At 67.9% G+C, this 57,671-nt stretch carries 48 protein-coding genes (1 of these 48 running past the window's edge); 41 read left to right on the plus strand and 7 right to left on the minus strand.

The features are described 5' to 3' along the window. From CVH10_RS09260 to CVH10_RS09385, 29 genes are all read left to right on the plus strand, one after another. Positions 1-902 (plus strand): tetratricopeptide repeat protein (locus CVH10_RS09260; RefSeq protein ID WP_146142920.1); only part of this gene is annotated, 902 nt, incomplete at its 5' end. Positions 903-1,008: 106 nt separating this feature from the next. After that, complete coding sequence (locus tag CVH10_RS09265) at positions 1,009-1,887, plus strand: tetratricopeptide repeat protein (RefSeq protein ID WP_146142921.1); 879 nt, start codon at positions 1,009-1,011, stop codon at positions 1,885-1,887. 106 nt (positions 1,888-1,993) lie between these two features. Beyond that, positions 1,994-2,137, plus strand: coding sequence for a hypothetical protein (locus CVH10_RS27235; RefSeq protein WP_369335760.1), 144 nt, complete (start codon positions 1,994-1,996; stop codon positions 2,135-2,137). Positions 2,138-2,749: 612 nt separating this feature from the next. Then, positions 2,750-3,268: a type VI secretion system contractile sheath small subunit gene (gene tssB, locus CVH10_RS09275; protein ID WP_035594079.1), complete on the plus strand. Its 519-nt coding sequence runs from the start codon at positions 2,750-2,752 to the stop codon at positions 3,266-3,268. Between the two features lie 28 nt (positions 3,269-3,296). Continuing rightward, the gene (gene tssC / locus CVH10_RS09280; RefSeq protein ID WP_106488479.1) at positions 3,297-4,781 is read left to right on the plus strand and encodes a type VI secretion system contractile sheath large subunit; all 1,485 of its coding nucleotides are present in this window, start codon (positions 3,297-3,299) and stop codon (positions 4,779-4,781) included. A gap of 4 nt (positions 4,782-4,785) precedes the next feature. Continuing rightward, on the plus strand, positions 4,786-5,220 hold the full coding sequence (gene tssE, locus CVH10_RS09285; RefSeq protein WP_035594083.1) for a type VI secretion system baseplate subunit TssE: 435 nt from the start codon (positions 4,786-4,788) through the stop codon (positions 5,218-5,220). 7 nt (positions 5,221-5,227) lie between these two features. Next, positions 5,228-6,991 carry a type VI secretion system baseplate subunit TssF gene (gene tssF / locus CVH10_RS09290; protein ID WP_035594085.1) on the plus strand — a complete coding sequence of 588 codons (1,764 nt, stop codon included), beginning with the start codon at positions 5,228-5,230 and terminating at the stop codon, positions 6,989-6,991. Next, on the plus strand, positions 6,955-7,974 hold the full coding sequence (gene tssG / locus CVH10_RS09295) for a type VI secretion system baseplate subunit TssG (protein ID WP_035594087.1): 1,020 nt from the start codon (positions 6,955-6,957) through the stop codon (positions 7,972-7,974). The genes tssF and tssG overlap by 37 nt, the downstream gene beginning before the upstream one ends. 4 nt (positions 7,975-7,978) lie before the next feature. After that, positions 7,979-9,301 (plus strand): type VI secretion system-associated FHA domain protein TagH, encoded by a 1,323-nt coding sequence (tagH, locus tag CVH10_RS09300; RefSeq protein ID WP_106488480.1) that lies wholly within the window; start codon positions 7,979-7,981, stop codon positions 9,299-9,301. Next, entirely contained in the window at positions 9,298-9,852 is a 555-nt protein-coding gene (tssJ, locus tag CVH10_RS09305; protein ID WP_106488481.1) for a type VI secretion system lipoprotein TssJ, read from the plus strand. The genes tagH and tssJ overlap by 4 nt, the downstream gene beginning before the upstream one ends. After that, positions 9,852-11,186, plus strand: a complete 1,335-nt coding sequence (tssK, locus tag CVH10_RS09310) for a type VI secretion system baseplate subunit TssK (protein ID WP_106488482.1) — start codon at positions 9,852-9,854, stop codon at positions 11,184-11,186. The genes tssJ and tssK overlap by 1 nt, the downstream gene beginning before the upstream one ends. 3 nt (positions 11,187-11,189) lie before the next feature. After that, positions 11,190-12,002, plus strand: coding sequence for a type IVB secretion system protein IcmH/DotU (gene icmH, locus CVH10_RS09315; protein ID WP_106488483.1), 813 nt, complete (start codon positions 11,190-11,192; stop codon positions 12,000-12,002). A gap of 50 nt (positions 12,003-12,052) precedes the next feature. Continuing rightward, positions 12,053-14,713, plus strand: a complete 2,661-nt coding sequence (gene tssH / locus CVH10_RS09320; RefSeq protein WP_106488484.1) for a type VI secretion system ATPase TssH — start codon at positions 12,053-12,055, stop codon at positions 14,711-14,713. A 1-nt stretch (position 14,714) separates the two neighbouring features. Further along, entirely contained in the window at positions 14,715-16,301 is a 1,587-nt protein-coding gene (locus CVH10_RS09325; RefSeq protein ID WP_369335761.1) for a sigma 54-interacting transcriptional regulator, read from the plus strand. After that, positions 16,298-16,978, plus strand: coding sequence for a type VI secretion system-associated protein VasI (vasI, locus tag CVH10_RS09330; protein ID WP_146142922.1), 681 nt, complete (start codon positions 16,298-16,300; stop codon positions 16,976-16,978). Before CVH10_RS09325 ends, vasI begins: the two co-directional genes overlap by 4 nt. Before the next feature lie 12 nt (positions 16,979-16,990). Continuing rightward, entirely contained in the window at positions 16,991-18,427 is a 1,437-nt protein-coding gene (gene tssA / locus CVH10_RS09335) for a type VI secretion system protein TssA (RefSeq protein WP_106488485.1), read from the plus strand. 46 nt (positions 18,428-18,473) lie between these two features. Beyond that, positions 18,474-22,127 carry a type VI secretion system membrane subunit TssM gene (gene tssM, locus CVH10_RS09340; protein ID WP_106488486.1) on the plus strand — a complete coding sequence of 1,218 codons (3,654 nt, stop codon included), beginning with the start codon at positions 18,474-18,476 and terminating at the stop codon, positions 22,125-22,127. Next, entirely contained in the window at positions 22,111-22,725 is a 615-nt protein-coding gene (locus CVH10_RS09345; protein WP_106488487.1) for a GNAT family N-acetyltransferase, read from the plus strand. Before tssM ends, CVH10_RS09345 begins: the two co-directional genes overlap by 17 nt. 28 nt (positions 22,726-22,753) lie before the next feature. After that, complete coding sequence (locus CVH10_RS09350; protein ID WP_106488488.1) at positions 22,754-23,041, plus strand: type VI secretion system PAAR protein; 288 nt, start codon at positions 22,754-22,756, stop codon at positions 23,039-23,041. Between the two features lies 1 nt (position 23,042). Next, positions 23,043-25,097 carry a type VI secretion system Vgr family protein gene (locus CVH10_RS09355; RefSeq protein WP_106488489.1) on the plus strand — a complete coding sequence of 685 codons (2,055 nt, stop codon included), beginning with the start codon at positions 23,043-23,045 and terminating at the stop codon, positions 25,095-25,097. Then, the gene (locus CVH10_RS09360) at positions 25,098-26,021 is read left to right on the plus strand and encodes a DUF4123 domain-containing protein (protein WP_106488490.1); all 924 of its coding nucleotides are present in this window, start codon (positions 25,098-25,100) and stop codon (positions 26,019-26,021) included. After that, positions 26,014-29,373: a T6SS effector BTH_I2691 family protein gene (locus tag CVH10_RS09365; RefSeq protein ID WP_106488491.1), complete on the plus strand. Its 3,360-nt coding sequence runs from the start codon at positions 26,014-26,016 to the stop codon at positions 29,371-29,373. Before CVH10_RS09360 ends, CVH10_RS09365 begins: the two co-directional genes overlap by 8 nt. Positions 29,374-29,444: 71 nt before the next feature. Then, positions 29,445-30,194, plus strand: a complete 750-nt coding sequence (locus tag CVH10_RS25300; protein ID WP_146142923.1) for a hypothetical protein — start codon at positions 29,445-29,447, stop codon at positions 30,192-30,194. 165 nt (positions 30,195-30,359) lie between these two features. Continuing rightward, positions 30,360-30,818 (plus strand): hypothetical protein, encoded by a 459-nt coding sequence (locus CVH10_RS25305; protein WP_146142924.1) that lies wholly within the window; start codon positions 30,360-30,362, stop codon positions 30,816-30,818. Next, positions 30,779-31,555, plus strand: coding sequence for a hypothetical protein (locus tag CVH10_RS09370; protein WP_146142925.1), 777 nt, complete (start codon positions 30,779-30,781; stop codon positions 31,553-31,555). The genes CVH10_RS25305 and CVH10_RS09370 overlap by 40 nt, the downstream gene beginning before the upstream one ends. Positions 31,556-31,618: 63 nt before the next feature. After that, positions 31,619-31,960, plus strand: coding sequence for a hypothetical protein (locus CVH10_RS25310; RefSeq protein WP_146142926.1), 342 nt, complete (start codon positions 31,619-31,621; stop codon positions 31,958-31,960). A 38-nt stretch (positions 31,961-31,998) separates the two neighbouring features. Beyond that, on the plus strand, positions 31,999-32,748 hold the full coding sequence (locus CVH10_RS25315) for a hypothetical protein (protein ID WP_146142927.1): 750 nt from the start codon (positions 31,999-32,001) through the stop codon (positions 32,746-32,748). 433 nt (positions 32,749-33,181) lie between these two features. Continuing rightward, positions 33,182-33,811, plus strand: coding sequence for a hypothetical protein (locus CVH10_RS09380; RefSeq protein WP_106488494.1), 630 nt, complete (start codon positions 33,182-33,184; stop codon positions 33,809-33,811). A gap of 108 nt (positions 33,812-33,919) precedes the next feature. Continuing rightward, positions 33,920-34,309, plus strand: a complete 390-nt coding sequence (locus CVH10_RS09385) for a hypothetical protein (protein ID WP_106488495.1) — start codon at positions 33,920-33,922, stop codon at positions 34,307-34,309. A 114-nt stretch (positions 34,310-34,423) separates the two neighbouring features. On the opposite strand, the gene asd is transcribed toward CVH10_RS09385, so the two are convergent. The 3 genes from asd to rsgA all read right to left on the minus strand — a co-directional run bounded on the left by asd (position 34,424) and on the right by rsgA (position 37,336). Beyond that, complete coding sequence (gene asd, locus CVH10_RS09390) at positions 34,424-35,260, minus strand: archaetidylserine decarboxylase (protein WP_106488496.1); 837 nt, start codon at positions 35,258-35,260, stop codon at positions 34,424-34,426. Positions 35,261-35,412: 152 nt separating this feature from the next. Continuing rightward, positions 35,413-36,243: a sulfurtransferase gene (locus CVH10_RS09395; RefSeq protein WP_106488497.1), complete on the minus strand. Its 831-nt coding sequence runs from the start codon at positions 36,241-36,243 to the stop codon at positions 35,413-35,415. A 58-nt stretch (positions 36,244-36,301) separates the two neighbouring features. Continuing rightward, positions 36,302-37,336 carry a small ribosomal subunit biogenesis GTPase RsgA gene (gene rsgA / locus CVH10_RS09400; RefSeq protein ID WP_106488498.1) on the minus strand — a complete coding sequence of 345 codons (1,035 nt, stop codon included), beginning with the start codon at positions 37,334-37,336 and terminating at the stop codon, positions 36,302-36,304. A gap of 84 nt (positions 37,337-37,420) precedes the next feature. Here rsgA and orn point away from each other — a divergent pair, with 84 nt between their 5' ends. Continuing rightward, positions 37,421-38,014 carry an oligoribonuclease gene (gene orn, locus CVH10_RS09405; protein WP_106488499.1) on the plus strand — a complete coding sequence of 198 codons (594 nt, stop codon included), beginning with the start codon at positions 37,421-37,423 and terminating at the stop codon, positions 38,012-38,014. Positions 38,015-38,067: 53 nt separating this feature from the next. Here the strand turns inward: orn and queG are convergent, their stop codons facing one another. Continuing rightward, positions 38,068-39,228 carry a tRNA epoxyqueuosine(34) reductase QueG gene (gene queG / locus CVH10_RS09410; protein ID WP_369335762.1) on the minus strand — a complete coding sequence of 387 codons (1,161 nt, stop codon included), beginning with the start codon at positions 39,226-39,228 and terminating at the stop codon, positions 38,068-38,070. A 112-nt stretch (positions 39,229-39,340) separates the two neighbouring features. Between queG and CVH10_RS09415 the strand changes: the two genes are divergently transcribed. The 11 genes from CVH10_RS09415 (at position 39,341) to CVH10_RS09465 (ending at position 52,611) form a co-directional block, all read left to right on the plus strand. Further along, positions 39,341-40,846, plus strand: a complete 1,506-nt coding sequence (locus tag CVH10_RS09415) for an NAD(P)H-hydrate dehydratase (RefSeq protein WP_106488500.1) — start codon at positions 39,341-39,343, stop codon at positions 40,844-40,846. A gap of 2 nt (positions 40,847-40,848) precedes the next feature. Next, the gene (tsaE, locus tag CVH10_RS09420; protein ID WP_369335779.1) at positions 40,849-41,379 is read left to right on the plus strand and encodes a tRNA (adenosine(37)-N6)-threonylcarbamoyltransferase complex ATPase subunit type 1 TsaE; all 531 of its coding nucleotides are present in this window, start codon (positions 40,849-40,851) and stop codon (positions 41,377-41,379) included. Then, positions 41,376-42,827: an N-acetylmuramoyl-L-alanine amidase gene (locus CVH10_RS09425; RefSeq protein ID WP_052052548.1), complete on the plus strand. Its 1,452-nt coding sequence runs from the start codon at positions 41,376-41,378 to the stop codon at positions 42,825-42,827. The genes tsaE and CVH10_RS09425 overlap by 4 nt, the downstream gene beginning before the upstream one ends. 18 nt (positions 42,828-42,845) lie before the next feature. Beyond that, positions 42,846-44,888, plus strand: coding sequence for a DNA mismatch repair endonuclease MutL (mutL, locus tag CVH10_RS09430; RefSeq protein WP_106488502.1), 2,043 nt, complete (start codon positions 42,846-42,848; stop codon positions 44,886-44,888). Positions 44,889-44,894: 6 nt separating this feature from the next. Next, positions 44,895-45,833, plus strand: a complete 939-nt coding sequence (miaA, locus tag CVH10_RS09435; protein WP_106488503.1) for a tRNA (adenosine(37)-N6)-dimethylallyltransferase MiaA — start codon at positions 44,895-44,897, stop codon at positions 45,831-45,833. A gap of 114 nt (positions 45,834-45,947) precedes the next feature. Then, the gene (gene hfq / locus CVH10_RS09440) at positions 45,948-46,193 is read left to right on the plus strand and encodes an RNA chaperone Hfq (RefSeq protein WP_016855436.1); all 246 of its coding nucleotides are present in this window, start codon (positions 45,948-45,950) and stop codon (positions 46,191-46,193) included. Between the two features lie 8 nt (positions 46,194-46,201). Next, positions 46,202-47,518, plus strand: coding sequence for a ribosome rescue GTPase HflX (gene hflX / locus CVH10_RS09445; protein WP_035598046.1), 1,317 nt, complete (start codon positions 46,202-46,204; stop codon positions 47,516-47,518). 184 nt (positions 47,519-47,702) lie between these two features. After that, positions 47,703-48,941: an FtsH protease activity modulator HflK gene (gene hflK, locus CVH10_RS09450; protein ID WP_106488504.1), complete on the plus strand. Its 1,239-nt coding sequence runs from the start codon at positions 47,703-47,705 to the stop codon at positions 48,939-48,941. Positions 48,942-48,943: 2 nt separating this feature from the next. Further along, entirely contained in the window at positions 48,944-49,828 is an 885-nt protein-coding gene (gene hflC, locus CVH10_RS09455) for a protease modulator HflC (protein WP_035598040.1), read from the plus strand. 227 nt (positions 49,829-50,055) lie between these two features. Then, positions 50,056-51,252: an ATP phosphoribosyltransferase regulatory subunit gene (locus CVH10_RS09460; protein WP_035598038.1), complete on the plus strand. Its 1,197-nt coding sequence runs from the start codon at positions 50,056-50,058 to the stop codon at positions 51,250-51,252. 63 nt (positions 51,253-51,315) lie between these two features. Then, positions 51,316-52,611 carry an adenylosuccinate synthase gene (locus CVH10_RS09465; protein WP_035598036.1) on the plus strand — a complete coding sequence of 432 codons (1,296 nt, stop codon included), beginning with the start codon at positions 51,316-51,318 and terminating at the stop codon, positions 52,609-52,611. A gap of 124 nt (positions 52,612-52,735) precedes the next feature. Here the strand turns inward: CVH10_RS09465 and CVH10_RS09470 are convergent, their stop codons facing one another. The 3 genes in view from CVH10_RS09470 to CVH10_RS09480 are tightly spaced (at most 46 nt apart) and all read right to left on the minus strand, a layout consistent with a single transcriptional unit that may run on beyond the window. Next, positions 52,736-55,504 (minus strand): tetratricopeptide repeat protein, encoded by a 2,769-nt coding sequence (locus CVH10_RS09470; RefSeq protein ID WP_106488505.1) that lies wholly within the window; start codon positions 55,502-55,504, stop codon positions 52,736-52,738. Between the two features lie 46 nt (positions 55,505-55,550). Beyond that, on the minus strand, positions 55,551-56,816 hold the full coding sequence (locus CVH10_RS09475) for an alginate lyase family protein (protein ID WP_369335763.1): 1,266 nt from the start codon (positions 56,814-56,816) through the stop codon (positions 55,551-55,553). A gap of 15 nt (positions 56,817-56,831) precedes the next feature. Further along, positions 56,832-57,671, minus strand: partial view of a polysaccharide lyase gene (locus CVH10_RS09480; RefSeq protein ID WP_035598031.1) — the 3' portion only. It continues 45 nt past the right edge of the window; only the last 840 of its 885 coding nucleotides appear in the window; its start codon lies off the right edge, out of view — the gene reads right to left on this strand; the stop codon is at positions 56,832-56,834.

Raw genomic sequence — 57,671 nt, forward strand, 5'->3', positions numbered from 1 at the left:
ATGGGGTTGTCGTCGCTCATCCTGTCCTCCTGATGACTGCACTATACCCTGTGCAGCTATGGAGGGGGTCACTTCAGCCAGCCGCTGAAGCAGGTGATGTAGAAGCGATGTATTACCTGGGTGAATCTCATCGTATAACCCATATGGGGATGACCAGCGATGCCTTGGAGTGGTACCTGAGGGCTGCTGAACAGGGCGATCCTTATGCCATGCTGCGCCTGTTCCAAGGCGGCGCCTGCGTGGCGGGGGACTACTGCCCCGAGGACGCCGATGGCTGGCGCGAGCAGGCGCTCGCCGAAACCCTGCCCAAGGCCGAGGAGGGGGATACCGATGCGATGCTCGCGCTCTACCATATCTATCGCCTGATGGACGACAGCGGAGAGGGTGTCGAATGGCTGGAAAAAGCGGCGGAAGCGGGCAATCCCGAAGCCCAGACGCGTCTGGGCATGAACATTCGTGGCGGTCAGGGCTGGTACTTTCTGGAGTCCAGGCGCCTGGAGGCTGCTGAGGAATGGTTCCGTAAGGCCGCTGAGCATGGCTATGTGCCGGCGATGGATGCGTTGTCTGCTGTTCTAAGCAATCTTGAAAGATATGATGAATCATGGGAATGGACGATAAAATCATCTGAGGGAGGAGATGTTAATGGCCGTAAATGGCTAGCAATCTGCTACCTGAATCCTGATGACTCACCTCGCTGTAAAACTGATAAGAAACCTGTTTTAGGTTGGGCAATTCTATATGCCATTAATGAAGAGGTGGGGGGGGATGCATCTGAGTTAAGCATGCGGCTCCGCCGCGATCAAGTAACGAGTGAGCAGCGTAAAGAAGCTGAAGTTCTAGCTGAGGAGTGGATAAACAAGAAGCCACCGCTGTCTAATTTTCCCCCACGTTTTGGCTTCTAGAGTGCGGCGGCCATGGTTCACAGCTTTGCTGATCTTTCCATGGCTGGCATGCTCTCTGTCGGCCTTCGCCCTTGAGCCCGAGGTTCAGGCCGCCAAAGGTGAGGGCATGCGTCTCTACAATATCCAGCATTCGACGGCGGCCTTGCCTTATCTCGAACAGGCCGCCGAGGCCGGTGATGTTGAGGCGATGTACTACATGGGAGAGGCGGAGCGTCGTCAGCGCATGATGAATATGACGCGAGCGGCCCTGGACTGGTATCTCAAAGCTGCCGAGCATGGCGAACCCTATGCCATGCTGCGTCTGTTCCAGGGCGGCGCCTGCGTCGCTGGTGACGAATGCCCGGAGGACGCCGAGGGTTGGCGCGAGAAGGCTCTAGCCGAGACCTTACCCAAGGCCGAGGCAGGTGATACCGATGCCATGCTGGCGCTCTACCATATCTATCGCCTGTTGGACGATAGTGGAGATGGACGGGAATGGCTGGAAAAAGCGGCGGAAGCGGGCAACCCCGAGGCCCAGACGCGGCTAGGCATGAATATTCGAGGCGGCCAGGGTTGGTACTTTCTGGAGTCCAGGCGCCTGGAGGCTGCCGAGGAATGGTTCCGTAAGGCGGCTGAACAGGGCTATGTGCCGGCGATGGATGCGTTGTCTGCTGTTCTAAGCAATCTTGAAAGGTATGAAGATTCATGGGAATGGACGGTAAAATCATCCGATGGTGGAGATCTTAACGGCCGTAAATGGCTAGCGAACTGCTACCTGAATCCGGATGCCTCACCGCGCTGCAAAACCGAGATAAAGCCTGTTATAGGTTGGGCAATTCTATATGCCATTAATGAAGAGGTAGGTGGCCCTTCATCAGAGAGAAGCATGCGACTCCGTCGCGATCAAGTAACGAATGAACAGCGTGAAGAAGCTAAATCTATAGCCGATGAATGGCTAAATAAGCAACCTCCTCTCTCTAACTTTCCCCCGCGTTTTGGTTTCTAGGATGCGGCGATCATTGTGCACGGCTCTACTTCTCTTGGCATGGCTGGTGTCCCCTCTGTCGGCCTTCGCCCTTGATCCCGAGATTCAGGCCGTCAAAGATGAGGGCATGCGCCTCTACAACATCCAGCACTCGACTGCGGCCTTGCCTTATCTCGAACAGGCCGCCGAGGCCGGTGATGTTGAAGCCATGTATTACATGGGAGAAGCGGAGCGTCGTCAGCGCATGATGAATATGACGCGAGAGGCATAGGCCTGGTACCTGAAAGCCGCCGTACAGGGCGAGCCTTATGCCGTGTTGCGGCTTGTAGAGGTCGGTGTCTGCACAGCCATGTGTCTGGCGGCACCGGGGCTGGTGCGATTCATTATCGAGAGCCCTTCTGACGTGACGTCTTCGACAGCCTGCGTCCAGTGAGTGTGGTGACCCTTCTCATCGCTCCTGTATCTGCTTCATCAATGAGTCCCATTCTCGGTAGCGTCCTACGTGCCTGATGATGCGTGTAGGCCTTCGGCTTCTCTTTATGTAAGACATATCTTACATGTTGCATGCTGTAATTTTCGTATCTTGAAGATATCGCCACAATTGCGTCAATTGGGAGATTTTGGAGATCTTTGTCGATTTTGTTCGCTATCGGGATACATTTTGAAACATGGTGAGGGGCTGTCAGTGCTCTGCCTTGTCGAAGAGTTGAGTGTTAGCCTCGCGCTCGATTTCTCAATCCGCTGAGTGCTTGCGTGCTCGTCTAGCGGAAAAACAGTGCTTTCTGACTGAACTCCGAGGAACCCGTTTCGGCATCATGCCATGGCGGGTGAGTCGGCTGTTGTCATTCCATCAAGAGTCGCCATTCGCAGGGAGAGGTTCGCCATGTCCAAGGAAGGCTCCGTTGCGCCGAAAGAGCGCATCAACATCAAGTACGTTCCTGCCACCGGGGATCAGCAGGCCGAGACCGAGCTGCCCCAGAAGCTGCTGGTGGTCGGCGACTTCAAGGGCGGCGCCGAGGAAACGCCCATCGAGGAGCGTGATGCCGTCTCGGTGGACAAGAACAACTTCCAGTCCGTGATGCGCGAGGCCGGCCTCGGGCTGCAGACCAGCGTGCCGAACCGCCTGGAAGAGGGCGCCGAGGAAGATGGCCGCGAGCTGGGCGTCGAGCTCGAGTTCAACTCGTTGCAGGACTTCTCGCCGGACAGCGTGGCGCGTCAGGTGCCCGAGCTGCGCAAGCTGGTCGAGCTGCGTGAGGCGCTGGTGGCGCTCAAGGGCCCGCTGGGTAACGTGCCGGCCTTCCGCGAGCGCCTGCAGGCGCTGATCGAGAACCCGGAAGCCCGGGACCAGCTGTTGAGCGAGCTCCAGCTGCTCGACGACGAAGCCCCCTCGAAAGATTCCTGATTCCCCGCACGGAGGCGAGGTACGCACCATGACCGAATCGACCCAGACCCAGGCTCAGTCTCAGTCCGCCGAGAGCACCGAGGACGTCTCCCTGCTCGACCAGGTGATGGCCCAGACCCGCATGGCGCCGGCCGACGAAGGCTACGACGTGGCCAAGCAGGGCGTGGCCGCCTTCATCGGCGAGCTGCTCAAGAGCGACGATGACCAGCAGGTCAACAAGTCGGTCGTCGATCGCATGATCGTCGAGCTGGATCGCAAGATCGGCCATCAGGTGGACGAGATCCTGCACGATCAGCGGTTCCAGCACCTGGAATCGGCCTGGCGCGGCCTCAAGCTGCTGGTCGATCGCACCGATTTCCGCGAGAACATCAAGCTCAACGTGCTGCACGCCACCAAGGAAGAACTGCTCGACGACTTCGAGTTCGCCCCGGAGATCAGCCAGAGCGGGCTCTACCAGCACGTCTACGCGGCCGAATACGGCCAGTTCGGCGGCGAGCCGGTGGCGGCGATGATCGGTCACTACGACTTCACGCCCTCCACGCCGGACATCAAGCTGCTGCAGTACACCGCCTCGGTGGGTGCCATGTCCCACGCGCCCTTCCTGTCCTCAGTGGCGCCGAGCTTCTTCGGCATCGACAGCTTCGAGGAGCTGCCCAACATCAAGGACTTCAAGGCGATCTTCGAGGGGCCCAAGTACGCCCGCTGGCGCAGCCTGCGCGAATCCGAGGACTCGCGCTATCTGGGCCTCACCGCACCGCGCTTCCTGCTGCGCACGCCCTACGACCCGGTCGAGAACCCGGTCAAGTCGTTCCACTACGAGGAGTCGGTCAGCGAAAGCCACGACCACTATCTGTGGGGCAACACCGCCTATCTGCTCGCCGAGCGCCTCAACGACAGCTTCGCCAAGTATCGCTGGGCGCCGAACATCATCGGCCCGCAGAGCGGCGGCGCGGTGGAGAACCTGCCGGTGCACACCTTCGAGGCCATGGGCCAGGTGCAGAGCAAGATTCCCACCGAGGTGCTGATCACCGACCGGCGCGAGTTCGAGATGGCCGAGGAAGGCTTCATCTCGCTGACCATGCGCAAGGGCAGCGACAACGCCGCCTTCTTCTCCGCCAACTCGGTGCAGAAGCCCAAGACCTTCCCCAACACCCCGGAAGGGCGCGAGGCCGAGACCAACTACAAGCTCGGTACCCAGCTGCCCTACGTGTTCATCGTCAATCGCCTGGCCCACTACATCAAGGTGCTGCAGCGCGAGCAGATCGGCTCCTGGAAGGAGCGCCAGGATCTCGAGCGCGAGCTCAATACCTGGATCCGCCAGTACGTCGCCGACCAGGAGAATCCGCCGGCCGACGTGCGCAGCCGCCGTCCGCTGCGCGCCGCCTCGGTGCAGGTCTCCGACGTCGAGGGCGATCCGGGCTGGTATCAGGTGTCGCTGGCGGTGCGTCCGCACTTCAAGTACATGGGCGCCAACTTCGAGCTGTCGCTGGTGGGACGCCTCGACAAGGACTGACGTCATGACCGCCTTCAGGGATCGAAGCGGACCGCTCGGCGCCCGGCTGTTCGAGCGCCTGTCGACGCCGGCGCGCCCCGTGCCGGAGGGCGATGCGGCGGTCGAGGCCACCCTGGCCTCGATCAAGCGCCATCTGGTCGACCTGCTCAACAGCCATCCGGGGCACAGCGAATGTGCCCCGGACCTGGGCCTGCTCGACTTCAACGACGCCACGCTCGGCGTGCTCGACCTCGAACTCAAGGTCGAGCGCGCCATCCGCGAGTGCATCGAGCGCTACGAGCCGCGCGTCCGCCGGGTCCAGGTCGAGACCCTGCCCAACGAGGGCAATCCGCTGCAGCTGCGCTTCCAGGTCCTGGCCATCCTCGATCTGGGGCGCGACACGACCCAGACCACCATCGACCTGCTGCTCAACGACAAGCGCTACCAGTGCCTGAACTGAGGCCGACATGCTGAACCGCTACTACCGGGACGAACTGGACTTCCTGAAGCGCCAGGGACGGGAATTCGCCGAAGGCAATCCCGGCCTCAGCCGCTTCCTGTCCGAGCAGAGCACCGACCCTGACGTCGAACGCCTGCTCGAGGGCTTCGCCTTCCTGTCCGGTCGCCTGCGCGAGAAGGTCGACGACGAGTTTCCCGAGCTGACCCACTCGCTGATCGGCATGCTGTGGCCCAACTACCTGCGCCCGGTGCCGAGCATGACGATGGTGCAGTTCACCCCGCACTGGCACGGCCTGAGCGCCGCCCAGCCGGTGCCCCGCGGCACCAGCCTGTCCAGCCGCGAGGTCGAGGGCACCGCCTGCGGCTTTCGCACCTGCCACGAGCTGACGCTCTATCCGCTGGCCCACGACGGCGTCGCGGCGCGTCACTCCCGCGAGGCCTCGGTGGTCGAGCTGGACCTGGCGGTGCACAGCGACCAGCCACTCGACGCCCTGGGCGTGGGCGACCTGCGCCTGCACCTCGGCGGCAGCGGCTACACGGCGCGCACCCTCTACCTGTGGCTGAGCCACTATCTGGCCGGCATCGAGCTCGAGGTCGACGGCCAGCCGATGGCGCTGCCCACGCGGCTGATGGCGCCGGTGGGCTTCGCCGCCGAGGATGCCCTGCTGCCGTACCCGCGCAACGTCTACCAGGGCTACCGGATCCTGCAGGAATACCTGTGCTTCCCCGAGGCCTTCCAGTTCTTCGACCTGCAGCGGCTCGGCGACTTCCTGCCGTCGCGTCCGGCCCAGCGCCTCACGCTGCGCTTCACCTTCTCGCGCACCCTGCCGGCGGATGCCCGGGTCGGCGACGAGAGCCTGGCGCTGTACTGCACGCCGGCGATCAACCTGTTCGAGCACGACGCCGACCCGGTCGATCTCGGCGGCGAGCACAGCGCCTACCGCATCCGCCCCAGCAGCCGCTTTCCCGCCCATTACGAGGTGTTCAGCGTCGATGCGGTGGACGGCTGGCTCGAGAGCGAGACCGGCCGTATCCGCGGCGAGCCGCGCCGCTACGTGCCGTTCGAGAGCTTCGAGCATCAGATCGAGCGTGATCGCGGCCGCGAGGCCCGCTACTACCGGGTGCGGGTGCGCGACAGCCTGCGCGGCGACGGCTTCGATCACGACATTTCCTTCGTGCGCGGCGACGAGCAGGCCTGCCTGGGGCTGCGCGAGACCATCTCGCTGAGCCTCACCTGCAGCAACCGCGAGCTGCCTGAGCGGCTGACCGTGGGCGACGTCTGCGTGCCCACCGAGGACAGCCCGGCCTTCGCCGAGTTTCGCAACATCACCCGGCCGACGCCGGCCATGCGGCCGACCCTGGACGGCAGCCTGCTGTGGACGCTGATCTCCAACCTGTCGCTGAACTATCTGTCGCTGCTCGACCGCGACGCCCTGTGTTCGGTGCTTCGCGTCTACGACTTCCGCGCCCTGGTCGACCGCCAGGCCGAGCGCATCGCCCAGAAGCGCCTGGCCGGCATCGTCGATATCCAGACCCAGCCGGTGGACCGGCTGCATCGCGGCCTGCCGGTGCGCGGGCTGCGCTCCGAGATGACCCTGGACCAGGAGGCCTTCGGCGACGAGGGCAGCCTGTTCCTGTTCGCCAGCGTGCTGGCCCGGTTCTTCTCGCTGTACGCCAGCATCAACTCGTTCCACGAGCTGCACGTCATCAACCTTCATAACCGCGAGCGCTACGCATGGACCTTGCAGCCGGGCCAGCAGCCCCTGATGTAGCGCTCGCTCCCCTGGTCGACGGGGCCCGGCGCTACGACTTCTATCAGCTGGTGGAGCTGCTCCACCGGCATCACGGCGACGACCTCGAGGGCGACCGCGAGGCCGACCCGGCCGGCGAGCGCGTGCGCTTCCAGGCCTCGGCCTCGCTGGGCTTCCCGGGCAGCGACATCCTCTCGCTGACGCCGAGCCCGGCCGGCCACTACGACATGCGCGTCAGCTTCCTGGGGCTGCAGGGCGCCCAGTCGCCGCTGCCGGGCTACTACCTCGAGGCGATGGCCCACGCCGAGGCCCATCGCGAGGGCGCGGCCGGCGACTTCCTGAACCTGTTCAACCACCGGGTGCTGTCGCTGCTGCATCGCGGCTGGCGCAAGTATCGCCACCACGTGCGCTACCAGGACGGCGCGGCGGACGGCTTCTCGGCGGCGATCTTCGCCCTGGTCGGCCTGGCCGACGACCGCCTGCGCGGCGAGACGCCGATCAACTGGAGCAAGATGCTGGCCTATGCCGGCCTGCTGGCCGGTCGCTCGCGCTCGCCGGATGTGGTGGCGGGCATCGTCGGCCACTGCTTCGACCTCGACGGCGTCGAGGTCGAGAGCTGGGTGCATCGGCGGGTCGAGATTCCGCCCGACCAGCGCACCCGCACCGGCCTGGGGGCCTCGACCCTGGGCCAGGACATGGTTGCCGGCAGTCGGGTCGACGATATCAGCGGCAAGTTCGCGCTGCGCCTGCACGGCCTCGACCTGGAGCGCTTCCGCGACTTCCTGCCCGACGGCCGCGACCACCAGGCGCTGCGCACCCTGATGGAGTTCGTGCTGCGCGAGCCCCTGGCCTACGACCTGGAGCTCGAGCTCCTGGAAAGCGAAGTGAGACCCATGCGCCTGGGGGAGGGGGGCAGCTGCCAGCTGGGCTGGACCACCTTCGTGCAGCCCGAGGCCCACGCCACGGCCCGGCGCCGTCGGGTACGCATTCAGATGACACGGTGAACCCATGAACGCGACGCTCTCCCAGCAGCAGGCCATCACCCTGGTGGTCACCAACAGCGAACGGCTCGAGGGCCGTTCCACCAGCAGTCATGTCTTCCCGGCGGCCGGCGGCACCCTGGGCAGCGCGACGGCCGACGACTGGCTGCTGCAGGACCACGCCGGCCGGGTGCGGCCCGGCCACGCCGAGATCCAGCGCCTGGACGGGCGCTTCTGCCTGATCGACCGCAGCGGCCAGACCTTCGTCAACCACGCCACCCTGCCGATCGGCCGCGAACGCCGGGTGGCGCTGCGCGACGGCGACGAGCTGCAGGTGGGCGAGTACCACCTGCGCGTGCACTTGGGTGACCGCCAGGCCGACGCCGCCGGCGTGCAGCCGCTGGCGACCCTGGTCGACGACGAGCACGAGACCCTCGAGGCCACCGAGATCCTGCCCGCCGAGGCCGCCGCGCCGCGGGCCCAGCACGATCCGCTCGAGGCGCTGGGCGAGGCCTCTCCCGCCCGGCGCCACCAGGACCCCATGGCCGCGCTGGCCGACGACCCCATGGTCGGCGCGGACGATCATCACCAACTGCTCGATGCCCTGGACGGGCAGGGCGGCGCGGCCGGCATGACGGCCGCGCCGAGTAACCGACGCTACGAGGAACCCGACATGGACGAACGGCTGTTGAACGATCTGGAACGCTCGGTCGGCGAGCAGCTCGAGGATCGCTGGCAGGAACCGGCGGCGGGGGAGGTCGGCCACGTCGGCGCCTCGCCGCTGCTGCAGACCCTCGGCGGCGAGCTGCGCTTCCGCGACAGCGCCGAGCAGCACGCCTTCCTCGAGGAGGCCGGGCGCACGCTCAAGGCCACGGTGGATGGCCTGCTGGCGCTGCACCAGGTCCATGACGGCAGCCGCTATCCGCTGCGCGACAGGCGCCTGCAGCCGATCGAGGACAACCCGCTGCGTCTCGGCCAGTCCTACGAGCAGACCCTGACCACCCTGTTCGCCGCCCAGCGCAGCCCCGTGCATCTCTCCGCGCCGGCGGCGGTGGCCGAGTGCCTCGAGCACCAGCAGCAGCACCAGGCGGCGGTGGAAGAGGCCATCGGCACCGCGCTGCGCTCGATCCTCGACGCCTTCTCGCCGGATGCGCTGCTGCGCCGTTTCCAGGCCTACCGCGGCGCCGGCCGCCAGGGCGAGGACGAGGACGGCTGGGCCTGGGAGATGTATCGCCACTACTACCAGGAGCTCAACTCCGGTCGCCAGCAGGGCTTCGAGAAGCTGTTCTGGGAGGTCTTCGAGCAGGCCTACGACCAGTCGGTGCGCCGCCAGCAGCGGGAGGGGGCATGATCCCCCGCCGGGCCGGGATCGCGCCGCTGGCGCGGGGCCTGGCGCTGGCCGGTGCGCTGGCGATGCTGGCCGGCTGCGCCTCGACCTTCGAGGCCGCCGGCAAGACCTACGAGGTGATCAAGGATCCCTCGATCCCGGTCGGCTATCCGGAGGATCGCCCGTCGCGGGTCGACCTGAGCATGCTGGCGGCCGACGACATGAACCCCAACGTCGAGGGCGAGGGCACGCCGCTGCGCTTCCAGATCCTGCAGCTCAAGGACGACTCGATGCTGATGTCGGCCGACCATCGCCAGCTGCAGGAGGACCTCGAGGAGGCGCTCGGCACCAACTACCTGGCGCATGATGACTTCACCCTGCTGCCCGGCCAGTTCAAGTTCTACGAGCCCTTCGAGGTCGAGGAAGACACCCGCTACATCGGCATCATCGCCTTCTACGCCGACCCCAACCAGGCGCAGTGGAAGAAGGTGGTGAAGATCGACGCCCAGGGGCGCGACTACCACCTGCTGGTGCAACTGATGGAGCGCGAGGCCGCGCTGAGGAAGGAGACCTGATGGCCAGTCGCAATCCCGTGGTCTGGAGCGAGGGGCTGTTCATCAAGCCCCAGCATTTCCAGCAGCAGCAGCGCAGCCTGCAGGGGCTGGTCGACACCCGCCTGCGCGGCGTCGGCGGCTACCTGCACGGCTTCCTGACCCTTGAGCTCAACGCCGAGTACCTGAGCTTCGGGCGCATCGCCCTGAGCCGGGCCAGCGGCGTGATGCCGGACGGCACGCCCTTCCACCTGCCCGACGACGACCTGGAGCCGCCGGCGCTGGAGATCGACGACGCCTCGGTGGCCAACCAGGTGGTCTACCTGGGCGTGCCGCTGGCCACCGACGGCGTGGCCGAGGTGAGCTGGGAAGCCTCGTCGCTGGCCTCGCGCTATCGCGCCGAGTCGCGCGGCGTGCGCGACCTGCACTCGCGGGTCGGCGACATCGCCGACCTGGACCTGGCGCGGGTGGCGCCGCGGCTGCTGCTCGAGCAGGAAGACCGCAGCGCCTACGCCTGCCTGGCGGTGGCGCGCATCCTCGAACGGCGCCCCGACGGCAGCCTGGTGCTCGACGAGAACTTCCTGCCGACCCTGCTCAACGTCCAGGCCGCGCCGGTGCTGCAGCGCTTCGTCGGCGAGATGGCGGGGCTGATGCGCGAGCGCGCGCGCAACCTGGCCCAGCGCCTGTCGACGCCGAACCAGTCCGGCGTCGCCGATGTCGCCGACTTCATGCTGCTGCAGTCGCTCAACCGCGCCCAGCCGCGCTTCCAGCACCTGGCCCGGCTCGGCCATCTGCATCCCGAGCGGCTCTATGCCGACATGCACGAGACCTGCTGCGAGCTGACCACCTTCACCGCCGAGTCGCGGCTGCCGCCGGAGTTTCCGGCCTACGACCACGACCGCCCGGAGGCCGCCTTCCGGCCGCTGATGCAGAGCCTGCGCCAGTCGTTGTCCACGGTGCTCGAGCCGCGCGCCATGGCCATCCAGCTGCAGTCGCGCCGCTACGGGCTCAAGGTCGCCACCGTGGCCGACCGCAGCCTGCTCGAGGACGCCGACTTCATCCTCGCGGTGCGCGCGGACCTGCCGCCGGAGCGCCTGCGCAAGCTGTTCGTGCAGCAGACCAAGGTGGCCAGCGTCGAGCGCATCCGCGACCTCATCAGCCTGCAGCTGCCGGGCATTCCGCTCGAGCCGCTGCCGGTGGCGCCGCGCCAGCTGCCGTTCCATGCCGGCTACACCTACTTCCGCCTCGACCGTCAGAGCGAGGCCTGGAGCATGCTCAACGGGGCCAGCGGCTTCGCCTTCCACGTCGCCGGCGACTTCCCGGGGCTGGAAATGCAGTTCTGGGCGATCAGGAGCTAAGCCATGAACGATCTCGCCACTCGCGACGACGCGCGTCGCCACGAAGACAGCATCGACGTCCAGGGCCTCGAGCGGCTGATCCACAGCCATGCCAACCACCTGGACGCCGACGAGGACTACTGGTTCCGGCTGCGCGGCCACAGCCTCAACCCGCTGGTGGACGCCGCCAGCTCGCTGCTGGGCATGGTGGTGCGGGTTCGCCAGCTCGACCGGCTCGACGACATCGACCAGCTCTACCGCCAGGTGGTCGACGAGGTCGCCGCCATCGAGGTCGAGCTCACCGAGCAGGGCTACGACCGGCCGACGCTGCTGGCCTATCGCTACGTGCTGTGCTCGTTCATCGACGAGGCGGTGATGAGCACCGGCTGGGGCCAGCAGAGCCAGTGGGCCGGCCACTCGCTGCTGGCGCGCTTCCACAACGAGACCTGGGGCGGCGAGAAGGTCTTCTCGATCCTCTCGCGGCTGCGCCAGGAGCCGCGCCGCTATCGCGACCTGCTGGCCTTCATCTACCTGTGCCTGTGCCTGGGTTTCGAGGGCCGCTACAAGGTCATGCCCCACGGCCGAGAGGAATACGAGCAGATCCTGCGCGAGCTGGGCGACCAGCTGGTGGCCCTCGACGAGCCCGGCGAGGACAGCCTGACCCGCCCGCTGGACAACGTGCTCGCCGCGGCGCGCCGTCAGGGCGACGGCCTGCCGCTGTGGGGCATCTTCGCGCTCTTCGCGCTGGCCATGGCGCTGGTCTACGTCGGCTTCTCGTGGACGCTGGGCGAGCAGGCCGACCAGGTCGGCCTGCTGCTGGAACGCATCATCGACTAGCCGCCGGGCGGGTCGAACCACCGCTTGCTTACGATATCGAGGGAGACACCATGCTCAGGGTAGAGCTACCGGCACTGATCGGCCGACTCAACGCCATCGCCCGCCAGGCACTGGAAGGGGCCGCGACGCTGTGCGCCGAGCAGCAGGCGCCGGAAGTGGGCGTGTCCCACCTGCTGCTGGCCGGCCTCGACCAGCCGCTGTGCGACCTGCGCGTGCTGCTGGAGGCCGAGGACATCGAGCCCGAGGCGCTGCGCCGTGCGCTCACCGAGGACGCGCGGCCGCCGCGCGACCTGGAGGTGGCCACGCCGAGCTTCTCGCCGCTGCTGGTCGAGCTGCTGCAGGACGCCTGGCTCCTGGCCAGCACCGAGTTCGGGCACCGCGAGCTGCGCACCGGGGTGATCTTCACCGCCCTGCTGCACCACGCCGGGCGCTATCTCGGGCCCCGCGGCGAGCGGCTGCTGGCCGGCATCAACCGCGAACGGCTGCGCCGCGACTTCGCCCGCCTGACCCGCGAATCCGCCGAGGCCGCCAGTGCCGCCGAGGACGACAGCGAGCGGCCGGCCCCGGGCCGAAGCGCAAGCGGCGACGACAGCGCGCTTTCGCGCTTCGCCACCTCGCTCACCGAGCAGGCGCGCCGCGGCGAGCTCGACCCGGTACTGTGCCGCGACCCCGAGATCGACCAGATGCTCGACATCCTCGGTCGCCGGCGCAAGAACAACCCGATCGTGGTGGGCGAGGCCGGCGTCGGCAAGAGCGCCGTGGTCGAGGGCCTGGCGGCGCGCATCGTCGAGGGTCGCGTGCCCGCGGCGCTTTCCGGCGTGGAGCTGATGTCGCTCGACCTCGGCGCGCTGCAGGCCGGGGCCTCGGTCAAGGGCGAGTTCGAGAAGCGCCTCAAGGCGGTGATCGAGGAGGTCAAGGACGCGGCCGTGCCGACGCTGCTGTTCATCGACGAGGCCCACACCCTGATCGGCGCCGGCAACGCCGAGGGCGGCGCCGACGCCGCCAACCTGCTCAAGCCGGCGCTGGCCCGCGGCGAGCTGCGCACCATCGCCGCCACCACCTGGCGCGAGTACAAGAAGCACATCGAGAAGGACCCGGCGCTGTCGCGGCGCTTCCAGCCGGTCGCCCTGGGCGAGCCGGACGTGGAGCAGGCGCTGATGATCCTGCGCGGCCTGCGCGACGTCTACGAGTCGACCCACGGCGTGCTGATTGGCGACAGCGGCCTGCGCGCCGCCGCCGAGCTCTCGGCCCGCTACCTGGCCGGCCGCCAGCTGCCGGACAAGGCCATCGACGTGCTCGACACCGCCGGCACCCGGCTGGCCCAGGCCCTGGACACGCCACCGCGCCGCCTCAGCCACCTGATGAGCGAGCAGCTGGCCGCCCGGCGCGAGCACGACCAGCTCGAGCGAGAGGCGCTGCTCGGCCGCCATCCCGACGCCGCCCATCGCGACGCCCTGGCCGAGCGGCTGGCGCGGCTGGACGAGGAGCGCGAGACCCTGGAAGCCGCCTGGCGCGAACAGCGCGAGTGCGTCGACGCCATCCTGACCCTGCATCGCGAGCTGCTCGATGGTGCCGAAGATGGCGAGGGCAATGAGGCAGAAGGCGAGAGCGAGGGTGGCGAGAGCGCCGAGCAGGCGCGCGCTCGCCGCACCGCCGCGCTGGCCGAGCACGAGGCCCGCCTCGAGGCGCTGCAGCGCGAGTTCTCGCTGGTCAATCCCAGCGTCGAGGAGGCCCAGATCGCCCAGGTAATCGGCGACTGGACCGGGGTGCCGGTGGAGCGCATGACCCGCGACGAGCTGTCGCGCCTCACCGAGCTGCCCGAGGAGCTGGGCCGGCTGATCAAGGGCCAGGACCTGGCCGTCGAGCGCCTGCACCGCCACCTGCTCACCGCCCGCGCCGATCTGCGTCGCCCCGGGCGTCCGCTGGGCGCCTTCCTGCTGGTCGGCCCCAGTGGCGTGGGCAAGACCGAGACCGTGGTGCAGATCGCCGAGAGCCTCTACGGCGGCCGCCAGTTCCTGACCACCATCAACATGTCCGAGTATCAGGAGAAACATACCGTCTCGCGGCTGATCGGCTCGCCGCCCGGCTACGTGGGCTTCGGCGAGGGCGGCCTGTTGACCGAGGCGATCCGCCAGCGGCCCTACTCGGTGGTGCTGCTCGACGAGGTCGAGAAGGCCCACCCGGACGTGCTCAACCTGTTCTACCAGGCATTCGACAAGGGCGAGCTGGCCGACGGGGAAGGGCGCGCCATCGACTGCCGCAACGTGCTGTTCTTCATGACCTCGAACCTCGGCTATGACGCCATCGTGCGCCATGCCGACGACCGCGCGGCGATGGACGAGGCGCTCTACCCGGTGCTCGCCGACTTCTTCAAGCCGGCGCTGCTGGCGCGCATGGAGGTGGTGCCCTACCTGCCGCTGTCTCGTGACATCCTCCACGACATCGTCGGGGCCAAGCTCGATACCCTGGCCGGGCGCATCCGCGACCGCCACCGCCAGGCCGAGGTGGTGCTGGCGCCGGCGCTGGCCGAGGCCATCTGCGAGCGCGCCACCCGCAGCGAGAACGGCGCGCGGATGCTCGAGTCGGTGATCGACGGCGAGCTCCTGCCGCCGGTGTCCCGGGCGCTGCTCGAGCGTCTGGCGCGTCGCGAGCCGGTGAGCCGCGTCGCGCTGGGCGTGGACGAGAATGGCTTCACCGCGGAGGTCGGCTGAGGTGAGCGATCACGGCGTGCTCGACGCGGCCCACGGCGAAGCCCCGGCGCTGGCCGGCATGGCCGAGGCGCTGCGGCTGGTCGAGGGCCACTCGCCCGACGAGCTGCGCCGGCGCGGGCTCGCGCTGCTGCGCGAGCGCCTGGGGCTGGCCTGGGCACGCTGCCTGTTCCTCGACGCCAGCGGCCGCTGGCTGGGCGAGGACGGCGACGACGCCTGGCTGGCCTGCGACGACTTCCGCCATCCCTATGCCCATGCCATCCGCCGCGGCGAGCCGATGGAGCTGGGGCTCGGCGAGGCGCGGCTGCGGCTCGATCATCCCGCCTTCCAGGCGGCCACCGAGGGGCTGCCGGCGGCCTGGCGGCTGTCGGTGCGCCCGCTTCGCGCGCGGGACGGCAAGCGCGAGTGGCTCGGCGTGCTGGCCCTGGCGGGCCCCGCCGAGCGCCTCGCGCCGCTGGCAGAGTGCGACGACTTCCTGGCCTTCGAGGCGCTGCTGTGCCGTCTATGGGCCTGGCTGGCTCGCCAGCGCGACGAGCGTCGCCACCAGGCGCGCCTGCGCGACTCGCTGGCCGAGGCCAACGACGGCGCCCGGCGCCGCACCCTCAGCGAGCGCCTCGCCCAGCGGATTCTCGGCGACTCGCCGGCCATCGGCGCGCTGCGCGACCAGCTGGTGCGCGCCGCCGAGACCCACCTGGCGGTGCTGCTGCAGGGCGAGACCGGCACCGGCAAGGAGCTGGTGGCGCGCGGCGTGCACGAGGTCTCGGCGCGCAGCGACGGGCCCTTCATGGCGATCAACTGCGCGGCGATCCCCGAGAGCCTGCTCGAGGCCGAGCTGTTCGGCCACGTGAAGGGCGCCTTCTCGGGGGCCGAGCGCCGCCGCGAGGGGCTGTTCGGCCAGGCCGACGGCGGCACCCTGTTCCTCGACGAGATCGGCGACATGCCGCTGGCGCTACAGGCCAAGCTGCTGCGCGTGCTCGAGTCGGGGCGCTATCGCCCGCTCGGCGGCGACGACGAGCGGCGGGTCGATCTGCGCCTGGTGGCGGCGACCCACCAGCCGCTGCACCGGCGCATCCGCGAGGGCGCCTTCCGCGCCGACCTCTACTACCGCCTCGGCCAGTTCCCGCTCACGCTGCCCGCACTGCGCGAGCGCCGCGAGGACATTCCGGCCCTGGCCCGGGCCTTCGTCGACGACTTCTGTCGTCGCGAGGGCCGCGAGGATATCGGCCTGGGGCGCGCGGTGCTGCGCGCCCTCGCCGAACGCGACTTCCCCGGCAACGTGCGCGAGCTCAGGAACCTGATCGACTACGCCTGCGCCATGACCCGCGACGGCGAGGACATCGCCCCCGAGGCGCTGCCCGACGAGGCGCCTGCGGTGCCGCGTGACGATGAGGCCAACGACGCTGCCGCGCCGGCGGCCGAGCAGGACGACGTCTTCGACCTGCGGCGGGCGCTGCGCGACTACGAGGCGACGCTGATCCGTCAGCGCCTGGCGCGCTTCGACGGCAACCGCACCCTGGCCGCCGAGAGCCTGGGCCTGCCCAAGCGGACCCTGGCGCACAAGTGCCGACAGCTGCAACTGGATAGCCCATGAACGTGAACGATCGACACCCCGCCCGGCGCCGGCTGGCCGGCCTGGCCCTGCTGCTGGCCGCCGGGCTGGCGCCGGCCGCGAGCCAGGCCCGGAGCGATGTCGGGGAGAGCGACCCGGCGACGCGCCTGCAGGCCGCCGAGGCCTGCGCCGAGCAGCCCTCGCGGCTGGGCCGGCTCGAATGCTACGACGACCTGTTCCGCGACCGCCCCGCGGCGGTGGCAGACGAGTCGCGCTCCCCGCTGTGGCGCGCCGTGGCCGCCCAGGAGGCGGAGCGCGACGCCGATGACGTCGGCGTGATGACCCGTGAGACCGCCGACACCGTGCTGATGAGCGCCCCGGCGCTGGGCACGGTGCCGCCGCGCCCGCTGCTGGTGATCAGCTGCGACGACGCCATCACCCGTTTCCAGCTGCACCTCCACGAGCCGCTCGAGGGCTCGCGGGTGTCGCTCAGGCTGGAAGGCGAGGGCGTCGCGCTCGACCAGACCTGGCGGGTGCTCGACGGCGGCCACGTGATCAGCGGCGGGCGCGGGCTGCCGGCCATCGGCACCCTGAAGCGCCTGCTGGGCGGCGAACGCCTGCGGCTGTCGAGCGACACGGCGGTCATCGACGGGCTGCGCTTCGATCTCGATGGCTGGCGCACGGCGATCGCGCCGCTGCGCGCCATGTGCCGCTGGTAAGGGGGAAACGACATGCGCATTACCCAGCCCCATCAGCTCGAACCGCTGCTCGCGCCCCTCGCCGAGGGCGTCGGCGAACCGGTGGCCGATCACGAGGACTTCGACTGGCTCGACGAGCAGATGATGAAGGTCGGCTCGCTGCAGCACGGCGAGGTCGACTGGAGCGGCGCCGAGACCCGCGCCGCGCGGCTGCTGTCCGAGACCGGCAAGGACCTCAAGGTGCTCGGCCACCTGCTGCACTGCCTACAGCACGACGGCGATCCGGCGCGCTTCGCGCTGTCGCTGGAGCTGCTGGCCGGCGCGCTGGACGCCTGGTGGGAGGCCGCCTATCCCTTCGCCGGCCCGCGCGGCAAGCGGGCCCGGCCCAAGCTGTTCCAGCAGTTCACCCAGCGCGCGCTGTCGCTGGCCGGCGGCCTGGAGTTTCTCGGCGCCGCCGAGGATCACGCCGCCTGCCGTGCGGCGCTGGACCGGCTGCGCGAGCGGGCCGCCGGCCATGAGCTGCCGGACGAGGCGCTGGCGGATCTCTCGCGGCTGCTCGATCAGGCCACGCCCAGCGCCGAGGCGCCGTCGGCGTCCGGCGCCTTGGCGGCGCCCGCGGGCGGTGGCGAACCGAGCCGCGCGGCGGCAACGGCCGCCGAGGCCGAGCCCGCCGCGCCGAAGGCCCCGGAGGCGCGGCTCGAGTCCGGCAACGATCGCGGCAACCGCCAGGCGCTGCTCAAGATGGCCGACTTCCTCAACGAGCAGTCGCCTGGCGAGGCGCTCGGCTATCGGCTGCGCCGCCACGCGGTGTGGCACGCCATCCAGGGCCTGCCGATGACACGCGACGGCCAGCGCACCGAGCTGGCGCCGGTCTCCGCCGACCGGGTTGCCGAGTACCGCGAGGCCGCCGCGGGCCGGCCGACGCCGGAGGACTGGCGGCGCATCGAGAACAGCCTGGCGCTCAGCCCCTACTGGCTCGAGGGACATCGTCTGAGCGCGGAGGTGGCGCGGCGGCTCGAGCAGCCGCGCTGTGCCGAGGCGATTCGCGACGAGACGGCGCGCTTCGTCGACCGCCTGCCGGGCATCGAGGCGCTGACCTTCAGCGACGGCTCCGCCTTCCTCGACGGCGAGACGCAGACCTGGCTGACGGACGTGGCCGGCCCCGGGGCGCCGGCGGCCATGGGCGGCGGCGATCCCTGGCAGGCCGGCCTCGAGACGGCCCGCGAGCGGCTCGCCGAGGAGGGGCTGGCGCCGGCGCTGGCGGTGCTCGACGAAGGGCTCGCGGCGGCGGCCTCGCCCCGCGAGGGCGTCTACTGGCGCCTGGCCAGCGCCGATCTGCTGAGGGAGGCCGGCCTCGCCGCGCTGGCCCGGCAGCACTACCAGGCATTGCAGGACGCCGTGGCCAACCTCGCGCTGGAAGGCTGGGAGCCGGCGCTGCCGGCCCGCCTGGCGGCGGTACTCGAGGCATGACACACGGCGATCCGACGGAATCGACAGGGACGAGGGAGCAAGGCTCATGTGGAAACAAGTGAAGGCCGGGCTGAGCCGCTGGGTGCCGGGCATGTCCCGGGCCGACAGCCAGCTCAACCAGGCGCGGGGACACGCCAACCGGGCCAAGGGCCTGAAGCGGCTCGGTGCCTGGCTGTGGGGGCTGCTGGTGGTCGCGCTGCTGGTGGCCATCTGGTGGCTGGGGCCGCAGTGGGAGGTATTCGACAGCCGCCCGCTGGGCCCCTGGCTCAATCGCCTGCTGGCCAGCCTGGCGCTGCTGGGCGTGGTCGCGGTGGTGTGGGGCATCCGCCTGGCGCGGCGCCTGCGCGCCCTCGACGAGGAGCGTCGCCACGAGTCGCAGCGTCAGCAGGACCCGGTGCTCGGCCAGGTCGAGCGCCAGGAGGAGAGCCTGGACGCCACCCTGCATGAGCTCACCGACAGTCTCGGCGGCGGCGCCAACGCCCGCTACAAGCTGCCCTGGTACCTGGTGATGGGCGTCGAGAACGCCGGCAAGACCAGCCTGATCAATCGCTCGGGCCAGAACTTCGCCCTGACCCACGTGATGAAGGCGTCCGGCCAGGGCAAGCGCGGCCGGCTGGGCTTCGACTGGTGGATCGGCGACAAGGCGGTGCTGATCGACCCGGACGGCGAGCTTTTGACCCAGGGCGCGCTGCAGGGCGGCGAGCCGGCCGAGCTCGAGAGCCGGCTGTGGGATCACTTCGTCGACTGGCTGGAGCGTCACCGCTCGCGGCGTCCGCTGGACGGCGTGGTGCTGGTGCTTGACCTGGCGCGGCTCAGCGACGCCGAGGTGGCGGTGCGCAAGGCCTACGCCTCGCTGCTGCGGGCCCGGCTGCGCGAGCTGATGGAGCGCCACGGCAGCCGCCTGCCGGTCTACGTCACCTTCAGCAAGATGGACCTGCTGCACGGCTTCGACGACTTCTTCCGTCACTACTCCCGGGCCGCCCGTCGCGCCCCGCTCGGCTTCACCTTCTCCGCCGCGTCCCTCGATAAGCCCGGCCGCTGGGAGGAGGAGTTCGCCGAGGCCTACGACGGCATGCTCGAGCGGCTGAACCAGACGCTGCCGAACCTGCTGGCCGAATGCCGCGATCGCGACGAGCGCGAGGCGGTGTTCCGTTTCGTGCGCCAGCTGGCCGGCCTGCGCGACGTGCTGCTCGGCTTCATCGGCGAGGCGTTGTCCAGCGACCGCTTCTCCACCGCGGCCATGGTGCGCGGCGCCTATTTCACCTCGGTCTACCAGCAGGGCGTGCCGGAGGATCCCTTCGTCGACGCTGCCGCGCGGCGCTACGGCATGAGCGACGGCGTGCAGCCGGCCCACCGGGCCACCAGCTCGGCGCTGTTCTTCACCGAGGAGCTGTTCGACCGCATCATCTATCCGGAGTCGGGGCTGGCCGGCGACAACGCCCGGGCGGCACGCCGCCGCCATCGTCTCCGCCGCGCCAGCGTGCTGGCCTGCCTGTTCGGCGGCGCGGCCCTGGTCGGCGGCTGGTACCACTTCTACGAGAAGAACGCCCAGGCGCTGGCCGCGGTGGAGGACAAGGCCGAGGCCTTCCTCGCCGTGCGACCGAGCCACTGGCAGAGCGACGATCCCACCGGCCGGGCGCTGCTCGAGCCGCTGGATCGCCTGCTCGGCGCGACCCAGGAGTTCGGCGACTACCGCTCGCGGCCCTGGCTGCTGGCCGACATGGGCCTCTACCAGGGGCACGAGCTGGGCGTGGAGGTCGACAACGCCTACCTGCGCCTGCTCGAGCAGCAGTTCCTGCCGGCGCTGATGATCGGCATCATGGACGACATGAACCGCGCGCCGGACGGCAGCAACGACAAGCTGGCGCTGCTGCGCATCCTGCGCATGATGTCCGACGCCAGCGGCCGCCAGCCCCAGCGCGTGCACGACTTCATGGCCGACCGCTGGCAGGCGGCCTTCCCCGGCCAGGGCGACGTCCAACGCCGCCTGCTGGCGCACCTCGACTACGCCCTGGCCTACACCGACCTGGCGGGCCACGCCGAGGCCGGCACGCCCGGCGCCCGCGACGCCATGGCGCCGCTCGAGGGCAGCATCGAGGCGGCCCAGCAGGAGCTCGCCCGCCAGCCCATGGCCGAGCGTGTGTACGCCTCGCTCAAGGCCGGCATCTCCCAGGGCAGCGCCGCGCCGCTGGACCTGCGCTCGAGCGTCGGTTCGGCCTTCAGCCTGGTGTTCATGGCCCGCAACGACGAGGCCGAGCGGGTGCGCATCCCGGGCCTGCTGACCCGCAACGGCTTCGAGGGCTACTTCCTCGAACGGCTGGACCAGGCCACCGAGCTGGCGCTGATCGATACCTGGGTGCTCGGCCAGCGCGACGACATCGACTTCAGCGAGGCCGACCGCCGGCGCCTGCAGGAGGCGCTGCGCGAGCGCTACGCCAGCGACTATCACGTCACCTGGCGCGAGGCCCTGGCCGATATCCGCCTGGTGCCGCTGCCCGACCTTCACCAGGCGGTGGTGGTGGCCGACGGTCTGCTCGGCGCCAGCCGTCCGCTGGATCGCCTGCTGGGCGAGGTGTCGCAGCAGACCCGTCTCTATCCGGAGCTGCCGGCGGACGACGAGGCCGCGCGCCAGGCCCTGCAGCAGTCGCCGCGCTATCGTCTGGCCAGCGAGATCGCGCGCCACTTCGCCGAACTCAACGCGCTCACCGAGTCGCGCGGTGACAACCCCTCCAACCTCGACGAGATCAAGGACGCCGTCGGCGACCTGCGCGACTACCTGCGCCAGGTCGACGAGGCCGGCGACCGCGGCCAGCAGGCCTTCCTGCTGGCCCGTGACCGCCTCTCCCTGCAGGGTGGTGATCCGATCGCGGCGCTGCAGCGCATCGCCGAGGACACCCCGGCGCCGGTGGGCGGCATGCTCGAGAGCCTGGCCGACCAGAGCTGGCAGCTGCTGATGGAAAGCGCGATCCGCCACCTGGAGAGCCAGTGGATGGACGAGGTCGTGGTGCCCTTCCAGCAGCGCCTGGCCGGTCGCTACCCGCTGGCACCCCAGGCGTCCCGCGAGGTGTCGCTGGCCGACTTCGAGGAGTTCTTCGCCCCGGACGGCACCCTGGACGCCTTCTACCAGCAGAACCTCAAGCCGTTCATCGAGGGCGCGCCGGAGGCCCTGCGCAACGCCGAGGGCGACTCGCTACTGCGCCAGGGCGTGCTCGACGCCGTGCAGCGCGCCGAGCGCATCCGCGAGGCCTACCTTAACCGCGACGGCGTGCTCGACGTGCCCTTCAGCCTGGAGCCGCTGAGCCTCAGCGCCGACAAGCGCCGCGGCGTGATCAGCGTCGACGGCCAGCTGATCGACTACGCCCACGGCGCCAGCCGCCGGGTGCCGATGATCTGGCCCAACGGCCTGCGCGACAGCAACGAGAGCCGCGTCACCCTGGTGCCGAGCCAGGTCAATCGCTCGCCGCGCACGCTGCGCCGCGACGGCCCCTGGGCCTGGTTCCGCCTGCTCGACGAGGCCCAGCTGACCGGCGCCAGCGAGCGCGAGCTGGAGCTCAGCTTCCGGGTCGACGGCGGCAGCATGCGCTACCGCCTGGTCGCCGACGGGCCGCGCAATCCCTTCACCCGGTCGCTGGTGGCGGGCTTCCGCCTGCCCAGGGCGCTCTACGCCGACGGAGGGCAGGACGATGCTGACGACGCTTAAGCGCTGGCTGGGCGCGTCGCCGAACCGGTCCGCCGCGGCTCCCGCCGTCGACTCCGCGCCGCCGGAGGCGGCGCCGGGGCTGGTGGAGGCCACCGTGGAGGACATCCCGCTGCTGCTCGAGGCCGCGCGGCGCGCCGAGGGGGAGGGGCTGTCCCCCTGGGTGCTGCGCGACGAGAGCCGCCTCGAGACCCTGCGCCGCTCGCTGGAGTTCGTGGTCCATCGCGGCCTCTGGCTGCAGCGTGAGGGCGACCGGGTCGCGCACTGGCAGGGCCGGCTGCTGGCGCTTCGCCACGGCGACGGCCCGGTGCTCGGCATGCTGCTGGTATGTCGGCGCGACGACGAGTCGGCCTGGCAGCTGCGCTTCTTCTTCATCGCGCCGGAGTGGCAGGGCCGCGGCCACGGCGCCCGGCTGCTGCTGGCCGCCCGGCGCGAGCTGATGGGCACGCCGCTGCAGACCCGGCTGCCGTTGCAGGGCGCCGCCCCGGCCAGCCTGGCGGCGGCGGGATTCCGGCGCATGCACGTGGACGCCGGCGGCGTGGCCAGCTTCGAGGCCCCGGTAGAGTGGAACGATCAACGCGAACGCACGCGCGGCGCCTAAGCGGCGGCGCGCCTCGCAAGGAGGACGCATGGGACGCAAGTTCGTATTGCTGGGGGATCTCGGCACCGACCACGAGGGCTTTCCGCCCACGCCGGTGATCGCCGGCAGCCCGACGACGATGATCGACGGCAAGCCGGTGGCGCGCCTGGGCGATCCGCTGGAGCCCCACGACAAGCCCAATCACGGCCCCCACCCGCGCGCCATCGCCGCCGGCTCGGGCAGCATCCTGGTCGACGGCAAGCCGGTGGCGCTCACCGGTCATGGCGTGGACTGTGGCGGCGTGGTGATCGGCACCGCCAGCGGGGAGGGCAGCTGACATGGCCGACCGTAGCGGACTGCAGTTCACCCTGAGCCTCACGGGGGCCGAGGACGCCGATCTGGCCGTCGTCGACTTCACCCATGAAGAGGCGCTCTCGGCGCCCTTCCACCTGCGGGTGAGCTTCGCCAGCCGGGCCGCCGACCTCTCGCCCGAGGCGCTGCTCGACCGCCCGGCGAGTCTGACCGTGTGGCAGGACGGCGTGGCCCAGCGCCGGGTCCACGGTATCGTGGCCGAGTTCGGCCGCGGCGACCGCGGCCATCGCCGCAGCTTCTACGAGGTGGTGATCCGCCCCTCGCTGTGGCGGCTCTCGCTGCGCCAGAACTCGCGCATCTTCCAGCGCGTCTCGCCGCTCACGATCCTCAACACTCTGTGTGAGGAGCGCGGCCTGACCGACGTGGCCTTCGCGGTGACACGCGAGCCCGCCGAGCGCGAGTACTGCGTGCAGTACCGCGAGACCGACCTCGAGTTCCTCGAGCGCCTGGCCGCCGAGGAGGGGCTGTTCTATTTCCATGAGTTCGAGGACGCCGATCTCGGTGCCCATCGACTGGTGTTCGCCGACGATCCCCAAGTGCTCACCGGCCTCGGCGAGCGCCGCTATCACCATCGCGCCGGCGGCACGCCGCCCCAGCGGCACCTACGGCGGCTGACCCAGACCGCCCGGGTGCGCCCGGCGCGGGCCCAGCTCAAGGACTATTCGTTCAAGCAGCCGGCCTATGCGCAGCTGCACGACCACCAGGGCCAGCGGCTGGAGCAGCACAGCCAGCGCGAGGACTACGAGCACTACGACTACCCGGGCCGCTACAAGGCCGATGCCTCGGGCCGTGCCTTCACCCGCCACCGGCTCGAGCACCTCCGCCACGATGCCCTGACCCTCGACGGCGAGAGCGACCTGCCCGAACTCACCCCGGGCGCGCGCTTCACCCTGGCCGACCACGACGTCGGCGAGTTCAACCGCGGCTGGCAGGTCGTCAAGGTGGTCCACCAGGGCGAGCAGCCGCAGGCACTGGGCGAGGATGCCGTACAGGCCGACGGCATGACGCGGTATCACAACACCCTGAGCCTGACCCCGGACGATGCCGCCTGGCGTCCCGCGCCGCGGCCCAAGCCGCGGGTCGACGGCCCCCAGGTGGCCTTCGTGGTCGGCCCCGAGGGCGAGGAGATCCACTGCGACGAGCACGGTCGGGTGCGCTGCCAGTTCCCCTGGGACCGCTACGCCGAGCCCAATGAAACCGCCAGCGCCTGGCTGCGCGTCAGCCAGGGCTGGGCCGGCGGCGGCTACGGCATGATGGCGATCCCGCGCATCGGCCACGAGGTGATCGTCTCCTTCCTCGAGGGCGACCCGGACCAGCCGCTGATCACCGGGCGCACCTACCACGCGGTCAACACGCCGCCGTATTCGCTGCCGGAGCACAAGACGCGCACCGTGCTGCGCACCCAGACCCACCAGGGCGAGGGCTTCAACGAGCTGCGCTTCGAGGACCAGCACGACCAGGAACAGATCTGGCTGCACGCCCAGAAGGACCTGGAACTGCTGACCGAGAACGACCGTACCGAGGAGATCCGCCGCGACAGCCACCTGGCCGTGAAGCGGGATCGCATCACCGAGATCGACCGTGACGACCACCACACCGTGCACGGCGAGCGGCGCACCCAGGTCGACGGCGACGATCATCTCACCGTGGGCCAGACCCGCCACGAGAAGATCGGCCGCGCCCAGCTGGTCGAGGCCGGCAGCGAGGTGCACCACAAGGCCGGCATGAAGGTAGTGGTCGAGGCCGGCGCCGAGATCACCCTCAAGGCTGGCGGCAGCTTCGTGAAGCTCGATCCCAGTGGCGTGACCATCGTCGGGCCGAGTGTGAAGATCAACTCCGGCGGCAGCCCCGGCAGTGGCACCGGCCAGAGCGCCCAGGCGCCGATCCTGCCGGGGGAGGCGACGGAGGAGAGCCATACGATCGTGGCGCCGATTCGCCACCGGGCCCAGCTCACTTCGATGCTCAAGGCGCCGCCCAGCTGCGAGATCTGCGAGGCGGCCGGCGAGCAGGGGAAAGGCTAGATGATACGGTCGGATCGCATCACGCATGTCCTGGTGGATGGGGTGCGCTACCCGGATGCGCTCAGGCGGCTCTATGCGCGAGACGATCTGGCCGAGATCGAGCCGCTCTACCTGATGACGCGCTTCAAGGATCTTGCCGAGCAGGGGCCGATTCTGGTGGCGCCGCGGGGTCGGGGCTTCGTCGACGAGATCCTGGCCGAGGGCGACGGCGAGCGAACCCGCGCCATGTCGCTGCTGACCGCTTCGGCGACCACCGAGGCCCTGGGCGACCATCTGCTTCGATTCGTCGAGGCGGAGATCGACGGCATCTCCCGGCTGGTGAGGTTCGCCGACCCGTTGGTGCTGCGGCACTGGCTGGCGAGCTTCGGCGACATCGTGCCGGCCGAGGTCATGGGCCCCATCCACGCCTGGCGAGTGGCACACTGGGCCCCGGCCTGGGGCGCGACGGCCGCGCCGCAATGGCGAGTCTTCGAAGCGAGCGAGTCTTCAGTGCTGGAGGCAGGGCGGGGGACGCCTGTGCCCGCTATGATGGGCGCGCCGCAGCAAGAGGCGCTGGAGGCGGTGGCGCGCTGGCAGTTCAAGGAGCGACTATCGGCGTATTTCAGCCGCCATCTCGGTGAGGCTTGGGCGGAGGTGCCGCTCGACCGGCGCGGCGATTGGCTGGACGCCCGTCTGGATGATGCCCAGGCCTGGGGGGCACAGACCGAACGCCAGTTCGCCATCTGGTGCGAGCTTGCCCTGTGCTGGGGGGAGACGTTCATGACGGCGAGCGATGGCCTCTACGCGCGTTGGGTGGCGGACGACGCGCCTCGGGGCGAGCTGCCCCGCCAGCAGCAGCTCTATGCACTCGATGACTGGAGCCGCTCGGAGGCGGCGGACCAGCAGAATGGAAACCGGACCACAAGGACGTCATCCCATGTCTGATCGACACGCCCAGCAGGACGCGCGCGATGCCGAATTCGGCGAAACCCCGTTAGGCTCAGCGAGTATGTGCCCGCTGAATCGCGAGGGCGCCATCTTCCCAGTGCGCTATGCCATCGATGAAACGGCGAGCGAGCCCGAGGACATCCAGGGGCCACACCCGCTGGCCGAGGGCTGGGACGATCACGGCTATCCGGCCCTGCAGACGCGCAGCTATTGCCTGCGTCAGCTGCGTGACGGCTGGCTGTACGTCTGGGATGAGGTGGACCGCACCTTCCACGAGTATCGCATCGAGGGGCATCGGTTCACGCGCATCGTCTGGCCCGAGAACATCAACGAGACCCGCCCCGACGTGCGCGAGGGGGATGGTGGTGGCGAGAGCAAGCCGTACCTGCTGTACCCCTGCCGCAGCAGTATCTGGCTGGCCTATTCCTCGGTGCAATGGACCTGGCGCATCTGCGAGCACCTGCGCTCGAACGTGGACTCCCGCGAGCGCTTCATGCGCAAGCTCGACGTGCGCTCGGCCGTCGAGGCACCCGGCAGCGTTGCCCATGTGGGGCCGCTGACGGAGCTTGGCCAGCACGTGGCCGATGTGACGCCGCAGGGGGCGGCTCGCGATTTCGAATCCGCCACGGTGATGACGCGAGCGCTCATCGAGGAAGAGCAGGAAGGATCGGAAGAGTCGGCCTATACCGCCCTGGCATTCAAGCCCGAGATCAGCCAGGACGCGGTGCTGGCCCAGGTGCCCGACAAGGATGAGGCCCTGTTCGTGGCGCTGGATGACGATCTTGGCATTGCCAACGACCTGACCATGCAGCTGCTGGGTGTGGAAATGGCCCGCGAGCAGTTCGAAGACGAGCATGGGCATCGCCTCAATACTGCACTGATGGTGCAGCGGCTGTGCGGTATCGATGAGAGCGATCTTCCCGAAGCCGTGCGTGACGATCCCGAGCAACAGCGCCGGGCTATCGAATTGCTGGACCAGCATTATCGCCTAAAACAGAGCGACGAGCTGTCGACGGCGGTTAACCGGGGTAGCCCCTTCGATTCGGCGATCCGCGCGAATGCCAATGCCAGTAACCGTCAGGCTCAGCTGGAAGCTTACGAAGCCGAGCTGGCCGAGCTTGGGGTCGGACCTCGCGACGATGACGACTTTCGGGAGTGGAAGGCCAAGGCGATCTGGCGCAACGACGTGGATTACGAAGGCGCACTGGCCTTCATCGATGAGCTGCAGCCAGAACTCGAGCGGCTGCAGGTGCATTGCCGTCGCAATCGCGAGGACCTGACCTCTTGGCTGGATCGCCTGCCGACATCGGCCCAGGCACTGTGCTTCGATGGCTGCAATGTGTTGCAGACTCGGGCACTCATCGAGTTCACACGGATGGTGAGCGAGGCACTCGGTGCCAGTGAGGAAGGGCAGCAATGGCTCACCGAGAGAGCCCGTCGGCGCGATAACCTGGTGGGACTTGCTCTGTTCAACTTCTCGCCGGAACTGGAGCAGGCTCTCACCCGAGTGGCACATGACTTTATCGAGGCCGAAGAGGCGGGTGGCCCATCGGTATCGGACGCCTCAAACGTGGCTTCTCGGGCCAACGAGATCAAGTCGGTGCTCGACCTCGATGCAGTACGCGACAGCCAGGCTTTCAAGGCGCTGGCGCCGCATATCCAGGAGTTTCTGGACACTCTGGTCACGGCCGTGCAAGGCCCGACCAAGCTCGCTTGGGAAGGGCTAGCCTACCAAGTGTTGCCTGCGGTGGGCGCGGGCGCTTCAGTCGGTGCCGAGCGTCTTGCTCAGGGGCTCTCCCAGACCATGCAAGCGGCTTTCGTGCATCCCGACAATGCCACAAAGAGCACTCAACTGGTCCGCGATGACGACTTCATGGCTCGCCACCGTCGTTGGCGGGGTAATGTCGTGCGCCGTCAAAACAGCATTCGCGGCCTGAGAGGGGCTCTGGCACGCCCGGCTGCGCCACATGATCGTGCTGCGCAGTTGAAGGATCTCAATGGCCAGCAGCAGGAGCTCGATGAGCTGATGACCCGTGAGCCGAAGCAGTTCGTCGCTCATCAGGCAGGAAGCTCCGGTGGGCCGAGCGAAACGCTCGGCTTTGATGAGCTGCGCGAACAGAATCGGCTCAAGCTTCAGGAAGGCGCCGCCGCTGCCCGGGCTCGAATGCAGGGGTGGATGAATCGCTATGGTGGTGGGCTGCCGCTGTTGATCGCCGGACTGAACCTGCTGAACGTGGGCAACACCCTCGCCACCATCGAGCGCGACGGCATGGATAGTAATGCCCGGCAATCCCTGATCAGCGGCTTGGGGTACACCACCAATGCGGTGATGGCGCTATGGGTGATGCCGTACTGGAATAAGCATGCGTTGTCTCAGACGGCTGAAATATTTGATAAGCCTAGAGCGGTAGCTAGGGCTGGCGTTCGTCAGTGGCGTGGAGTCGCGCAGAATATGTCCTTTGCTCGCACGGCTGCCAAACTGACCACCCGTGTGGCCGGTATGGCGGTGTTTGGGGCAATTGGTGCTGGTATAGAAACCTGGCAGATTTATGGTCAGTTAGAAGACTCTACCAGCACGGAAGAGAGCTTGTCGTTAAAAGCGAAAATGGCAAGTAGCGGCGTTATGGGGGGGTTAACAGGTGCTCAGTTTGCTGGAGCCCTGTTGGGCAGGTGGATCACTTTCGCTTGGATCATGGCACCTTGGATGGTCTGGGCCATTGCCATCGTCGGGGTGGTGTATCTTTTCTCCTCCTTTATCGCCGGACATTATCATCGCGAGGGCATTCGTCTCTGGCTCTACCGGAGCGGCTGGGGTAAGTCCCCCCATTGGTCAGATGATGATGAAGGTCAAGCTGACGAATGGCGCGCCTTGCTGGAAACCCTCTACCAGCCATCGGCCCGCCTGGAGCCGGTGACCAGGCTTGGCTACCGGGGGCGGGCACCGGTTCAGGTCCATCAAGGGTACTGGCTCAAGATTGCGCTGCCCTCGATGCTGGCGGGGGAAAAGCTCAAGCTCTCTCATAATGCGAGCCGAGGCTTCTGGGCGCCGGCCTCAAGTTTCGCGGATCGATCTGCACGATCGCCCGATGAACTGCCGGCAGTGGCGGACTACGGCCCGCAGGAGTCACGCGTCTGGCAGGCCTGGCTGCCTGCCGATGTACAAGCCCCTGAGGCGGAATTTGCGCTGTCGATCGATTATCCGGCGACGCTACTGAACTCCCCTAATGGCGCTGACTTTGTGTTTTATAAGCCAGAGGCAGATGCGGGTGGTTTTACCCTGGAGCCGGTGGAGAACGCCCCTGTTCGGCAAGCGATGGGCCGACTGTTCAATCTGACGGTCCCGGCTTGAATTTATGCGGGACGGTTGCGGTTAGTATGTAAGTGTTTTTGATTCAGTATCTTTGAAAAGGTGTTCGTGTGATGTGGTTTATTCAGCCAAAGAAAAATTACGTGCCTGAGATGCCCTGGGAACGTGTCGATGAGCCAGAGGTGATGAGCTGGCAAATTCGGGTGCGTGACTATAACACCCTTGTAGGGAATATGGTTTTCTTTGGTACTTACCTTCTTGTAGGGGGGTTTATCTGGGCTTTGGTTTACTTTCAGGGTGGTGGCGTTGTTGATGAAAATTCAATGTTATTAATTGTGATGGCTATTCTCATGATGCCCATAGTGATGAGCATGAGTCATCAAACCTCAATTATCGTTTATCGCTTGACGGATAAAGGATATGAGATGTTCTCATGGAAACCCCAGATTGATTCGGTGAAGCCGGTGATGAAGTGGACAGCGATAGTTTCCGGTATTGCCGTTTTGGTGGCCACCTTCTTCAATCCTTATTTTATTCTTGGTGCAGTTGGTCCGGCTGGTTTTGGATTGATTGCATTATCAATGGGTAATGCCAGTAGTTACCAGAAACTTGTGAGGGGGGCAGAGCATTGCAGCGCTTCATGGGGCGATGTGGAAGAAGTGGCGCTGTGGAGGAAACGTCGGCTGATTGGGCTTCGGTTTACCTTTCATACAAGTGAAGGTGTTACACAGAATGGGTATCGCACCTTGCATTGTAAAAAAGGTGAGGAAGATAAGCGAGTCGCCTTTATAAGAGAGAAGGTGTCGGAGGTACCTTATGTAGAAAGAAAGATGGAGGTTTTTGAAGGGGGGATGGCGATTTAGCCTTCGTTTTTGAAAAACCACCTATCAGTCAAGCAAAAGCAGCACTGCAAGGACGTCGGTAACTCAATATTTCCGCCAGGGAAGGTGCGCTGCGGTCTGCCCCGGCGGTAGCGTGGCTTATGGCCGAGCCGGTCGGAGGCGCTGGAACAAGCAAGGAGGCAGGACATGACCGATGCCGTGCAGCCGGAAGAGCAGCAAGGGTACGAGGAGACGGCCTTTACGGCCGATCGTATTCCTCGGCAGGCACCGCCGCCGCCCAAGGGAACCCTCGGCAAGCTAGGTGACGCCTTCGATATAGCGCGCCTGCCTTGGGGACATTATATTGGCGTTAATCCGTCAGAGTATGAATATGAGTATTCGGAAGCTTGGTATCGCAACTATAAGTACATGGGTGAGTCAGATTTTCACGACCATACAATGATTAATGAGATGCGCTGGTCGCAGTTCATCGATGAGAAAATCAGTCTTATCTATCGCTTTTTTCGTTTTTGGTTCGTTTTCTGGATCCATCTTTTTAGTTTTATTGGTCCAGGAGGAAAAAAGGGGGGTGGCTTTTTAGTGGCGTCACGGCGGTTGGAACCATCTTGTTTCTTTTTGCCGCGGATACCATCTTGGCAGCGCTAACGCCGCTAGCGATCGTAGTGGTGATTTGTGGGGTATGCACTGTGCTAAGAAAGCTCTACGAAACTCAGAGCATTCGTTTCTACAAGAGTAACCAGAACTGGTCGGATGATGTCGCTTTCTGCCGCCGCTCCGGTATGGTCAAGAGCTTTCAGGGAAGCTTTCCCTTCTACGAGTTCGATGCCTTTATCGAGATGGCCGCGGACATGAAGGGCAACCAGCGTCACACCCTCAAGGTGCGCCATCGTTATCCGCAGTTCAGCAAGGACAAGCGTAACGGCCTGCCGTTGGAATTCACCTTTCCCACCGATACCGGAAGCATCGCCGAGCGCTACGCCATGTGGGACATGCTGAGCCGCTTCATGGACGTCAGCCAGCCGTTGCCGGACATTCCCCGGTTGGAGCCGTTCCGTCATCTCGACCCGACCACTCGAGCCTTCGATGAGACCGGCAAGCGCGGCCGCCCGGCCACCTACTGGCGTGACCTCTATGCCAGGGTGGACGAAAAGGAGCTGAACCGCCTTCGCGATGAGCATCACCAGAAGGTGAACGCCGCCCCCTGGGGTAGCCGCCCCGATCTAATGGCTCAGTCGGTACCGGGCTACGAGGACAGCTACACCGCCGAGCCCGAAGACGTGAATGCCTACGCCCATGCGCCGACCAAGAACGCGCGTTTCGTGGAGCGTCCCGCGGCGGCCTCGTCGGATGACGCTTCCGACCAGCACGATTCACGGCGCTGAACCTCTCAAGTCTCGGCGCTGACCGCGTTACCGAGACACTGTGCAACGCACGGCAAGGACGCCGTGCCCATCCATTTCCGCCAGGGAAGGCGCATTGGCGCCTGCCCCGGCGGTAGCGTGCTTCAAGGCAGTAATTCAGTACCTGTCCCTGATTCCGGTGAAGCGGCCTATGAGACTCATGAAGCTCGCGTATGGCAGGCCTGGTTGCCGGCCGAGGTGCAGGCGCCGGGGGATTCCTTCACGCTATCGATCGATTACCCGGATTCACTCTTGAAATCGTCTCATATGGCAGATTTTATCTTCCATAAACCTAAGGCCGATGAGGGTGGCTTTAGTGTTGAGTTGGCGGATAATGTGGCGGTGCGTAAAGCGCTGACTAATTCTTTGAGGGTTGTAGTGTCTTAGCAGCTTTTATCTCGTGTATTATTTTTAAGGAGTGCGTTATGTGGTTTGTGCGGCCAAAGAGAAATTATCTGCCTGAGATACCTTGGCAGCGTTTGGATGAGCCTGAGGTGATGAGTTGGCAGATTAGGGTGCGTGATTACGATACCATGGTTGCTAATATTATTTTTTTTTCTGTCATGGCTTCACAGGCTGTTTTCTTTTATTACCTGCTGGCTGTAGAAAGGGAGTTTGTTTTTGATTGGGCGACAAAAGGGTTTCTTCTTTTGTTTTTGTCTTTTTTTCCAATTGGAATGAGTATGACGCATCAGACGTCTATCAATGCTTATCGTCTCACAAATAAGGGGTATGAAAGGGTCTCTTGGAAACCACAAATCGACACGGTCAAGCCCGTCATGAAGTGGACGGCTATTGTCTCGGGGATTGCCGTTGTAATTGCTGCACTTTTCAATCCTTATTTTCTTGTCGGTGCAGTGGGGCCAGCGGGATTCGGTTTGATCGCGCTATGCGTAGGTAACTCAAAAGAGTACCATTCTATGGTGCGGGCCGAGAGGCATGAAAATAGAAGCTGGGATTCTATTGAAGAGATAGTGCTATGGAAAAAGCGTAGGCTCATCGGGCTAAAGATGACGTTTGATAAGAATCATGGCGGCGGCACCTACTCCATGTATCAGAAGTTATATTGCAAGAAAGGTGAGGTGGAAAAGGTTTTGGATTTTGTCAAAAGTGTGACGTCTGATATTGAGTTTATTGAGAGAAAGCTGGTTGTGAATTCGGTTTCAGCCGAGTGAGAGACTTTCTCAGAAAATTAAAAGTATAAATGATAATTCGCGCGGCAAGGACACCGTGCTCCTCGATTCTCGCCAGAGAAGGTGCGCTGTCGTCTGCCCCGGCGGTAGCGTTCTTCAAGGCTCACGCATGTCTGCCAAAGAAACTGAAATTCCCAGACCCGATATGGCTCAGCCCCATCGCGCCGGAGATATCACTCCTTTCCCGGCAGGCAATATCATCATCTGTCCAATGCAGGGAGCCTGTCGCAACTCACCTCTGTGCCCCGGTGATAGCTGCTGTGTTCATCGAGCGGTTGGCCCATCAGGGAAGTAAGAAGGGTAGGATGATGAGAAGGGGATTGGTGATGGTGGCGTGAAGCTGTGTGACAATAAAAGGCGATGCCTTTTTGAATCTGTATATTGTCAGTGATATCGCTGTACAGGGAGGTTTTACATGTTGCCATTGACGGCCAGAAAGTCCTTTGATGCCGAGTTCATGGACTCGCTTTATCAGCGCCTGCGGGCCGATGATGAATCGCTCACGCTAGTGCTGAGGAAGAAGAGCGGTCGCAAGACCGAGGATCCCAGCGAAGCGCATGCCGGTGAGATTCGTAACGCGAGCAACAAGCCGCTTTTCCTGATGAATCCCAAGGAGAGCATGGTCAATCTCAAGCACGCGGGCGAGCATCGCGCCGCGCTGTTGGCCTTCCTGAAGGAGCGGGAGATCGTCGAAAAAGAGGAGGGCTATGAGTTCGGAGCGTTCTGCGCGTTAGCCTATGCCGCCTTGATTGCTCTGGTCGGCTTCTACTACACGAAAGCGAACGGCGCCGAGTTCCTCTATCCCTATCTGCTGGCCTGCGTAGCCTTCGCGCTCTCGGGCCTGGCGCTGATGGCACACGCCTATCGCCCCGGGCGGGAGAAGTGGTCCATTCCCGCCATGCTGTTGCTGTTTGTCGGGGCCTTGCCCACCGCGCCGTCTAGTCTTCTGGTCTTGCCCATGGTCAAATCGCTCGGGCGTAACAAGCTCCACAGGGTGCTTTACCAGGGCCGGGAAGCGTCGCAGAGCCTGCCTCCTGTGGCGTGAATGCCACCTCGAAAGCCACATCGGGGCGCGTGGCAGGCATCTCGTCAGCGTGCCCCATGGGATATGGAGTGCGCGAGCGTTCGAAGACAACAGCGTGGGAACATCATCATGAAAGATTCGGGTATCAAGGTCGCCACCTATGTCTGCCCGGCATGCAAGGAACGGGTCGGTCTGCGGCATCGCAATGCGCTGCGTCTGCTGCGCAACGAGACGGCCGAGTGCCCCAAGTGCGGGGCCGACGATCTCGTGGCGGGGGCGTCGCGCGAGACGCTGTCCAGCCATCTTCGCCAGATGGAAGAGGCGGCGAAGAAGTATTCTCGCGTGGTGCTGGTGACGGTGCCGGTCATCCTGGCCACCCTGGCGCTGCACTTCTTCGGCAAGATTCCGACGCCGGTCTTTGCGGGGATCTTCATACTCGCCCTGGGCGCTCAAATCCTGGGCAAGCCGAAGAAGGCCGTGCGCTCGCCGGTCGAGATCGCGCTGGAGCGCTCGAGCTGAGCCTATGGCGATCGTGACGTGACATGATCGGCCGCTAACGACAGGGCCCACTCATACGAGTGGGCCCTGTTCGTTGGTGGCTCGATGGTGAAGCAGGGAGCCGGGCGGTTGGTGTCAGTCGAACTCGCCGAGCCGCTGGCCCATCCTGACCGTCCGCTCCCTCTCCAGGCTGTCGAAGTCCACCGGCTCGGCGAAGGTCATCACCACGGTGGAGCCGAGCTTGAAGCGGCCCATCTCCTCGCCCTTCTCGAGATGCACCGGGGTGTCGAAGCGGATGCGCTGCACGTCGCCGCGGGGCAGGGGCGTGATCTGCCCTGCCCACACGGTCTCGATGGCGGCGACGATCATGGCGCCGACCAGCACCAGTGCCATGGGGCCGTGCTCGGTGTCGAAGTGGCACACCAGGCGCTCGTTGCGGGCGAAGAGGTTGGGCACGTGGTGGGTAGTGGCGGCGTTGACCGAGAACAGCCGGCCCGGCACGTAGACCATCTCCTTGAGCGTGCCGGCCACCGGCATGTGCACGCGGTGGTAGTCGCTGGGCGAGAGATAGACGGTGGCGAAGCTGCCGTCGCGATAGCGCCCGGCGGCCTCCAGGTCGCCGCCCAGCAGGTCGGCGGCGGTGAAGTCGTGGCCCTTGGCCTGGATCAGCCGGCCGTGCTCGAGGCGCCCGAACTGGGAGAGGGTGCCGTCGGCCGGCGAGACAAGCCCCTCGCCGATGGGGCGGGCGCCGTCCTTCAGCGGCCGGGTGAAGAACTCGTTGAAGCTCGGGTAGGCGCTCGGGTCCGGCTCATGGGCCTCACCCATGTCCACCTTGAACTGGCGGATGAAGGCACGGATCAGAACGTCCTTCAGCCACGGCAGGCGGCAGTCGGCGAGCCGGCCGATCAGCCGCGAGAGCAGGTGGTGGGGCAGGGGATACTGGATCAGGGCGAACAGCTTGGCTGGGGTCACGAAGGAAGCGTTCCGGTCAGTTGCATGAGTGATCAGAGGGAAGAGAGAAGAAGGAAGACAGTGATTGGGTGTGCTTCCCTCTTCCAGGCGCGAAGCGCCGGTCTTCCTTCTTCAATCGGCCTTCTTAAAGCGGCGCAGCCGCGTCTTGCCGCTTATTTCTCGATCGGCGTGTCGTCGCGGTTGCCCCATTCCTTCCAGGAGCCGGGATAGGCGCGCATCTTCTCGAAGCCGAGCGCTTTGCCCACCAGCCAGGTGAGGCCGCTGCGGTGGTGGGTCTGGCAGTGAGTGACCACTTCCATATCCGGCGTCAGGCCCAGCGTCTCGAGCTCGGTGATGAGCTCCGCGTAGTCGCGGATGCGCAGGTCGCGCGCCTTGTCCATGGCGTCGAGCCAGTCCAGGTTCACCGCGCCGGGAATATGGCCGAGCCGCTTGTTGTCGCCCTTCTCCCCGTCGTATTCGGCGCGGGTGCGGGCGTCCCAGATCGCGAAGCCCTTCTCGCCCAGGCGCTCGCTCAGCTCGACGCGGTCGATGGCCACCTCGGGATGGAGGATCTCGGCCCGATAGTCACTCGGCGCGGGGGCGGTCGTCTCGGTGGAGGTCGGCAGCCCGGCGGCGCGCCAGGCGTGGATGCCGCCGTTGAGATAGGAGTAGCGGGTGTGGCCGATCAGCTCCAGGGTCCACAGCAGCCGGCCGGCCCAGCCGCCGCCCTCGTCGTCGTAGGCCACCACGTGGGTATCCCGGGTCAGCCCCAGCGACGAGAACAGCGCCGACAGCGCCTCGGCGTCCGGCGCCTCGTTGGGCACGTCGCCCTCGCCGCGCAGCAGCCGCTTGGGGTCCAGATAGACGGCGCCGGGCACGTGGCCCTGCTCATGGCTCTCGGCCTTCAGCGGCACGTCGATGATCAGCAGCGAAGGGGCGTCCAGCTGCGCTTCGAGCTGCTCGGGCTCGACGATCAGCGGCAGCAGGTTGTCTTCTGAACTCATGGGGCTCTCCTTGATCTTTCTGGCCTTAACGTCCTGGCTCGGGCATGCCGTTGTGCTCTCAGCTCTCTTCGAGACTATCGACGATACGGCGGTAGCTGGCAAAGCGGTCGGCGTGAATCTCGCCGCTCTCGACGGCGGCCAGCAGCGCGCAGCCCGGCTCCTTGCGGTGACGACAGTCGCGGAAGCGGCAGCGACCGAGGTGCTCGCGGAACTCGATGAAGCCCTCGGCGACCTGATCCTCGTCCAGATGGATCAGGCCGAACTCGCGGATGCCCGGGGAGTCGATCAGCTCGCCGGCCTCGGTGTCGTCCTGTTCGCTGGAGGCGAAGCGGTAGAGCCGGGCGGTGGTGGTGGTGTGGCGGCCCTTGCGCGAGTCCTCGGACAGCGCGCCGATGCGCAGCGAATCAAACGGCAGCAGGCGGTCGATGAGCGAGGACTTGCCGACCCCGCTCTGGCCGACGAACACCGAGGTGCGGCCGGCCAGCCGCCGCCGGAGGGTGTCCAGGCCGCCGTCGCGGGCGGTGCTGGTGGTCACCACCGGATAGCCCAGCGCCGCGTAGCGTGCCAGCAGCGCGCCGAGCTCGCCGCCGTCATCGGGCAGCAGGTCGGCCTTGTTGAGCACCAGCACCGGCGCGATGCCGGTGGCCTCGGCGGCCACCAGGTAGCGGTCGATGAGGTTGGCGTGGGGCTCGGGCTCCACGGCGAACACGATCAGGATCTGGTCGATGTTGGCGGCCACCGGCTTGAGCTGGCCCCGGGGATCGGGGCGCTCGAGCACGCTGTCGCGCTCGCCGCGGGCCACCACCACGCCGCTGCCGTCCTCGCCGGCGCGCCAGATCACCCGGTCGCCGGTCACCAGCCCCTCCAGGTTGGCGCGCAGGTGGCAGCGGACCGGGTCGCCGTCGCCCTCCGGGCGCACGTCCAGGGTGCGGCCGAAGTGGGCGATCACTCGTCCGGGCCGTTCGGCGCCGTATTCGCCGGCGTCGAGCTTGTCGGCATCCTGCTGGCCGCGTTTCTCGGCGCGCTTGGCGCGTTCGGCCTGGATCTTCTCGATGCGCCAGCGCTGCTGGCGGGTCAACTTGCGTTTGCTCATGAGGGCCCGAAGGTCGGTACAATGGCGGCATTGTACTCATCAACGGGGCCGGCTGTCGCCGGCCGCACGACCAAGGAATGTCCCATGGCCGCGAACCAAGATGCCCAGGATCCGCGCACCCAGCGCCTGGTGTGGATCGACCTGGAAATGACCGGGCTCGACCCGAACCGCGAACGCATCATCGAGGTGGCCACCCTGGTCACCGACGCCGAGCTCAACGTGGTCGCCGAGGGGCCGGTGATCGCCGTCCACCAGCCGGACGCCCTGCTCGAGGGCATGGACGACTGGAACCAGAAGACCCACGGCGCCTCGGGGCTGGTCTCGCGGGTCAAGGCCAGCACCGTCGACACCGCCAAGGCCGAGCAGGAGACGCTGGCGTTCCTGAAGGCGCACGTGGCGCCGGGCAGCTCGCCGATGTGCGGCAACAGCATCCACCAGGACCGCCGCTTCCTCGAGCGCGAGATGCCCGAGCTGCTGGCCTTCTTCCACTATCGCAACCTGGACGTCTCGACCGTCAAGGAACTGGCCAAGCGCTGGAACCCGGGCGCGCTGGTCGGCTTCAGCAAGCGCAACGTCCACCTGGCGATGGACGACATCAAGGAATCGATCGCCGAGCTGGCGCACTATCGCCAGACCTTCCTGCGGCTCGAGAACGAGGACGGCGACGAGGAGGAGTAAGCCCACTTCAGGAGGATGTGGGGTCTGACCCCGTGACGGTTGCTGTGCCGCTTTCAGCCCGCGGCAATCACCCGTTGCCGCTTCTCCTTCTGACGCGCCAGCGCCCAGCGCACATGTTCGCGGACCAGATCCGACGGATACGCCAGCCGGGCGCGCAGCGCGGCCTCCACCGTCTCGCTCCAGGGCGCGTTGCCGAGCCCCACCGCCAGGTTGCGCAGCCAGCGCTCGTAGCCGATCCGGCGGATCGGGCTGCCGGCGGTCTTGTCCAGGAACTCCTCCTCGCCCCAGGCGAACAACGCGACCAGATCGGCGCGATCCAGGTCGTGGCGCGGCGCGAAGTCGGCCTCCTGGCTGGCCCGGGTGAAGCGGGTGAAGGGGCACACCAGCTGGCAGTCGTCGCAGCCGAACACCCGGTTGCCCATGGCGGCGCGGAATTCCTCGGGAATGGCGCCGTGCAGCTCGATGGTGTGGTAGGAGATGCAGCGCCGCGCGTCGACTACCTTGTCCTCGACGATGGCGTCGGTGGGGCAGGCCGTGCGGCAGGCGCTGCAGCTGCCGCAGTGCTCGGCCTCGAAGGGCGCGTCGACCGGCAGCGGCAGGTCGGTGTAGAGCTCGCCGAGGAAGAACAGCGAGCCGGCCTTGGGATTCAGCAGCATGGCGTTCTTGCCGAACCAGCCGAGCCCGGCCTTGCGCGCCAGGCCGCGCTCCATCACCGGGGCGGAATCGACGAAGGCGCGATAGCCGAAGGGGCCGATCTCGGCCTGGATCCGCTTGGCCAGGCTCGCCAGGCGCTTGCGCATCAGCTTGTGGTAGTCGCGCCCGACCGCATAGCGGGAGACGTAGGCCTTCTCCGGCCGCGCCAGCATCCTGGTGGTTTCCACCTCCGGCGGCAGGTAGTCCAGGCGCACGCTGATCACCCGCACCGTGCCGGGCTCGAGCTCCGCGGGGCGGGTGCGCTTGGTGCCGTGCTTGGCCATGAAGCCCATCTCGCCGTGGTGACCGGCGTCGAGCCAGCGCTGCAGGCGCGCCTCGTCCTCGGCCAGGTCGACGTCGGCGATGCCCACCTGCTGGAAGCCGAGTTCGCGGCCCCATGTCTTGATGCGCTCGGCCAGCTCGGCCAATTCGGTCTGCTGAGCCAAGTCGGTCCGCTGAGCCAAGTCGGTCTGCTGAGTGAGACGATCGGGGGCGTCGCCCGGGGGAGACGGCTGGGTCATGATTGAGGAAACACCGTTCGTAAAGGCGCCGCGGCGCTTGGCGAGCGGCGGGAGACAGGACACACTTCGTGGAACGTCCATGGTAAAGCATCGCCTCGAAGGGAGACAGGAAATGACGGCATCGTCCGAGGCATCCGGCCGGGCGCTGTATCGCGCCGAGCAGGTCCGCGAGCTGGACCGTCGTACCATCGCCGCCGGCATCGCGGGCTTCGCGCTGATGCAGCGCGCCGCGGCGGCGGCCTGGCAGGTGCTGCGCGAGGCCTGGCCGGAGGCCCGCTCGCTCAGCGTGCTGTGTGGCGCCGGCAACAACGGCGGCGACGGCCACGTGCTGGCGGCGCTGGCCGCCGCCGAGGGCTGGACGGTGCAGCGTGTGGCGCTCAAGCCGGTGGAGGCGCTGACGGGCGATGCCCGTCTGGCCGCCGACATGGCCACCGCGGCGGGCGTGGGGCTCGAGCCATGGCGGCCGGGGCTCACGCTTGGCGGCGAGGTGGTGGTGGACGCGCTGCTCGGCACCGGGCTCGCCGGCGAAGTGCGCGGCGACTTCCGCGCGGCCATCGCCGCGATCAACGAAGCCGAGCGGCCGGTGCTGGCCATCGACATTCCCTCCGGCGTGCACGCCGATACCGGCGCCGAACTGGGCGTGGCGGTCAAGGCCACGCGCACGGTCACCTTCATCGGCGACAAGCTGGGGCTGCACACCGGCCGTGCCCCGGCGCTGACCGGCGAGGTGGTCTTCCGCGGGCTCGAGGCGCCGGCATCGGCCGCAGCCGACATGGCGCCCGCGGCCGAGCTGCTGTACCGCGATGCCATCGCCGCGGCGCTGCCGCCGCGCCCGCTGGACGCCCACAAGGGCGATGCCGGCCATGCGCTGGTACTCGGCGGGGCGCCGGGCTTCGGCGGGGCGGCGCTGCTGGCCGCCGAGCATGCCGCCCGGCTGGGCGCCGGCAAGGTCAGCCTGGCCACCGCACCGGAGCACGTCACCGCGAGCCTGGTGCGCCGCCCCGAGGTGATGGTCCACGGCGTGCGTGGCGCCGCCGATCTCGGCGAGCTGCCGTCGCAGGCCGATGTGCTCGTCGTAGGCCCCGGGCTGGGGCAGGGCAGCTGGGGCCAGGCGATGCTGCAGGCCGCCCTCGACGCCGGCCGGCCGCTGGTGGTCGATGCCGATGCCCTCAACCTGCTGGCGAGCCGCTTCGGCGGCCTGAGCCGGGACGACTGGCTGCTGACGCCGCATCCCGGCGAGGCCGCTCGCCTGCTCGGCACGCGTGCGGCCGAGGTGGAGGCCGACCGTCCGGCGGCGGCCGCCGAGCTGCAGCGCCGCTACGGCGGCACGGTGGTGCTCAAGGGCGCCGGCAGCCTGGTCGCGGGGCCCTCGGGGCTCGCCGTGTGTCCCTACGGCAATCCGGGCATGGCCAGCGGCGGCATGGGCGATGCGCTGTCCGGCATCCTCGGCGCGCTGCTGGCTCAGGGGCTCGACGGCGAGACCGCCGCCCGGGTCGGCGTGATGGTGCACGCCCTGGCCGCCGACGAGGCCGCCGCGGCGGGCGGCCAGCGTGGCCTGCTGGCCGGCGATCTGGCATCCTGTGCGCGAATTCTGGTCAACCCGACGATGGGCGAATGACGATGCAGCTGCGACTCGATGACGAAGACCGCCAGGTGGCCTTCGGCGAATCCCTCGGCCGGGCCCTCGACGGCCACGGCCTGCTCTTTCTCGAGGGCGAGCTGGGCGCGGGCAAGACGACCCTGACCCGCGGCATCCTGCGCGCCTACGGGCATCGCGGCGCGGTCAAGAGCCCCACCTACACCCTGGTCGAGCCCTACGCGCTCGAGACGGTGCGCGTGAACCACTTTGACCTCTACCGCCTGGGCGACCCCGAGGAGCTCGAGTTCATCGGCGGCCGCGACCTGCTGGCCGACGATGCCCTGTGCGTGATCGAGTGGCCGGCCCGCGGCGAGGGCTGGCTGCCGACGCCGGACCTGACGGTGACGCTGAGCCTGGACGGCGAGGGCCGCCGGGCGACGCTGGCCGCCGGCGGCGACCACGGCCGCGCGGTGCTCGAGCGCCTGGCCGCCGATGTCTCTTTGTCTGCATCAGAGCGGCCAGAGGCAGAGCAGCCCGGGGCGATGGGCTCGCAAGGCGGCCGCCTCTCATGAGTCGGGGCAACGTGTCCCGGCGTCTGCTCGGCGGCCTGCTGGCGCTGGCGGCGCTGGTGCCGTCCGCGGCCTTCGCGGCCAGCGTCGACAACCTGCGCCTGTGGGCGGCGCCCGACCATGCCCGGCTGGTGTTCGATCTGTCGTCCTCGGCCGAGGCCAACGTGTTCAGCCTCGACGATCCGCGCCGGCTGGTCATCGACCTCGCGGACACCAGCCTGGCCGCCGACGTCGACCGGCTCGACCTCGAGGGCAGCGCCATCCGCGACGTGCGCACCGGCGTGCGCGACGGCGATGACCTGCGGGTGGTGCTGGAGCTCAATCGCGAAGTCGAGCCGCGCCACTTCAGCCTGGCGCCCAACGAACAGTACGGTCACCGCCTGGTGGTCGATCTCGAGTATCCCGGCGAGAGCGCCGTGGAGGACCCGATCGATCCCATCGAGGCGATGATCCGCGATCAGGAGATCGCCGCCGACCGCGCCCAGGCACAGGCTCGGGTGCAGGGGCGCGATGTCGTCGAGTCGGCGCCGGTGCAGGAGCCGGCCCAGCCGCATCCCAAGCGCGATATCATCATCGCCGTGGACCCGGGGCACGGTGGCGAGGACCCCGGGGCGATCGGGCCCAGCGGCACCCGGGAGAAGGACGTGGTGCTGGAGATGGGACGCCGGCTGGCGCGCAAGATCAACGCCACCGAGGGCTTCAAGGCGGTGATGATTCGCGACGACGACTACTACGTCGGTCTGCGTCAGCGCACTCGCATCGCCCGGGAGCAGAAGGCCGATTTCTTCGTCTCGATCCACGCCGATGCCTTCCGCAGCCCGCGGCCCCACGGCAGCTCGGTGTTCGCGCTGTCCCAGAGCGGGGCGACCTCCGAGACCGCCCAGTGGCTGGCGGCCTCCGAGAATCGCTCCGACCTGATCGGCGGCGTCGACGGCAACCTGTCGCTGGACGACAAGGACGAGGTGCTGCGCGGTGTGCTGCTCGACCTGACCATGACCGCGACCCTGAACGACTCGCTGACCATCGGCGGCCAGGTGCTCGACCGGCTGGGGCGGATCAACGACCTGCACAAGCCGCGCGTCGAGCAGGCCGGCTTCGTGGTGCTCAAGTCGCCGGACATTCCCTCGCTGCTGGTCGAGACCGGTTTCATCTCCAATCCCGACGAGGAGCGTCGCCTGCAGCAGCCGGGCTATCAGGACCGGATGATGGACGCGGTGTTCGGCGGCATCCGGGCGCATTTCCGGCGCAACCCGCCGCCGGCCAGCCTGCTGGCCTGGCAGCGCGACCAGGGGCGTGGCACCGGGGGCAACGAATACCGTATCCAGCCTGGCGACACCCTGTCCGAGATCGCCGCCCGCCACGGCGTGCCGGTGGCGCAGCTGCGACAGGCCAACGAGCTGAACGGCGACGTGATCCGGGTCGGGCAGGTGCTGCAGATTCCCCGTTCGTGAGCGGAGCACGGGAGCGTTATGAGCGATAACTCACATATCCGGATCCTCGATCCCCGGCTGGCCAACCAGATCGCCGCGGGCGAGGTGGTCGAGCGGCCGTCCTCGGTGGTCAAGGAACTGGTCGAGAACGCCATCGACGCCGGCGCGCGCCGCGTCGAGGTGGAGCTGGAGTCCGGCGGCGCCCGGCTGATCCGGGTGCGCGACGACGGCGGCGGCATCGACGAGGACGACCTGCCGCTGGCGCTGTCGCGTCATGCCACCAGCAAGATCGCCTCCCTCGAGGACCTCGAGGGCGTGGCCAGCCTCGGCTTCCGCGGCGAGGCGCTGGCCTCGATCAGCTCGGTGTCGCGGCTCGAGCTGGTCTCCAATACCCAGGACGATCCCACCGGCGGCTGGCGGGTGGTGGTCGAGGGCCGGCGCATGGAGCCGCGGGTCACGCCGTCGCCGCATCCGCGCGGTACCTCGGTGACGGTGCGCGACCTGTTCTTCAACACGCCGGCGCGGCGCAAGTTCCTGCGCACCGAGAAGACCGAATTCGGCCACGTCGAGGAGGCCTTCCGCCGCCAGGCGCTGTCGCGGCTGGATGTCGGCTGGGTGCTGCGCCACAACCAGAAGACCATCCATCAGCTGCGCCCCGGCGGCGATCTGGTGGGCCACGAGCGTCGCCTGCAGGCGCTGCTCGGCAAGGGCTTCCTGGAGAACGCCCTGCATCTGGACCTCGAGACCGGCGGGCTGCGCCTGTGGGGCTGGGTCGGGCTGCCGACCCATTCCCGGGCCCAGGCCGACCAGCAGTACTTCTTCGTCAACGGCCGGGTGGTGCGCGACCGGCTGGTGGCCCACGCCATCCGCCAGGCCTACCGTGACGTGCTGTTCCACGGTCGCCATCCGGTGTTCGTGCTGTATCTCGAGGTCGACCCGACGGTGGTCGACGTCAACGTGCACCCGACCAAGCACGAGGTGCGCTTCCGCGACGGGCGCATGGTCCACGACTTCCTGTTCTCCAGCCTGCACCGGGCGCTGGGCGAGGCCCGTGCCGGCGCCAGCGCGGGCGGTGAAGCGGAAGAGGACGAGGCCAGCGAGGCCGGTGTCGCCACGCCGGGCGAGGCGTCCCCCCAGGCCAACGAGGTCCGCGAGGGGGCGCCCCAGCCCGCCTGGCAGCAGCAGCCCATGGCGTTGCACGGCCGCGCGGAGGAGGGCGAGCGCAAGGTCTCGCCGGATCGCGTGCGTGCCTTCATGGAGGGCTATCGGGCGCTGCATCCCGAGCACGAGGAGAGCCTGCTGACGCCCCAGCCCGCCGCCCCGGGCGCCGGCGGGTCCGCCGCCGACGTGGCGCTGGCCGAGCGCCAGGCGCGCGCGCCGTTCGGCGCCACGGTCGCGGCGCCCGCCGAGAGTCCGGGTTCGCCGGAATCGACGCCCCAGGCCGCGCCGCGGCCGGCGATGCCGGAAGCCGATGCCACCAAGGCGCCGCCGCTGGGCTACGCCGTGGCCCAGCTGCACGGCGTCTATATCCTGTCCCAGACCGAGCGCGGGATGGTGATCGTCGACATGCACGCCGCCCACGAGCGCATCGTCTACGAGCGCATGAAGACTCAGGTGCACGGTGGGGCCGGGGGCGAAGGAGGATTGCAGGCGCAGCCGCTGCTGGTGCCCGTCTCGCTGGCCGCCAGCGCCGCCCAGGTGGCCACCGCCGAGGCCGAGCACGAGGCCTTCGCCCGGCTCGGCGTGGAACTCGACGTGGCCGGCCCCGAGACGCTGCTGGTGCGCCAGGTGCCGACGCTGCTGGTCGACGCCGACGTCGAGCCGCTGATCCGCGACATGCTGGGTGACCTCGAGCGCTACGGCCGCTCGGACCGCCTCGAGGCGCACATCAACGAGCTGCTGGCCACCATGGCCTGCCACGGCAGCGTGCGCGCCAACCGTCAGCTGACGGTCGAGGAGATGAACGCCCTGCTGCGCGACATGGAGATCACCGAGCGCAGCGGCCAGTGCAACCACGGTCGGCCGACCTGGACCGAGCTGAGCATGAAAGAACTGGATCGCCTCTTCCTGAGAGGTCAATAAACGACGATGCATGACACCCGCCCACCCGCCATCTTCCTGATGGGCCCCACCGCCGCGGGCAAGACCGACCTGGCCATCGAGTTGCACGAGCGGCTGGGCTGCGAGCTGGTCAGCGTCGATTCGGCGATGGTCTATCGCGGCCTCGACATCGGCAGCGCCAAGCCCTCGGCGGACGAGCTTGCGCGTGCGCCGCATCGGCTGATCGACATCCGCGACCCGGCCGAGCCCTACTCGGCGGCGGAGTTCCGCGAGGACGCGCTGCGCGAGATGGCCGAGATCACCGCGGCCGGGCGAGTGCCGCTGCTGGTCGGCGGCACCATGATGTACTTCAAGCGCCTGGTCGAGGGCGTGGCCAACCTGCCGTCTGCCGACGCCGAGGTGCGCGCCGAGCTGGAGCGCGACGCCGAACGCCTGGGCCTGGCCGGCCTTCACCGGGAACTGGCGCGGGTCGACCCGGCCGCCGCCGAGCGCATCCATCCCAACGACCCCCAGCGGCTGATGCGGGCGCTGGAGGTGTATCGCGTCAGCGGTCGATCGCTCACCGAGCTGTGGCACGAACAGCGCCCGGAAACCTTTTCCTGGCGGCCGCTGTCGATAGGGCTCGCACCCGCCGATCGCGCCGTGCTGCACGCCCGCATCGCCCGGCGTTTCGACGCCATGCTCGAGGCCGGCTTCCTCGACGAGATGGCCGCGCTCAAGGCGCGCGGCGATCTGACGCCGGACCTCCCGTCGATGAAGAGCGTGGGCTATCGTCAGGGGTGGGAATACCTCGAGGGCGAGGTCGACCGTGCGACCTTTCGTCACCGTGGCATCGTCGCCACCCGGCAGCTGGCCAAGCGGCAGCTGACCTGGATGCGCCGCTGGCCCGAGCTGCACTGGGTCGACAGTCTGGGCGCCGCGCCGCTCGACGAGCTCCTGAAACTGGTGCGCGAATTCGGGACTTAGCGTAAGATGGTCGTTTCGAGCGGCCGTACGACCGGGCTCATCGGTTACCCGTGTCGCCCCCGGACGGGGCGAGCACAGAATGATCAACTCCAGAAACAATTCAGGGAGAGCAACATGTCCAAAGGGCAGTCCCTTCAAGATCCGTACCTGAACATCCTGCGCAAGGAGCGCATTCCGGTCTCGATCTTCCTGGTCAACGGCATCAAGCTGCAGGGCCAGATCGAATCCTTCGATCAGTTCGTGATCCTGCTGCGCAACACCGTCAGTCAGATGGTCTACAAGCACGCCATCTCCACCGTTGTGCCGTCGCGCAACGTGCGGCTGCCGGCCCCCGACGCGCCGTCGGAAAGCAACGCGTGAGGTATTGATTGTTTTTTGAACGTCCCGACGCCGGTGAGACGGCGGTCCTCGTCCATGTCGACTTCCAGGACGAGCAGGAGCGCGAGGATCCAGGCGAGTTCCTCGAGCTCGTGCGCTCGGCCGGCGCGGAGCCGGCCACCCTGCTGACCGGTTCGCGCAACCGTCCCGACCCCCGTTCCTTCATCGGTTCGGGCAAGGTCGAGGAGCTGCGCGAGGCGCTGCAGGTCCACAAGGCCGAGCTGGTGATCTTCAACCACGCGCTGAGCCCCTCCCAGGAGCGTAACCTCGAGCAGTCGCTCAAGTGTCGCGTGCTCGATCGTACCGGCCTGATCCTCGACATCTTCGCCCAGCGGGCGCGGACCCACGAGGGCAAGCTGCAGGTCGAGCTGGCCCAGCTCGAGTACATGTCGACGCGCCTGGTGCGCGGCTGGACCCACCTGGAGCGCCAGAAGGGCGGCATCGGCCTGCGCGGTCCCGGTGAGACCCAGCTCGAGACCGACCGCCGCCTGCTGCGCGGGCGTATCAAGGCGATCCACAAGCGCCTCGACAAGGTGCGCAGCCAGCGTGACCAGAACCGGCGGGCGCGCTCCCGCGCCGAGGTCCCAAGCGTCTCGCTGGTCGGCTATACCAATGCCGGCAAGTCGACGCTGTTCAACGCCGTGACCGCCTCGCAGGTCTATGCGGCCGACCAGCTGTTCGCTACCCTCGACCCGACGCTGCGGCGCCTGGAGATCGAGGACGTGGGGCCGGTGGTGCTGGCCGATACCGTGGGCTTCATCCGCCACCTGCCGCACAAGCTGGTGGAGGCCTTCCAGGCCACCCTTCAGGAGGCCGCCGAGGCCAGCCTGCTGGTGCACGTGATCGACGCGGCGGACGCCGACCGCGATCTCAACGTGAGCCAGGTGGAAGAGGTGCTGGACGAGATCGGTGCCCTGGACGTGCCGACGCTCAAGGTGATGAACAAGATCGACATGTTCGACAGCGCCCCGCGCATCGAGCGCGGCGCCGACGGCATGCCCGAGACGGTGTGGCTGTCGGCCCGCGACGGCAAGGGCCTGGAACTGTTCGAGCAGGCGCTTTCCGAGTGCCTGGCCGATGACATCATCGACTTCGACGTCACCCTGGAGCCGCACCAGGGCAAGCTGCGTGCCGGCCTGCACGAGCTGGGCGCGGTGCGCGAGGAACGCTTCGACGAGATGGGCCGTACCCAGCTCGAGATCCGCCTGCCGCGTCGCGATTTCCTGCAGCTGATGGCACGGCTCGGCGAGCGCGCCGATGACTACCTGCCGGAGGCGCTGCAGGATCGCCCCCTCTGGGAGCAGTGAACGGGGAACCGCAAGGCGCGGATGAGACAGGAACGAGCCCGGAACGGCGAGCCCGGAATCACGAGCACGTAATAAAGAGTCGCCTTCGGGTGCCGACACACCAGGGTCGGCACCACAAGGATCGCAACCGATGCCCGTCGCGCCGCAGCGCGCGGCGGAACGCAACGCAGAGTGGAGACGACGTATGGCCTGGAATGAGCCCGGTGGCGGCGGCAACCAGCACGACCCCTGGAGCGGGGGAGGGCGCCGCGGCGGTAACGGCGGCGGTGGCAACCGCGGCGGTGGCGGCAACAATCAGGGGCCGCCCGACCTCGACGAGGCCCTGAAGAAGTTTCAGGACAAGCTCAACGGCATGCTGGGCGGTCGCGGCAAGCGCGGCGGCAACGGTGGCAAGGGCGGTGGCGGCGGCAAGCCGCGCAACGCCTTCGCGCTGCCCGGCCTGCTGCTGATCGTGGCCCTGGCCATCTGGGCCGCGTCCGGCTTCTACCTGGTCGACCAGTCCGAGCGCGGCGTGGTGCTGCGGTTCGGCAAGTTCCAGGAAGTGGTCACCCCCGGCCTGCAGTGGAACCCGCCGCTGATCGATGACGTGCGCATGGTCAACGTGACGCGGGTGCGCTCGGTCAGCCAGACCCAGTCGATGCTCACCCAGGACGAGAACATCGTCTCCGTCGAGATCTCGGCCCAGTACCAGGTCGCCGATCCGCGCGGCTACGTGCTCAACGTGCGCAATCCGGAGCTCTCGCTCGAGAACGCCCTGGACAGTGCGCTGCGCCACGTGGTCGGCGGCACCGACATGATCGACATCCTGACCTCCGGCCGTGAGATCCTCGGCACCGCGGTGGCCAGCCGCCTGCAGTCCTACCTGGACAGCTACGGCACCGGCATCCGCCTGCAGACCCTGAACGTCGAGTCCACCTCGCCGCCCGACGCGGTGCAGGACGCCTTCGACGACGTCATCCGGGCCCGCGAGGATCGCCAGCGCACCATCAACCAGGCCATGGCCTATGCCAACGCCGTGATCCCGGCCGCCCAGGGCCAGGCCCAGCGCATCGTCGAACAGGGCCAGGGCTATCGCGAATCGGTGGTGGCCGAGGCCCGCGGTCAGGCCAACCGCTTCAACGCGCTGCTGACCCAGTACCAGGATGCGCCGGCGATCATGCGCGAGCGCCTCTACCTCGACGCCCTGACCGACGTCTACGGCGACACCGCCAAGGTGATGGTCGACGTCAACGACGACGCGCCGCTGATGGTGCTGCCGATGGATCGCTTGAGCCGCGGCGGCACCGGCGCCGCCGGCAGCCAGGGCGACGACCGCGTGTCGATGGACCCTCAGCTCCTCGAGCGCCTGAGCGCCAGCCAGGCCGACGGCAGCAGTGACAGCCGCAGTGCTCGCAGCAACGGAATCAGCCGGGAGGGCCGTTAACGATGATCAATAACCGTTCCCTGCTCATCGTCGGCGGCCTGGCCGCCGTGGCCTGGCTGGCCAGCAACAGCCTCTACGTGATCGACGAGACCGAACGCGCCGTGAAGTTGCGCTTCGGTGAGGTGGTCGAGGAGAACATCCAGCCGGGTCTGCACTTCAAGATCCCGATCACCCAGACCATCCGCAAGTTCGACACCCGGGTGCTGACGCTGGATACCGATGCCAGCCGCTACCTGACCCTCGAGCAGAAGGCGGTGATCGTGGACTCCTACGTCAAGTGGCAGGTGGTCAACCCCACCCGCTACTACGAGGCCACCGCCGGTGACGAACTGCAGGCCGTGCGGCTGATCCAGCCGCGGGTCGACGAGAGTCTGCGTAACGAGTTCGGCCGTTTGAACCTCTCGCAGATCATCTCCGAGCAGCGCGACGAGCTGATGACCGGGCCCACCGAGGAGCTCAACGATCTGATGCGCGACGAGCTCGGCGTGGCGATCCTCGATATCCGGGTCAAGCGCATCGACCTGCCCGAGGACGTCTCCTCGGCGGTCTACGACCGCATGCGCTCCGAGCGCGAGCGCGAGGCCCGCGAGTGGCGTGCCCAGGGCCAGGAAGAGTCCGAGCGCATTCGCGCCAACGCCGACCGCCGCCGTCAGGTGCTGCTGGCCCAGGCCAACGAGCGTTCCGAGACCCTGCGCGGTGAGGGCGACGCCGAGGCCGCGGCCATCTATTCCGAGGCCTACGGCAAGGACGAGGAGTTCTTCTCCTTCTGGCGCAGCCTGGATGCCTATCGCTCGAGCTTCGAGGGCGACGGCAACATGCTGGTGCTGGACCCGTCCAGCGACTTCTTCCAGTACCTCAAGAGCCCTAGCGCGCCGCGTAGCGAGTAAGCGCGGCGAGTGACGGCCCGGGCGGGGCGCCCCGCCCGGGTCTTCGCGGGGTTCCTCCTGCCGCCAAACGTGATAGACTCCTGTAACCGGGCGTGGCCCGGTTTTTTTGTGGCCGTTTTTTGTGGCCGACCACTCCCGGCATTCCCCTCCGGCGCTCCGCCAGGCGTGTGATTCACCCTGCCGCCAGGCTTGCCGAAGGCCAATCATCGTCTTGCAGGAAGAACGACATGACCATCGCTGACCGCTGGCTACTGCCCGACGGCATGGACGAGGTGCTGCCTCCTCAGGCCAGCCGCATGGAGGAGCTGCGCCGGGCGTTGCTCGATCTCTACCATCGCTGGGGCTACGACCAGGTGATGCCGCCCCCCGTGGAGTTCCTCGACTCCCTGCTCACCGGCACCGGCACCGAACTCGATCTGCAGACCTTCAAGCTCACCGACCAGATGACCGGTCGGATGATGGGCGTCAGCGCCGATGTCACGCCCCAGGTGGCGCGCATGGATGCCCACTCGCTGAAGCGCCAGGGCCCGGTGCGGCTGTGCTACTGCACTACCGTGCTGCGCGCCAAGGCCGACCCCCATCAGGGCGGTCGCAGCCCGGTGCAGGTCGGTCTCGAGCTGTTCGGCCACGCTGGCCTGGAGGCCGACATCGAAATCCTGCGCCTGGCGCTGACCAGCCTGCAGGTCGCCGGCGCCGGGGAGATCCACCTGGCGCTGGGCCACATCGGCATCTACCGTAGCCTGGTGGAAGCCGCCGAGCTGAGCGCCGAGCAGGAGAAGGCGGTGTTCGAGGCCCTCGAGCTCAAGTCGCCCGGCGAGCTGGCCGCGCGGGTCGAGGAAAGCGTCAGCGATCCGGCCATGGCGGCCATGCTGTGCGCCCTGGGCGAGCTGCACGGCGGTCCCGAGGTGCTGGAGCAGGCCCGCGAGGCCTTTGCCGAGGCGCCCCAGGCGGTGGGGGCGGCGCTCGATCAGCTGCGTGCCCTGCACGCCGGCGTGGTCGCCGAGCACCCCGACGTGGCGCTCTACTTCGACCTGGCCGAACTGCGCGGCTACCAGTACCACACCGGCATGATGTTCGCCGCCCACGTGCCCGGCTACAGCCAGGCGCTGGCCAAGGGCGGCCGCTACGATGACACCGGTCGCGCCTTCGGTCGCGCCCGTCCGGCCACCGGCTTCTCCCTGGAGCTCAAGCTGCTGGCCAACCTGGTGCCCAGCGAGCCGCCCCATGACGGCATCTGGGCGCCGGCCGAGGGCGAGGGCCTGGCCGAGGCCATCACGGCCCTGCGCGAGCAGGGCGAGCGGGTCGTCCAGGCGTTGCCCGGGCAGCGCACCGGTCCGCAGGAACACCGCTGCCGGCGGCACCTGGTTCCCGCCGACGGCGGCTGGCAGGTCGCGCCGCTGGCCGCGGCCAGCGATCAGGCCTGATCTCAGGCAGACACGATATCGGCACCGCCCGACGCTGGCGGCGCAGCAACGAGAGACGAGCAAATGGGCAAGAACGTAGTCGTACTGGGCACCCAGTGGGGTGACGAAGGCAAGGGCAAGGTCGTCGACCTGCTCACCGAGTCCGCCGGCGCCGTCGTGCGCTTCCAGGGCGGTCACAACGCCGGTCACACCCTGGTCATCGATGGCGAGAAGACCGTCCTGCACCTGATCCCTTCCGGCATCCTGCGTGACGACAAGACCTGCGTGATCGGCAACGGCGTGGTGCTGTCGCCGGAGGCGCTGCTCGAGGAGATCCGCGAGCTGGAAGCCAAGGGCGTGCCGGTGCGCGAGCGCCTGCGCCTGTCGCCGGCCTGCCCGCTGATCCTGCCGTACCACGAGCGCCTCGACCAGGCGCGCGAGAAGGCCCGCGGCGTGGCCAAGATCGGCACCACCGGTCGCGGCATCGGCCCGGCCTACGAGGACAAGGTCGCCCGTCGTGGCCTGCGCCTGGGCGACATGCTGCACCGCGAGCGTTTCGCCTCCAAGCTCGGCGAGGTGCTGGACTACCACAACTTCGTGCTGACCAAGTTCCACGGCGAGGAGCCGGTGGACTTCCAGCAGGTGCTCGACGACGCCATGCGCATGGCCGACGAGCTGCGCTCCATGGTCTGCGACACCGTGAGCCTGGTGCACGACGTGCGCAAGGCCGGCGACAACATCCTGTTCGAGGGCGCTCAGGGCTCGCTGCTGGACATCGACCACGGCACCTATCCGTTCGTGACCAGCTCCAACACCACCGCCGGCGGCACCGCCACCGGCTCCGGCGTCGGCCCGCTGTATCTGGACTACGTGCTGGGCATCACCAAGGCCTACACCACCCGCGTCGGTTCCGGCCCGTTCCCGACCGAGCTGTTCGACGAGCACGGCCGCCACCTGGCCGAGAAGGGCCACGAGTTCGGCGCCACCACCGGTCGCGCGCGCCGCTGCGGCTGGTTCGACGCCGTGGCGCTGCGACACGCCGTGCAGATCAACTCCGTGTCCGGCATCTGCCTGACCAAGCTCGACGTGCTCGACGGCCTGGAGAACATCCGCGTCTGTGTGGGCTATCGCAGCAAGGACGGCGAGCTGCTCGACAACCCGGTGGACTCCGAAGGCTACGAGGCCATCGAGCCGGTCTACCAGGACCTGCCGGGCTGGAGCGAGTCGACCCTGGGCATCAAGAGCGTCGAGGCGCTGCCGGCCAATGCCCGCGCCTACATCAGCTTCCTCGAGGAGCAGGTGGGCACTTCCATCGACATCATCTCCACCGGCCCGGATCGCAACGAGACCATCGTGCTGCGCAATCCCTTCGGTGAGTAAGCCGTTCGCTGAATGAGCGCCGCGGCGGGTAGGCCTTCGGGCCTTCCCCGAACGACGACGGGCCGGCAGGTAACTGCCGGCCCGTCGTCGTCTGTGGCCTCTCGGTATGAGAGGCCGAGCGGTATCAGCGCTCGGCCGATGCCACCTGCAGCGCCTGCATGGCGTCCTGGTCGGACAGCAGGTCATGCAGCGTCTGGGCGGCCATCTCGCCGTCGCCGTCCATCACCTCGTCGAGCCACAGCAGCGCCTGCTCGCGGTTGGCGTTCTCGAGCCCGTTGGCGGTGAGATAGGCCTTGGCCAGGGCCAGGCGCGCGGTCTCGTGGCCCTGACGCGCGGCTTCCAGCAGGTAGTCGGCGCCCTGACGAAGATCCTGGCCGAGGGTCTCGCCGCGCAGCAGCTCCCGGCCAAGGGTGGCCTGGGCGCCGGCGTGGCCCTGCTCGGCGGCCTGTTCGAGCAGGCGGCGTCCGCGAGCGGCGTCGACGCTCATGCCGCCTTCCCCGCGCAGCAGCGCGGTGCCGAGCAGGGTGCGCGCCGAGAGGCTGCCGGCCTCGCTGGCCTGAGTGAGCCAGGTCTTGGCCTGCTGCGGATCGGGCTCGACGCCCTTGCCTTCGAGATAGGCGGCGCCGAGGCGCTGGGCGGCATAGTCGTTGCCGGCCTCGGCGGACTCGCGCAGCAGCTCGATGCCGCGCTGGGTGTCCTGGGCGACGTGCTCGCCCTCGAGCAGCGCATCGGCCAGGGCCAGGCGGGCACCGCTGTTGCCGCGGGCGGCGGCCTGCTCGAGCAGGCGCATGCCGCGCTCGGGGTCGGCGCTGACGCCCTCGCCGGTGAGCAGCAGCTTGCCCAGGTCGCCGCGGGCCCCGACGTGGCCGCCGGCGACGGCTTGCTGCAGGTAGCGGGCGCCCCTGGCCGGGTCGCGTGCCACGCCCTTGCCCTCCAGATACATCCGCCCCAGATCGGCGCTGGCGCCGGGATGGCCCTCGCTGGCGGCGCGCTGCAGCCAGGAGCGCGCGGCGCCCAGGTTCTGCTGCACGCCGCGGCCGTTGAGGAAGGCTTCGCCGAGCCGCGCCATGGAGCCGGGGTGGCCGTCTTCCGCGGCCTGCACCAGGGCATTGATGTTGCCGGCCTTGCCCTGGTCGTAGCGCAGCCGTGACAGGGCATCCTCGGCCGAGCCGTGCCCGGCCTCCCGGGCGCGGTTCAGCCACTCGCTGGCCTTGCCCAGGTCGCGGGGCACGCCGTCGCCCTTGCGGTAGGCACGGCCCAGCACCACCATCGCGTAGGCGTCACCCTCGCGGGCGGCCTCCTCCAGCAGGGCGACGCCGCGCGAGGGCTGACGCTGCTGGAGCGTGCCCTCGAGATAGCCGGCGCCCAGCGCCGTCTTGGCGGAGGCGTCGCCGGCGTCGGCGGCCCGTGTCAGCAGCTCCTCGGCCTTCGACGGATGGTAGGGCAGCACCTCGCCTTCCAGGTAGGCCTCGCCGAGCATGCGCAGGGCGGCGGTCTGGCCCTGGTCGGCGGCGTCCTTCAGCAGGGCCTCGGCGCGCTGGCCGTCGGCCGGCACGCCGTTGCCTTCCAGGTACATCTGCCCCAGCTGCTGGGTGGCGTAGGGATGGCCCAGCTCGTTGGCGCGCTCCAGGTACTCGCGCGCCTGCATCGGCTGGCTGGCATGGCCCTCATCGCCGAGGTAGTAGGCGCCGAGCAGCGCCAGCGCCAGGGCATCGTCCCGTTCGCCGGCCTTCTTGAGCAGTTCGACGCCGCGGCGCGGATTGGCGGGCAGCCCCTCGCCCTCGAGCAGGGCGCGACCCAAAGTGACCTGGGCATCCACCGAGCCCTGGGCGATGGCCGCGCTCAGCCAGTGCTGGGCCCGCTCCGGGCTGGCGGGCACGTTGGCATTGCCTTCCAGCATCAGCTTGCCCAGCGTTTCCATGGCCGAGGTATCACCGTCCAGCGCGGCCTGCTCGAGCATCGCCAGGCCACGCTGGGGCGCGTTGCCTTCCACCAGCGCGCGTCCGGCGCGGCTCAGGGCGCCGGGATCGCCGGCCTCGGCGGCCTTGTTCAGCCAGTGCATGTGGCGCTGGGGCTGATTGCCCATCAGGCCGTCTTCGGCGAACACGCCGGCCAGCTGATTCATGGCGCCGACGTCGCCGGCGCGGGCGTCCTGCTCCAGCAGCTCGGCGTAGCGCTGGGCGTACTGGCTGGCCAGGCCGCGATCTTCCGCCAGCCAGCCGCCGGGACCGTGGGCCTTGGCCAGGGCCTCGAGGGCGGTGGCGTTGTCGGCCTCCGCGGCGCGCCGGTAGAGCGCCGCGGCCTGCTCGGGGTCGGCCTTGACGCCGTTGCCGCCCTCGACGAGCAGCTCGGCCATGGCGGCCTGTGCCCGGGGGCCGACCTCTTCCTCGATGGCCTGCTGGATCAGGTAGTAGGCGAGCACGTCGTTGCGCTCGACGCCGCGCCCTTCGCGGTAGAGCTTGGCCAGGTTCAGCGAGGCGTTACCGGTGATGTAGGAGGGCGTCTTGATGGCCTCGGAATAGAGCCGTGCCGCGCGCTCCGGATCGGGGGGCACGCCCTTGCCCTGATCGAAGATCTTGGCCATCTCGTAGTAGCCCTTGGGCAGCCCCTTCTGCATCAGCGTCTCGAGCTCGGCGATGGCCTGCTGGCTGCGGCCCTGCTCGAGCAGCTGTTGAGCCTTCTCCACGGTGTTCTTGTGCATCCATTCCAGGGTGCGCGGCTGCCCGCCGTCGAACCAGTCCGCATACTGAGGCGGCACGGGAGCGGTGACGTGGGCGTCGGGCTGCGGCGTGGTGGCGCAGCCGCCGAGCCAGGCCACGAGGGTGGCCGAGACGGCCAGTCTCAGACCCGTGGGCTGGCGAGGGGATGAGATGTCGCGTGGAATCTGGATCATGATGTCGGTTTGCCTCGAAGTGATGGATGAACGTCGGGGCGAGCGTTCACTGCTCGCTCAGGCCCTTGAACGCGGCGTCCTCGCGCTGGGTCTCATCCATGACGATGTTCTGCTGGGCGTCCGGGGCCATGAAGTAGAGCGTCATGTAGCCGCCGGCACTGCGGTTGTAGATGGGACGCTGACGCTGGACGAAGTCGGCGATCCGCGAGTCGTGGTAGCGGGTCTGGTAGATCTCCATCCAGGCGAAGTACTGGTTGTCCTTGAGGAAGCCGGTGTACTGCTCGTGGGGCGCCATGTCGCCGAGAGCGGCCGGGTCCTCGAAGATATCCAGGGCGAAGTCGACGGCGTCGTGGATGCGGTGGCCGTCCACTTCCAGATCGAAGATGTCGTAGCCCTGGCGCGCGATGACCTGCATGTTGGTGATCAGGTAGAGCAGCGCGTAGTTCTGGTAGTGGGTCGCGCGGCGGCCGCGGGCGATCTCCATGGGCAGGGCGCCTTCGTCGGTGATGTCGTGCAGCGCGGAGTAGATGGCGCTGACGCCGAAGCGGAACAGCTCGTTGTCCTCGGTCAGCACGCCGACCATGCTGGCGTATAGGGCCCGGCGGTAGAAGTGGTTGTTGCAGCAGCTGTTGCCGGGCTGCCCCTGGATGTTGGAATGCTGATGGGCCAGCTCGTTGAGCCAGGCCTCGATCCGTTCGCGCTCCTCCCGCATGCCCTCGATCTCGGGGCGCACCACCGAGTAGGCCATGGCCGCGGCGAAGATCATCGACTCGGTGGCGAACCAGGCCTGGGGTTCCATGGAGTCGTAGTAGAAGTTGGTCAGCGCCTCGTCCTGGGACCACTTGTCGAGGAAGCGCACCAGGCATTCGGCGTAGTACGCATCGCCGGTGGCGACGTAGCTGCCGGCCAGGTGCGAGACGTTGTCCTCGAACTGGAACAGCGGCTCCGAGGCCAGCTCCCACTCCTTGGGGCTGGGGTAGTAGCCTGGAATCCGCATGCGGGTGTCGATCGGCTTGTACTGCAGCAGCTGTGAGCAGCTGGTGCCCGTGGACAGCTGATCGATCTCCTGCAGCAGGATCGCGTTGTCGGTGCCCTCGAGCAGCGCCATGCGTTTCTCGACGTCGAAGTAGGAGGCGTCGGGGGCCGTCACCTCGTAGTTCGACAGGTCGAGCTCGGCGCGTTGCTCGAGGGTCATGGCCTGGGCCGTGGACAGCCCGCCCGCGCCCAGCCCGCACAGGGCCAGGGACAGGCCGGCGAGCAGACGATGGGGCAGGGCGCCGCGGCGTGGGCCGGTGGAGAGGGACAGGGACATCGGGATTCCTCGGGATCAGGATCGGGGGGCATAGAAGCGGAAGCCGGCGAAGTCGGCGTGCTGGTCGCGCGGCGTGCGCCAGTCCTTGCCGTGCCCGCCGAAGAAGGTGGAGAACATCAGGCCGTCGATGGTCACCGACTCGCTGGTGCGATAGACGATGCCGCGCTGTTCGAGGATCGGATGGCCGTCCACCCACACGCGGGCCATGCCGTTGTCCTGGCCGGGATCGTTGAGAATGATCTCCTGCTCGAGGGTCACCCACTGGCCGGTAGGGAAGGTCCAGCGGCCGCGGCCGACCGACTTGCCGTAGTCCTCGTCCTGGTCGACGGCATATTCGTACAGCTCGCCCTGGCCGTTGGCCCGCCACATGTAGCGCATGGAAAAGCCGTTCTCGCCGTCGGCCTCATCGCCGCCGCTGGGCGCCTCGCCGCCGTACAGCCCGGGCAGCTTGCCGCCCTTGACGAAGTCGAAGCCCGGCTCGAAGCGCACCCGGTACTGCAGGCAGGCGCGCTCGGCGCCGGCCAGGGCATCGGGGGCGGCGTAGAAGCCGGCGCCGCCCTTCTCGGTGTCGCCGGGTGACGAGGTGCCCTCGGGATAGTGGATGCGCAGGCCGGCCTCATCGAGGCCGGTCTCGCCGGCGGCAAGGCGCTCGGCGTTCTCGGTGCCCCAGTCGCGCTGGGTGCCGAAGCCTTCACGGATGGCGGCCTGGGCATCCTCGGCCTGCCGGGCGGGGGAGGGCGCGGCGACCTGCGGATAGCGGGTCGAGCAGGCGGCCACGCTCGGTGCGGTGATCGCGGGCCCCTTGCCCTCGGCCAGGGCCGGGGCGCTCAGGCCGGGCAGCAGGGCTAGCATCAG

Source organism: Halomonas sp. ND22Bw (genome assembly GCF_003011945.1).
In the GTDB taxonomy this organism is placed as follows: Bacteria; Pseudomonadota; Gammaproteobacteria; order Pseudomonadales; family Halomonadaceae; genus Halomonas; species Halomonas halophila.

Bases quoted from the DNA above. Each gene is read 5' to 3' on its own strand.
- CVH10_RS25305 (WP_146142924.1), top strand. From the start codon at position 30,360: ATGACCGATGCCGTGCAGCCGGAAGAGCAGCAAGGGTACGAGGAGACG.
- CVH10_RS09350 (WP_106488488.1), top strand. From the start codon at position 22,754: ATGGGACGCAAGTTCGTATTGCTGGGGGATCTCGGCACCGACCACGAG.
- tssM (WP_106488486.1), top strand. From the start codon at position 18,474: ATGTGGAAACAAGTGAAGGCCGGGCTGAGCCGCTGGGTGCCGGGCATG.
- CVH10_RS09460 (WP_035598038.1), top strand. From the start codon at position 50,056: ATGACCATCGCTGACCGCTGGCTACTGCCCGACGGCATGGACGAGGTG.
- CVH10_RS25300 (WP_146142923.1), top strand. From the start codon at position 29,445: ATGTGGTTTATTCAGCCAAAGAAAAATTACGTGCCTGAGATGCCCTGG.
- CVH10_RS09355 (WP_106488489.1), top strand. From the start codon at position 23,043: ATGGCCGACCGTAGCGGACTGCAGTTCACCCTGAGCCTCACGGGGGCC.
- CVH10_RS09345 (WP_106488487.1), top strand. From the start codon at position 22,111: ATGCTGACGACGCTTAAGCGCTGGCTGGGCGCGTCGCCGAACCGGTCC.
- CVH10_RS09425 (WP_052052548.1), top strand. From the start codon at position 41,376: ATGAGTCGGGGCAACGTGTCCCGGCGTCTGCTCGGCGGCCTGCTGGCG.
- tssC (WP_106488479.1), top strand. From the start codon at position 3,297: ATGACCGAATCGACCCAGACCCAGGCTCAGTCTCAGTCCGCCGAGAGC.
- CVH10_RS09265 (WP_146142921.1), top strand. From the start codon at position 1,009: ATGCGTCTCTACAATATCCAGCATTCGACGGCGGCCTTGCCTTATCTC.
- CVH10_RS09360 (WP_106488490.1), top strand. From the start codon at position 25,098: ATGATACGGTCGGATCGCATCACGCATGTCCTGGTGGATGGGGTGCGC.
- CVH10_RS09385 (WP_106488495.1), top strand. From the start codon at position 33,920: ATGAAAGATTCGGGTATCAAGGTCGCCACCTATGTCTGCCCGGCATGC.
- CVH10_RS25315 (WP_146142927.1), top strand. From the start codon at position 31,999: ATGTGGTTTGTGCGGCCAAAGAGAAATTATCTGCCTGAGATACCTTGG.
- CVH10_RS09465 (WP_035598036.1), top strand. From the start codon at position 51,316: ATGGGCAAGAACGTAGTCGTACTGGGCACCCAGTGGGGTGACGAAGGC.
- CVH10_RS09415 (WP_106488500.1), top strand. From the start codon at position 39,341: ATGACGGCATCGTCCGAGGCATCCGGCCGGGCGCTGTATCGCGCCGAG.
- hflK (WP_106488504.1), top strand. From the start codon at position 47,703: ATGGCCTGGAATGAGCCCGGTGGCGGCGGCAACCAGCACGACCCCTGG.
- tssB (WP_035594079.1), top strand. From the start codon at position 2,750: ATGTCCAAGGAAGGCTCCGTTGCGCCGAAAGAGCGCATCAACATCAAG.
- CVH10_RS09380 (WP_106488494.1), top strand. From the start codon at position 33,182: ATGTTGCCATTGACGGCCAGAAAGTCCTTTGATGCCGAGTTCATGGAC.
- CVH10_RS09470 (WP_106488505.1), bottom strand. From the start codon at position 55,504: ATGATCCAGATTCCACGCGACATCTCATCCCCTCGCCAGCCCACGGGT.
- tssE (WP_035594083.1), top strand. From the start codon at position 4,786: ATGACCGCCTTCAGGGATCGAAGCGGACCGCTCGGCGCCCGGCTGTTC.
- hfq (WP_016855436.1), top strand. From the start codon at position 45,948: ATGTCCAAAGGGCAGTCCCTTCAAGATCCGTACCTGAACATCCTGCGC.
- tsaE (WP_369335779.1), top strand. From the start codon at position 40,849: ATGCAGCTGCGACTCGATGACGAAGACCGCCAGGTGGCCTTCGGCGAA.
- tssF (WP_035594085.1), top strand. From the start codon at position 5,228: ATGCTGAACCGCTACTACCGGGACGAACTGGACTTCCTGAAGCGCCAG.
- icmH (WP_106488483.1), top strand. From the start codon at position 11,190: ATGAACGATCTCGCCACTCGCGACGACGCGCGTCGCCACGAAGACAGC.
- tssG (WP_035594087.1), top strand. From the start codon at position 6,955: ATGGACCTTGCAGCCGGGCCAGCAGCCCCTGATGTAGCGCTCGCTCCC.
- CVH10_RS09475 (WP_369335763.1), bottom strand. From the start codon at position 56,816: ATGTCCCTGTCCCTCTCCACCGGCCCACGCCGCGGCGCCCTGCCCCAT.
- tssK (WP_106488482.1), top strand. From the start codon at position 9,852: ATGGCCAGTCGCAATCCCGTGGTCTGGAGCGAGGGGCTGTTCATCAAG.
- orn (WP_106488499.1), top strand. From the start codon at position 37,421: ATGGCCGCGAACCAAGATGCCCAGGATCCGCGCACCCAGCGCCTGGTG.
- mutL (WP_106488502.1), top strand. From the start codon at position 42,846: ATGAGCGATAACTCACATATCCGGATCCTCGATCCCCGGCTGGCCAAC.
- tssJ (WP_106488481.1), top strand. From the start codon at position 9,298: ATGATCCCCCGCCGGGCCGGGATCGCGCCGCTGGCGCGGGGCCTGGCG.
- rsgA (WP_106488498.1), bottom strand. From the start codon at position 37,336: ATGAGCAAACGCAAGTTGACCCGCCAGCAGCGCTGGCGCATCGAGAAG.
- CVH10_RS09395 (WP_106488497.1), bottom strand. From the start codon at position 36,243: ATGAGTTCAGAAGACAACCTGCTGCCGCTGATCGTCGAGCCCGAGCAG.
- tssA (WP_106488485.1), top strand. From the start codon at position 16,991: ATGCGCATTACCCAGCCCCATCAGCTCGAACCGCTGCTCGCGCCCCTC.
- tagH (WP_106488480.1), top strand. From the start codon at position 7,979: ATGAACGCGACGCTCTCCCAGCAGCAGGCCATCACCCTGGTGGTCACC.
- vasI (WP_146142922.1), top strand. From the start codon at position 16,298: ATGAACGTGAACGATCGACACCCCGCCCGGCGCCGGCTGGCCGGCCTG.
- CVH10_RS09365 (WP_106488491.1), top strand. From the start codon at position 26,014: ATGTCTGATCGACACGCCCAGCAGGACGCGCGCGATGCCGAATTCGGC.
- queG (WP_369335762.1), bottom strand. From the start codon at position 39,228: ATGACCCAGCCGTCTCCCCCGGGCGACGCCCCCGATCGTCTCACTCAG.
- miaA (WP_106488503.1), top strand. From the start codon at position 44,895: ATGCATGACACCCGCCCACCCGCCATCTTCCTGATGGGCCCCACCGCC.
- hflC (WP_035598040.1), top strand. From the start codon at position 48,944: ATGATCAATAACCGTTCCCTGCTCATCGTCGGCGGCCTGGCCGCCGTG.
- tssH (WP_106488484.1), top strand. From the start codon at position 12,053: ATGCTCAGGGTAGAGCTACCGGCACTGATCGGCCGACTCAACGCCATC.
- CVH10_RS27235 (WP_369335760.1), top strand. From the start codon at position 1,994: ATGCGCCTCTACAACATCCAGCACTCGACTGCGGCCTTGCCTTATCTC.